The organism is Ralstonia sp. OTU4908 (genome assembly GCF_038440115.1).
GTDB classification, from domain to species: domain Bacteria; phylum Pseudomonadota; class Gammaproteobacteria; order Burkholderiales; family Burkholderiaceae; genus Ralstonia; species Ralstonia pickettii.
Genome location: NZ_JASATD010000027.1, coordinates 1 through 52,166, shown reverse-complemented (window position 1 = coordinate 52,166; position 52,166 = coordinate 1). Strand labels below are relative to the sequence as shown.

Below are 52,166 nucleotides of genomic sequence, written 5' to 3'. Positions count from 1 at the left end.
TGTCGATGCTGGTGTAGTAGTCGTCAGCGCACTTGAAACCGACGTATTTGGCGCTCAAGTCGGCGCCAACTCGGCGTAGAAAGTCACCAAAGCGCACGCCTCCCCACTTACCGATCGCACTCCAGCCCTCCACGCAGATATGGCATGTCACTTGGTCGTACTGTTGCATCGCACGCAGGTCGGCTAGATTCCATTGACGTCGGTCGGAGACAAGACCGGTAACCTCAAGCCGCCATGCCTGCGCATCAACCTGGCGCACCTCATCCTCGCCGTAGTAGGCATTGAACGGAAAGGGGCGCGTGATCATCGAGTCAGGGTACGTGGGGGCCAGTTGGTTCGGGTCAAAGATCAGGCCCTGAACCTTGTCGTTGAAGCGTGAGATACGCGAGAGAGCCGCCTCGACCTGCTCGTTGTCAGAGATGCTGCAGCCGGTCAGCAGCGACAGGCCGCCCAGCGTGAGCGAGCGCTGCAGGAAAGCACGACGCGCGGGCAGGTTGACGTGACGGGCAATCTGCCGGCGTGCCTCGATGAGCACAGCGTCACCATCAATGCCGTCGAATCTGGGAGCTTTGAGTATCTTCATGGGACGAATCAGGCGTCGTGCGACGACCGGTCCTGGATCGGGGAGGGGGTGCCAGCGACGCGGCCGCCTAACATCGTCAGCAGGGTGCGTGGCACCAGAGCTACCATCACAAGGTGCACCACCACGAACGCCACAGCGCCGGCCATCGCGCAGAAGTGGATGCGGCGAGCTACCTCGTAGCCACCAAGTAGCTCTCGCAGGGTCGCGAACTGCACCGACTTCCACAGTACCAAGCCCGAAAGCACCAACAGCACGATGTCCAATATCACCAACAGATAGGCGAGCCGCTGCACGTTGTTGTAGTGGCGCGGGTCGGCATGCGAGAGCCTTCCCTTGAGCGCTGCGACCATGTCACACCGCACACCCGCCGGCGTGACTGGGAAAAACTTGCGGGCCAGTCGGCCGCTGGCGACATTCATGACTAGGTAGACCAAGCCGTTGATCACCAGCAACCACATCGCTGCGAAGTGCCACTGAAGCGCGCCTCCCAGCCATCCGCCCAAAGTAGCGGAGGCTGGGATAGTGAATGGAAAGAACGGTGCAGCGTTGTAGATGCGCCAACCACTCAGCACCAACACCATCACTGCCAAGGCATTGAACCAGTGCGTACAGCGCATCCACAACGGATGCACCGGACTGGCGTCGATGCTGGTGGGCATAGAGAGGTGGGCGTCGCGTTTCATGAAACGTATTCTTGGGCGCTTCCCCTGACCGATTCATCACGCAAAGTTCAATTAATTGTGATAACTGCGCCGGTCAGATCGCGGGACAATCAGTCCTAAAGATCGCTTTAGACATCCCTTTCCCCACGCCCCATGGACTCTGCCAAACGCGTCCTGCTCGTTGAAGATGACGCACACATCGCGGAATTGCTGCGCATGCACCTGCGAGACGAGGGTTATGCGGTGGTGCACGCGGCTGACGGCCATGCGGGCCAGCGGGAAATGGAACGGGGCAACTGGGATGCGCTGGTGCTCGACCTGATGCTGCCTGGCATCGACGGCCTGGAGATTTGCCGCCGCGCGCGGGTCCAGGCCCGCTACACGCCAATCATCATCATCAGTGCCCGGTCGACCGAGGTGCACCGCATCTTGGGGCTGGAGCTCGGCGCAGACGACTACCTTGCCAAGCCCTTCTCGGTGTTGGAGCTGGTGGCGCGCGTGAAGGCACTGATTCGACGTACCGACGCGCTGGCGCGTAACGCGCGCATGGAGTCGGGTAGCCTCACACTAGGCAATCTTGAGATCGAACCACTAGCGCGCGAGGTGCGCGTCGACGGCAAACCGATCGAACTCACGCCGCGCGAGTTCGACCTGCTTCATTTCTTCGCACGTCATCCGGGCAAAGTGTTTTCGAGGCTCGACCTGCTCAATCAAGTCTGGGGCTACCAGCACGACGGCTACGAGCATACGGTTAACACTCACATCAACCGGCTGCGAGCCAAGGTCGAGGTCGACCCGGCGCAGCCGCGGCGCATACTCACCGTCTGGGGGCGCGGCTACAAGCTCTCTATCGGGGCAGACGGCAAGGAGGACGCAGCATGAGTGGACGAGGGGAGGCAGTGCTATCTCGACGGCTCTCGCTGGTATTCGCTGTGCTGTTGCTGGTGTGCTGCGGCACTTCGGCTTGGCTGCAATTGCGCTCGAACGGACGTCACGAGCAGGAGGTGATCCAACGCTTGTCGAGCGGTTTGGCCGCACACATCGCGGAGAATGCCGAACTGATGCGACCGGAAGGACTAAACCCTGTCGCGGTGAAGGATCTGTTCGACAAACTGATGGCGGTGAATCCTAGCGTAGAGGTCTACCTGCTCTCGCCTGACGGCCACATTGCGGCGCAAGCGGCGCCCCCCGGCCACCTCAAGCGCGACCGCGTCGACCTCGCGCCGGTGCGCAGACTGCTCGCTGGTGCGACGATGCCGGTCCTCGGTGACGATCCACGCAACTTGCAAACGCCCAAAGTTTTTAGCGCCGCGCCGATGCGCGTTGATGGCCGAGACGCAGGTTACGTCTACGTGGTGCTGCAGGGCGAGGACCACGACGCCGTTGCCGCGCACGTGGCGGCTGACAACGTTTTGCGGACAACGCTGTGGTCCATGGGGCTGGTGGCTCTTCTCGGGCTTGTAGCGGGCACGATGGCGTTCTGGCTCATCACGCGGCCTCTGCGCGAGCTGACGGCTGTAGTCCGACGCTTCGAATCCGAAGGAATCGGATCGCTCGAAAGCCAAACGGCCACACTCGAGCGCATTGCGCGCGGTGGCGGAGAAATAGCGACACTGAGCCAGGCCTTCGTGCAGATGACGCGGCGCATCGCTGAGCAGTGGCGAGAGCTGACCCTGCAGGACCAGCAGCGCCGCGAACTCGTCGCCAATATCTCGCATGACCTGCGCACGCCCCTGACTTCACTACACGGCTACCTGGAAACGCTCCGACTGAAGGCCGGTATCCTCGACGACGAAGAGCGCCGCCGCTACCTCGACATTGCGCTCGGTCAGAGCCGCAAGGTTGGCCGGCTCGCACAGGAGCTATTTGAGCTAGCGCGGCTTGAGTACGGCGTGGTTAAGCCAGAAAAGGAAAATTTCGCGTTGGCCGACCTGGTACAAGACGTGTTTCAGAAGTTCGAGTTGGCAGCAGGGGCGCGTCAGCAACAACTCAAGCCAGACATTGCGCCCGGTCTACCCATCGTGTCGGCCGACTTGGGCATGATCGAGCGCGTGCTAACAAACCTGCTCGACAACGCCATCCACCATACGCCAGTAGGCGGCGCGATCGAGGTGCAGTTGCGTCCAACGAACACTGGGGTCGCGGTCCAGGTTAGCGACACCGGGCCGGGTATCCCGGGTGAACTTCAGAAGGGACTCTTCGTGCGTCCAGTGTTCATGAGCGGTGCCCGCAGCGATGGCTCACGCAGCGGTGGGCTCGGGCTGATGATCGTGCAGCGAATCCTGCAGCTGCATGGCAGCGAAATCCGGCTGGTGCCGCAGCCCGGAAAGGGTGCGGTGTTTCGCTTCCAGTTGGCGGGTGCCGCGAGTGGGTGATGTTGACCGCTATTGCGTGAGCCTGACCTAGGCTTGCGCGTTGTTCCACATGTCATGCTCGCTATACGCGTATCGGTCGGTTGCTCGCGACTCGTCGGCACTGCTTGCGTGCATCAAAGAGATTGCGGGAACGCGCGTCCATTACGGCTATTGCCTGTACCGGGCCGAAGGCCTGTCGGTGCGGCATAAACGCCCCAAGCGCAACAAGTCAGCTCGGCTAGCTTATCCGGAAGGTGGTGCTGTAGCGCGCGACACGCGTCGGCCAGGGCCACAAGCTCTTCGATAGATAAGAAAGTCTGTGACGCTGTTCGCGCCACAATATCGATCCAGCGGGAAGAAAGAAACTGCAGAGTGAGCCCTAGGGCGTCTAGACGCTTTCTTATGCTGTTTCGCCTACGGCCACTTGTCCGCAAGATTGTGAGCGTGAACTCAACGACCCCCTGCACGGGCAACCCCAGCGGCCCGCCTTCGACGAGAATCGGCAAACGCTCGCCGCTTCCTGGTGAGACCTCGCGAATTGAGAAACTCATTCCTGCACTCTGTCATGCGTTCGAATGCATTCTTTATTGTCCGCGAAGTTCCGGCTAGCGACCGCGCAGAAAAAAAAGAGGGCCCCGTAAATTCCCACCTAACCTATTGATTAGACGGGAATTTCGGGGCCCTACTTTACGTTTCTAGTGAATATTCCGGTTAGAACGGAATATCGTCGTCCATATCCTCAAAACCGTTCGACGGTGCCGCCTGGCGACGCGCGCCACCGCCTTGGCCACCGCCACCTTCGCCGCCGCGCGAGTAACCGCCGCCTTGGCCTTGGCTTTGACCTTGGCTACGGCTACCGCCGTAACCACCGCCGCCGCCTTCACCGCCACGCGAGTAGCCACCACCACCGCCACCGCTGCTGCCGCCGCCCTCACCGCCGCGGCCGCCGAGCATCTGCATCTGGTCTGCGACGATCTCGGTGCTGTATTGCTTCTGGCCGTCCTTTTCCCATTGACGGGTCTTGAGCCGGCCTTCGATGTAGACCGACGAGCCCTTCTTCAGGTATTCGCCCGCAATTTCTGCCAGGCGGCCGAAGAAGGCGATGCGGTGCCACTCGGTGGCTTCCTTCATTTCGCCGCTGGCCTTGTCCTTGTAGCGGTCGGTGGTTGCCACGCGAATGTTGGTGACAGCGTCGCCGCTGGGCATGTAGCGCGTTTCAGGATCGGCGCCGAGATTGCCGACGATGATGACTTTGTTGACGGACGCCATGATGAGTTTCCGAAGGTAATTGAAGTGATGCCGCCGTGTTGCCCGGATTAGTGTCGGCGCAGAGCCGGCATCTGCATGGGGCTCGCAATTATAAGCCAGGCAAAAGCCAGCGCGGCGCAGGTTAGGAATACCGCGTGCTGCCCGGCGTGCAGCAGAATCCAGCCGCCGCCCGCGCCGCCCGCAAACAGACCCAGCGCCTGCGTCGTGTTGTACACGCCCATCGCCGCGCCCTTGCGCACGCCCGGCGCGTACTTCGAGACCAGCGACGGCTGCGACGCCTCCAGAACGTTGAAACCGAGGAAGTAGACCAGTAGCGCAATCGCCAGCGCGGCAAGTGTCGGATTCACTTCGCCCAGCGCCAGTTGCGCCACGATCACCAACGCCACGGCAGACAGCAGCACGGCCTTCATCTTGCCGCGCTTCTCTGCGGCAATGATGGCCGGCACCATCAGCACAAACGACACGCCCATCACCGGCAGGTAGATTTTCCAGTGCGAATCGACGGGCAGGCCGGCGGCTTCCAGCATGTGCGGCAGCACGACGAACAGCGCCGTCTGCGTGGCATGCAAGGCGAACACGCCAAAGTTCAGTCGCAGCAACTCGGGATGGCGCAGAACTTCGCGGAACGGTGCTTTCACATGTTCGGGCGGACGCGGCGGGTTGGGCACGACCCACAGCACCACGCCGATGGCGACGATGGCCAGCACGCCAATCGCCGTGAACATGCCAGGCATGCCGACCCAGCGGAAGATGACCGGCGCACTCACGATGGCCACGGCAAACGACAGGCCGATGCTGCCCCCGATCATGGCCATGGCCTTGGTGCGATGCTCCTCGCGCGTGAGGTCGGCCACGAAGGCGATCACCGCCGACGAGATCGCCCCCGCGCCCTGGATGGCCCGCCCCACGGCGATGCCCGCGACGCTGTGCGAAAACGCCGCCACCAGGCTGCCCACCGCAAAGATGACCAACCCCGTCACGATGACGGGCTTTCGCCCGAAGCGATCCGACAACCAGCCGTACGGGATGTAGAGCACCGCCTGCGTGAGGCCGTACACGCCGATGGCGAAAGCGACGAGCTGGGTGTTGTTGCCGTCGGGCAGCGTTTTCGCGAACACCGCGAAGACCGGCATGATCATGAACAAACCCAACATGCGCAGCGCGAAGATGCCGGCCAGCGAGGCGGCCGCGCGCAGCTCAAGGCCGTTCATGCGGCCGGAAGCGGAAGTCATGGATGCAGAAGCGGAGGACATGGTGCGGAAACCGCCGCAAAACAACCGAGAAAAAGCGGCGACAAAGACACTTGAACGGTTTTACGGATTGCCCCATCTGGCAGCAGATACCGGCAAAACCGAAGTTCGGTATATTAGCAGGCTTACCCTTTTCCACCCTCCCGCCGATTGCCGCAGGCGGTCCGCCCTCCGACGCCGCATTCAGCTGCACTCAGCCGCACATGGACGAAATCAAGATTCGTGGGGCCCGTACCCACAACCTGAAGAACATCAACCTCGATCTGCCGCGCAACCAGCTGATCGTGATTACCGGGCTTTCGGGGTCGGGCAAGTCGTCGCTCGCGTTCGACACGCTGTATGCGGAGGGGCAACGGCGCTACGTGGAATCGCTGTCGGCATATGCCCGGCAATTTCTGCAGTTGATGGAAAAACCCGACGTTGACCTGATCGAAGGTCTGTCGCCGGCCATTTCCATCGAGCAGAAGGCCACCAGCCACAACCCGCGTTCCACGGTCGGCACCGTGACCGAGATCCACGATTACCTGCGTCTGCTGTATGCGCGCGCCGGTACGCCTTACTGCCCCGATCACGGCCAGCCACTGGAAGCGCAAAGCGTGTCGCAGATGGTCGATGCCGTGCTGGCGCTGCCGGCCGATACCAAGCTGATGATCCTGGCACCCGTGGTGGCCAACCGCAAAGGCGAGCACGTCGACCTGTTCGAAGCGATGCAGGCCCAGGGTTTTGTGCGCTTTCGCATCCGCTCGGGCGGCGGCACGGCGCACGAGGCCGAGGCCAAGGTCTACGAAGTCGACAACCTGCCCAAGCTCAAGAAGAACGACAAACATTCGATCGAGGTCGTGGTCGACCGCGTGAAGGTGAACCCGGAACTCAAGCAGCGTCTGGCCGAGTCGTTCGAAACCGCGCTGCGCCTGGCAGACGGCCGCGCGATCGCGCTGGAAATGGACACCGGCAAGGAACACGGCTTCAGCTCCAAGTTCGCCTGTCCGATCTGCTCGTATTCACTGCAGGAGCTGGAGCCGCGGCTGTTCTCGTTCAACAATCCGATGGGCGCCTGCCCGCACTGCGACGGCCTGGGCCAGATCACGTTCTTCGATCCGAAGCGCGTGGTGGCTTTTCCGAATCTGTCGCTGGCGTCTGGCGCGATCAAGGGGTGGGACCGCCGCAACCAGTTCTATTTCCAGATGCTGCAAAGCCTGGCGGCGTTCTACGACGTCGACATCGATGTCGCGTTTGAAGACCTACCGGCCGAAATCCAAGAGATCGTGCTGCACGGCTCGGGCAAGCAGCAGATACCGTTTACGTATATCAACGAGCGCGGCAAGACCACGGTGCGTGAGCACGCGTTCGAAGGGATCATCCCCAACCTGGAGCGGCGCTACAAAGAGACCGACTCCATCGCCGTGCGTGAGGAGCTGGCCAAGTACCAGAACAACCAGCCGTGCCCGGAATGCCACGGCACCCGCCTGCGCCGGGAGGCCCGCTTCGTCAAGATCGGCGAGGCCGACCAGGCACGCGGCATCTACGAGATCAACGGCTGGCCGCTGCGCGATGCGCTCACGTATTTCGTGACGCTCAACATGCACGGCGCCAAGCGCGAGATCGCGGACAAGATCGTCAAGGAGATCACCGCGCGGCTGAACTTCCTGAACAACGTCGGGCTCGATTACCTCTCGCTGGAACGCAGCGCCGATACGCTGTCGGGCGGCGAGGCGCAGCGCATCCGCCTGGCGTCGCAGATCGGCTCGGGGCTGACCGGCGTGATGTATGTGCTGGACGAGCCGTCCATCGGCCTGCACCAGCGCGACAACGATCGGCTGATCGGCACACTCAAGCACCTGCGCGATCTCGGCAACTCCGTGCTGGTGGTGGAGCACGATGAAGACATGATTCGCGCGTCGGACTACGTGGTCGACATCGGCCCCGGTGCCGGCGTGCATGGCGGCCAGATCATCGCCGAGGGCACGCCCCAGCAGGTCGAGCAATCGCCGGCGTCGCTGACGGGCGATTATCTGTCGGGCAAGCGCCGCATCGAAGTGCCCAAGCAGCGCACGGCCCCCGATGAAGAGCGCTGGCTGCGCATCATCAACGCCAGCGGCAACAACCTGAAGAACGTGTCGGCAGATATTCCGATCGGGTTGCTGACGTGCATCACGGGCGTGTCGGGTTCGGGCAAGTCGACGCTGATCAACGACACGCTGTACCACGCGGTGGCGCGCCATCTGTATGGCTCGACGCCGGAGCCCGCAGCGCACGATCGCATCGACGGCCTGGAGCATTTCGACAAGGTCATCAACGTCGACCAGTCGCCGATTGGCCGCACGCCGCGCTCGAACCCGGCCACCTACACGGGCCTGTTCACGCCGATCCGCGAGCTGTTTGCCGGCGTGCCGTCCGCCAAGGAGCGCGGGTACGACCCCGGCCGCTTCTCGTTCAACGTCAAGGGCGGCCGCTGCGAGGCCTGCCAGGGCGACGGTGTGCTGAAGGTCGAGATGCACTTCCTGCCAGACGTGTACGTGCCCTGCGACGTGTGCCACGGTAAGCGCTATAACCGCGAAACGCTCGAAGTGCTCTACAAGGGCAAGAACATCACCGAAGTGCTGGAGATGACGGTGGAGCAGGCGCACGAGTTCTTCGCGCCGGTGCCGGTGGTGCGCCGCAAGCTGCAGACGCTGCTGGATGTGGGCCTGGGCTACATCCGCCTGGGGCAATCGGCGACCACGCTATCCGGTGGCGAAGCGCAGCGCGTGAAGCTGTCGCTCGAGCTATCGAAGCGCGACACGGGCCGGACGCTGTACATCCTGGACGAGCCGACCACCGGCCTGCACTTCCACGATATCGAACTGCTGCTGAAGGTCATCTACAAGCTGCGCGATCACGGCAATACGATCGTGATCATCGAGCACAACCTCGACGTGATCAAAACGGCGGACTGGCTGCTAGATCTGGGCCCGGAGGGCGGTGCGGGCGGTGGGCAGATCATCGCCAAAGGCACGCCCGAGGATGTGGCCAAGAGCAAGGCGAGCTTTACCGGCAAGTACCTGGCGCCGCTGCTCAAGCGCAAATAAGGCGGCACCGGCGCAGCCGCTTGCAATCAAGCCGCTGCGCCCTACGATGAAGAGCGTTCCCATCGTCGCACAGGAGCGTCGCCATGGACCTCACCGTGGTGCCCATCGTCAAGCCGGAGGCGACCAACTTCATCTTCGGCCAGTCGCATTTCATCAAGACCGTGGAAGACCTCCACGAGGCGCTCGTGGGCGCGGTGCCGGGTATCCGTTTCGGCATTGCGTTCTGCGAGGCATCGGGCAAGCGGCTCGTACGCTGGTCAGGCAATGACGAAACCGCTCTTCAGCTCGCGCGTGACAACGCGCTCGCCATTGGCGCGGGCCATACCTTTTTGATCTTCCTGGGTGACGGGTTCTTTCCCGTCAATGTGCTGGCTGCCGTACGCGCGGTACCGGAGGTGTGCCGCATCTACTGCGCCACAGCCAATCCGACGCAGGTGATCGTCGCGCAGACGGAGTTGGGGCGCGGCGTGCTCGGCGTGGTGGACGGCGCCTCGCCGCTGGGTGTCGAAACCGATGCCGACATCGCGTGGCGCAAGGACCTGCTGCGGCAGATCGGCTACAAGCTCTAAGTCAAACGCCCGGGGAATCCGGGCGTTTGCTTATTTGGTCAGGGCCACGCGCAGGCCCAGCACAATGAAAATGCAGCCGCTCACCCGGTCGAGCCACAGCGACGCGCGTGGCGTGCGGCGCATCCAACCGCCCAGCGCAGCCGCGCACCAGCCGTAGAGGCTGAACACGACGATGGTCTGTGCCATGAACACGCCGCCCAGCAGCAACATCTGCAGCGCTGCGTGGCCCGCCTGCGCATCGACGAACTGCGGCAGGAACACCACGAAGAACAGCGTCACCTTCGGGTTGAGCAGATTGGCGAAGACGCTCTGGCGATACACGCGCCAAAGGTCGGGCGCCGCCTGCGGTCCAGCAGGATTCAGGCCGACGCTGCCCTTGCTGCGCAGTGCCTGGATGCCCAGCCAGATCAGGTACGCCGCGCCTAGCCAACGAATCGCCTGGAACGCCACCGGGGACGACTGCAGCACGGCGGCCAGCCCGAGCGCCGCCAGCGTCGTATGAAAGAGGCACCCTGATGCAAACCCCGCCGCGGCAGAGAGCCCCGCCTTGCGGCCTTGGCTGGCACCGCGTGCGATGACCTGAAGGTTGTCCGGCCCCGGCATCACCGTGATCGCAATCGAGGTCAGCAGGAACAGCCATACGTGAGGCATCGACGTCTCCCAGGGTGCCGCGGAAATGGAAAGGGTCATGCTACTGCGCGCAGCAGTCAGCCGTCATATTTTTGTCACATGGGCGTATGGGACCAGCTCATCACGCGAATGCAGCTGGTAGCCACTCAGTGCCCATCGAAGCGGCAGACCGTGAAGAGCGGCAGACCGCCCTCGATCAGCAGTTGCGAGCCGCCCAGTTCAGGCAGGTCGACAATCGCCGCGCCCTCCACCACGGTTGCGCCCAAGCGTTCGAGCAGGCGCTTGCCGGCCAGCATGGTGCCGCCAGTGGCGATCAGGTCGTCGATCAACAGGACGCGGTCGCCGGGCTTGCAGGCATCGGCATGGATTTCCACTGTCGCGCTGCCGTATTCGAGCATGTACTCCTCGGCCACCGTGTTGAACGGCAGCTTGCCTTTCTTGCGGATCGGCACGAAGCCCAGGTTCAACTCATACGCCACGATCGAGCCCAGGATGAATCCGCGCGCGTCGATGCCCGCCACCAGGTTCAGCCCCTGCCCCATGTAGCGATGGACAAACACGTCCACCAGCACGCGCAGGCTCTTCGGGTCCTGCAGCAGCGGCGTGATATCGCGAAACATCACCCCGGCCTGCGGCCAATCCGGCACCGTGCGGATCCGGTCACGCAGGTAGCGCGACACATCGCCCAGTTCGGTGGACGCGGGAACGGACGACGGCGTCAGCAGCGCCGCCTGGTGATGAGGGACTTGGCTCATGGCAAAAACAGGAAAGCAGGAAACGTGGTCTGCGGTAATGGGCTGCCACCCGGGCCGAATGGCGCCGAACCACAATGGGGAAACCGCAACCATACAGGAGACACGGCGATGGCAAAGAAAATTCTGATGCTGGTTGGCGACTACGTAGAGGACTACGAGGTCATGGTTCCCTTCCAGGCGCTGCAGATGGTCGGCCACACGGTGCACGCTGTCTGCCCGGACAAGCGCGCCGGCGATTCCGTGGCGACCGCCGTCCACGATTTCGAAGGTGCACAGACGTATTCCGAAAAACCCGGTCATCGCTTTACCGTCAACGCGACCTTTGCCGATGTTGACCCGGCAGCGTACGACGCGCTGGTCGTGCCCGGCGGCCGGGCGCCCGAATATTTGCGACTGAACGCCCGCGTGCTTGAGGTCGTACGTCACTTCTTCCACGCGGACAAACCCGTCGCAGCGATTTGCCACGGTGCCCAGTTGCTGTCGGCGGCGGGCGTGCTGGAAGGCAAGACGTGTTCCGCCTATCCGGCATGTGGCCCCGAAGTCGCGGCAGCGGGCGGCACTTTCAAGGACATTCCCGTCGACCAGGCGCACACCGATGGCAAGCTCGTCACGGCACCCGCCTGGCCGGCACATCCGGCTTGGTTGGCGCAGTTTCTTGAAGTCCTGGGCACGCGGGTTCTACACTGATCCGGCTGCCCGCACGCCGGGCACTCCAGGAGCCCCGGCCATGTGCGAAATCTTCATCCGCGCCAATCCCCATTCGTACGACAGCCTCGCGCGTTCGCTACGCCTGCATGGCGTGGCGACAAGCGTGCGGCTGGAATGCCTGTTCTGGGAGGTGCTGGAAGAGATCGGCCAGCGCGATGGTCTGACGGTCAACCAGCTCATCAGCAAACTCTATGACGAGCTGTTGGAGCGACGCGGCGAGGTGGCGAATTTCGCGTCGTTCCTGCGCGTCTGCTGCCTGCGGTATCTGAAGCTGCAGCAGGACGGGCGCATTCCGGCCGATACGCGGGTGTCGATCAGTTCGCTCGATGCCGCGACGGTGCTAGATGGCCTGCCGCCCAACATGGCGGATGCGTCGCCGCCGCGCCGCTCGCGCGGGCCTCTGCTGGAAACATTCATCAAGTAAGCGCGGCGGGTGCGCCTCAACGCGGCGATAGCCGCTCCTCTGCCATCTGCAGCCCCTCAGGCGTGCCGCGCAGCACGACGATATCGCCCAGCTCCAGCACGGTGTCCGGATCAGGATCGAGCGCGCGAATGCCCTGGCGCCGGATCGCCGTGACCGAGGTTTTGAACGTCTCCAGCCCCATCGTCCCGAGCTTCCGGCCGATGGCGGGCGACCCCTTCGCCAGCGGCACCGAATGCAGACGCACGGCGTCGCGCTCGAGCATGTCTTCTTCGTCATCCTGACCGTGAAAGTAGCCGCGCAGCAGGCTGTAGCGCGCGTCGCGCATCTGCTGCGCGCGCCGCACCACACGGCGCAGCGGCACGCCCAGCAGCACCAGCGCGTGCGAGGCCAGCATCAGGCTGCCTTCGATGATCTCGGGGACGACCTCGGTGGCGCCGGCCTGCTGCAGGCGGTCAAGGTCCGCATCATCGATCGTGCGCACGATCACGGGGAGGGTCGGCTCCAGCGCCTGCACGTGGTGCAGCACCTTCAATGCAGACGCCGTGTCGGCATACGTTATGGCGACCGCCGCAGCACGGTGGATGCCGGCGGCCACGAGTGACTCGCGCCGCGCCGCATCGCCGTAGACCACATGTTCGCCCGCTGCCGCGGCTTCGCGCACGCGGTCGGGGTCCAGATCGAGCGCGACGTAGCCGATGCCCTCCTGCTCGACCATATGCGCCAAGTTCTGGCCGCTGCGCCCGTAGCCGCAGATGATGACGTGGCGCTCGGTGGCGATGCTCTGTGCGGCAATTTTGGTCATGGCCAGCGATTGCATCAGCCAGTCGGTGCGCGACAGCCGCATGGCGATCACGTCGCTGTACTGGATCAGGAACGGCGCCAGTAGCATCGACAGCAGCATCGCCGCCAGGATCGCCTGGCCGAGCAGCGGGTCGATCAGGTGGAGCCCGTCGATCTGGTTGAGCAGCACGAAGCCGAATTCACCGGCTTGGGCCAGCCCCAGCGCCGTGCGGATTGCCGCGCCGCCGCCCGAGCCGAAGGCGCGCGCCAGCAGCGCGATCAGCACAAACTTGAACAGCACGGGCCCGGCCACCAGTGCCAGCACCAGGGCCCAGTGATCGACCACCACTCGGGGGTCCAGCAGCATGCCCACCGTCACGAAGAAGAGGCCCAGCAGCACGTCGCGGAACGGCTTGATGTCTTCTTCCACCTGCAGCTTGTACGGTGTTTCCGACACCAGCATGCCGGCCAGGAACGCGCCCAGCGCCATCGACAGGCCCAGCCGCTCCGTCAGCGCGGCCATGCCCAGCGTGACCAGCAGCAGGTTCAGCATGAACAGTTCCTGCGAGCGCCGTGCGGCTACCAGATGGAACCAGCGCGACAGCAGCTTCTGCCCGAGGAACAGGATCAGCACCAGCGCCACGGTGATCTTCAAGGCGGCAACGGAGAGCGCCAGCACTAGGTCCGTCGGGTTCTTGCCCAGCGACGGAATCACGATCAGCAGCAGCACCACCGCCAGATCCTGGAACAACAGCACGCTGATGATGTTGCGGCCGTGTTCGGTCTCCAGCTGCAGGCGCTCGGCCAGCATCTTCGAGACAATGGCCGTGGACGACATCGCCAACGCGCCGCCAAGCGCCAGCCCGGCCTGCCACGACAGCGGATACCAGTGCGACAGCAGCATCGACACAGGAATCGTCAGCAGCATGGTCAGCACCACCTGCGACGCCCCGAGCCCCAGCACCAGCCGCCGCATCGAACGCAGCTTGGAGAGGTTGAACTCCAGCCCGATCGAGAACATCAGGAACACCACCCCGAACTCGGCCAGATAGCGCGTCTGGGCAGAATCGGACTCCAGCCCCGTCGCCTTCGGCCCGATCAGCACGCCCACCACGAGGTAGGCCAGCATCGGCGGCAATTGCAGCATGCGGAACAGCACCACGCCGATGACGGCGGCGGCCAACAGCACAAGGGTGAGTTCCAGCGGCGAATGCATGCGACGCGAAAAACCGATCGAAAAGGGGTTGGACAGGAGGCGCAGCACCCGCGCATCAGGACGGTGCGTGCACAAACGAGCACGCAGACGCTGCAAGACCGATGCCAGGGTATAGACGAAGAACGCGATACGCGAGACGCCGGACAGCAAAAATGACGGCGTGGCGACGGGCAGAAAAGTGATTTGAAAGCCGATTGCCGCGGCGCAGCAAAACGGAGCGCCCGCACGCTCCGCCACTCCCCGCAAGCCAAGCCCCGACGCGCCACCCGCGGCCGAGAACAGTGTCAATCGTTGTTATACTTCGCCGCCATGATAGCGAATTTCAATCCGGATCGAGCACTTGCGCTGGCGCAGCAAACCTTCGACATCGAAGCGCAAGCCGTACTCGGCCTCAAAACCCAGGTGTCCGCCGACTTTGCGCGTGCGGTCGAAATGGTGCTCGGCTGCACCGGCCGCGTCGTCGTGTCCGGCATGGGCAAATCGGGCCATGTGGCGCGCAAGATTGCCGCCACGCTGGCCTCGACCGGCACGCCAGCGTTTTTCGTCCACCCCGCCGAAGCCAGCCATGGCGACCTCGGCATGGTCACGCGGGACGACGTTTTCATCGGCTTTTCCAATTCCGGCGAAGTCTCGGAGTTGAATGTCATCCTGCCGCTGGTCAAACGGCTCGGCGCAAAGCTGATCGCCGTGACGGGCAACCCGGAGTCCTCGCTCGGCAAGCATGCCGACGTCGTGCTCAACTCGCACGTCGATGTCGAGGCCTGCCCGCTGAACCTGGCTCCCACCGCCAGCACCACCGCCCAGATCGCGCTGGGCGATGCGCTGGCCGTGGCCGTGCTCGACGCGCGCGGCTTCGGTGCCGAAGATTTCGCCCGCTCGCATCCGGGCGGCTCGCTCGGACGCAAGCTGCTGACGCATGTGCGTGACGTCATGCGCGCTGGTGACGCCATCCCCCGGGTGAACGAGGACACGCCGCTATCGCAGGCGCTGATGGAGATCACCCGCAAGGGCATGGCAATGACCGCCGTGGTCGATGCCGGAGGCCGCGCCGTGGGCGTGTTCACCGACGGCGACTTGCGCCGCCTGCTCGAGACCCCGCGCGATTGGCGCACCGTGCCCATCCACGAGGTCATGCACCACAACCCCCGCTCGGTCGGCCCCGACCAACTCGCCGTGGAAGCCGTCGAAGTCATGGAAACGCACCGCATCAACCAGTTACTGGTGGTCGATGCCGCCGGCCTGCTGGTGGGCGCGCTGCACATCCACGACCTGACCCGGGCCAAGGTCATCTGACCCCCTCGCGCCACTGATGACCACCCCGGCCGATCCTGTCCACAGCAACATCGAAGCACGCTTTCCGCAGGCAATGGAACGCGCCGCGCGCGTGCGCCTGATGGTGTTCGATGTGGACGGCGTATTGACCGACGGACGCTTGCTGGTCGGCCCCGAGGGCGAAATCAGCAAGGCGTTCGACACGCTCGACGGCCACGGCATCAAGCTGCTGGCACAGGCGGGGGTCACGCCAGCCATCATTACCGGACGGCAATCCGAAATCGTGGCCTGGCGCGCCGGGGAACTCGGCATCGAACATCTGTACCAAGGCGTAGCCGACAAGCGTGAGGCATTTGCCCACCTGCTGGCCGCCACGCAACTTCAAGCGGCCGACGCCGGCTACATGGGCGACGACTGGCCCGACCTGCCGGTGATGGCGATGGTGGGCTTTACCGCCTGCCCCGCCCAGGCCCATACCGAACTGCGCAGCCGCGCTCACTATGTCGCGCAAGCCACGGGCGGACGCGGCGCGGTGCGCGAAGTGGCCGACCTGATCCTCAAGGCCCAAGGCGCCTACGACGCCCTGCTCGCACAACTGCTGCGCGCCGCGCAACCTTCCTGACTCCATGGCCAGCGAACGCTCCCAACGCCTCGTCTCCTCCGTGCTGCAGATCATGCTGCGCGGGCTGCCGATCCTGCTGATGGCGATCGTCTGCGGCGTCACGTTCCTGCTTGTGCAGGTCAACACACCGCAAACCGACGAAGCCGCTACGCAGCCCAAGCGCCACATTCCCGACTACACCATGGACGGCATCTCGGCGACCGCGCTGGACGAGATCGGCACGACCAAATATCGGTTTACCGGCGTCCACATGAATCACTATGAGGACGACCTGACCTACGACGTCACGTACCCGGCGCTGTACGTCTATGCGCCCGACCGGCCGCAGGTCACCGCCCGCGCGGATCTCGGCAAAATGAACGGCGACGGCACGATCATCGATCTGTACAACAACGCCAAGGTCATCCGCGCGCAAGGGCCCGACGCCCGCCAGGACCCGCTGATGACGGCGGACTCGACCTACTTCCAGGTGCTGCTCAACGAGGACATCGTGCGCACCGACAAGCCGGTCGAACTGCACCGTGGGCCGTCGATCATGAACGCCAACGGCCTCACCTTCAACAACGTGACGCGCCAAGTACAATTGCTGGGCAATGTGCGCGGCCGAATCGAAGGGCTGGGGGCGCCGAAGCAGTAAACTCTGCCCCCGACACCTGACGACGCCCAACGACCGCGCCCACCCCTCACGTGATTCCCATGACTGATTCCCTCCGTGCCGCCGGCCTCGCCATCGTTGCTGCGCTGCTGCTTCCGGCCCTGCCCGCGCACGCCGAGCGCGCCGATCGCGACAAGCCGCTCGTGCTCGAAGCCGACAACGCCAGCTACGACGATCTGAAGCAGGTCTATCACTTGACCGGCAACGTGGTGCTGACCAAGGGCACCATGGTGCTGCGCTCCGACCAGGCCGATCTGCGGACGGACCCAGAGGGCTACAACTACGCGGTCGCCACGTCCAAGCCCGGGAACCTCGCCTTCATTCGCCAGAAGCGGGACAACGTCGACGAATACATCCAGGGTTGGGGCGAGCGCATCGAATACGACGGCAAGCAAGAGATCTCCAAGCTGATCACGCGCGCGCGCATGGAGCGCCTGCAAGGCGCCACACAGCTCGACGAGATCCGCGGCGCCGTGATTACGTATGACGGCCAGAAGGAGTTTTACACGGCCTCGGGTGGCGGGGAAAATGCGACCGCCGCCAACCCGTCGGGCCGTGTGCGCGCGGTTCTAGCACCGCGCACCAGCACCCCTGCTGCACCGGCATCCAACCCGGCCGCCAAGCCCTGATCTGCACCGCTCGCCATTTCTGCTTCGCCTATGTCCGCCACCACCCTCGCCCCCAAAACTGCAGCGCCGCAGGCCACGACTTCCAGCACGCTGGTCGTCCGCCATCTGAAGAAGCGCTACGGCACGCGCACGGTGGTGAAGGACGTGTCGCTTGACGTGAAGAGCGGTGAAGTGGTCGGTCTGCTGGGCCCCAATGGCGCCGGTAAAACGACCTCGTTCTACATGATCGTCGGCCTGGTGGCGCTGGACGCCGGCGACATCGTGCTCGACGGCGAGCACATCAGCCGCCTGCCGATCCACCAGCGTGCACGCATGGGCCTGTCGTATCTGCCGCAGGAAGCGTCCGTGTTCCGCAAGCTCAACGTGCAGGAAAACATCCGCGCGGTGCTCGAGCTGCAGGAGCAGAACGGCAAGAAGCTTTCGCAAGACGAAGTCAATCGCCGCCTCGACGGCTTGCTCGATGATTTGCAGATCGCTCATCTGCGTGACAACCCTGCGCTGTCGCTCTCGGGGGGCGAACGTCGCCGCGTGGAAATTGCCCGCGCGCTGGCCTCGTCGCCGCGCTTCATCCTGCTCGATGAACCGTTTGCGGGCGTCGACCCGATTGCGGTGGGCGAAATTCAGCGCATCGTCAGCTTCCTGAAAGACCGCAACATCGGGGTGCTGATCACCGATCACAACGTGCGTGAAACGCTGGGCATTTGCGATCACGCCTACATCATCAGTGAGGGCACCGTGCTGGCCGCCGGCATGCCCGAGCAAATCATCGAAAACGAGGATGTACGCAAGGTCTATCTGGGCGATAACTTCCGGATGTAAGCAGCGCTGCACGCTTACGCCTTAAGGACGTGGCAAAGGCGCACCTTAAAGCAAAATCCGTTCCATCGACGAAGTGTTGGGCATAGAATAGCCCGCATGAAACAGTCGCTCCAGCTCCGTCTCTCTCAGCATCTCGCGCTCACGCCGCAGTTGCAGCAATCGATCAGATTGCTGCAGTTGTCGACCATCGAACTGCAGCAGGAAGTTGAACAGGCCCTGACCGAAAACCCGCTGCTGGAGCGGGAAAACGAGTGGCTCGACACCTCCGCCCGCATTGGCGCAGACGGCTCCGTCAACGCGCTGCAAAGCAACAGCGCCACGCCCCTTCCCACTGAATCACCTCCGCCCGCACCCAACGGCGGCGACAGCAGCAACAGCTCGGACAGCAGCTACGAAAACGGCCACGACAACGGTGCCGATTTCGACAGCGATTACGGCTCCGACCGCTCCGACTGGAGCCTTGACGACTTCGCCCGCAAACCGCAATCCGATGAAGACGATCGTGCTCCGCTGCAGTTGCGCGAAGCCGAACAAAGCCTGCGCGAATTCCTCATGGAACAGCTCGCGCCGCTCAAGCTCTCGATGCGCGACAAGGGCCTCGTCATCTTCCTGATCGAGTCGCTCGACGATGAAGGCTATCTGTCGGGCACGCTCGACGAAATCCTCGCAGACCTGCCGACCGAACTCGAAGTCGAACTGGATGAACTGCAAGCCGCGCTGCGCATGCTGCAGAGCTTTGATCCACCGGGCATTGGCGCGCGCTCGGCAGCCGAATGCCTCTCGTTGCAACTGCATCGGCTCGACTCGCCCGCGAAGGCGCTGGCGCTCGTCATCGTCAATCAGCATCTCGAACTGCTGGCCGCGCGCGACTACACGCGCCTGAAGAAGGCCCTGTCCGTCGACGAGCCCGCGTTGAAGGCAGCGCATGAGCTGATTCGCTCACTGACACCATTTCCGGGTCATGCTTTCGGCCGTGCTGAAGCAGATTTCGTGGTGCCCGACGTGATCGTGCGAAAAACGAGCGCAGGCTGGATGGCGCAACTGAACCCCGACGTCATGCCGCGCTTGCGCATCAACGACATGTACGCGCAGATTCTGCGCAGCAGCCGTGGCGAGTCGGGCGCCGCCAATCTGCAGCAGAAGCTGCAGGAAGCACGTTGGCTGATCAAGAACATTCAACAGCGCTTCGATACGATCCTGCGTGTCTCGCAAGCCATTGTCGAGCGTCAAAAGAGCTTCTTCACGCACGGCGAAATCGCCATGCGCCCCTTGGTTTTGCGGGAAATAGCCGATACACTGGGTCTACACGAGTCCACGATCTCCCGTGTGACAACCAACAAATACATGGCGACCCCGATGGGGACGTTCGAGCTGAAGTACTTCTTCGGCAGCCATGTATCGACGGAAACCGGCGGGGCGGCGTCATCCACCGCGATACGCGCGCTCATCAAGCAACTTGTAGGAGCCGAAGACCCGAAGAATCCTCTGTCCGATAGCAGAATTGCCGAACTGTTAGGTGAACAAGGATTCGTGGTGGCCCGTCGGACGGTGGCCAAATACCGCGAAGCCCTCAAGATCCCTGCAGTGAATTTGCGCAAGTCTTTATAGCCGCATCGCGGGCAGTTCCGGTGCGGCTCATCTTGAGAAGGAGAACCGCTATGAACTTCAAACTCAGTGGACACCACCTGGACATCACGCCTGCTTTGCGTGAGTACGTGGAAACGAAACTGGAGCGTGTGATCAGGCACTTCGATCAGGTGATTGGCGTCAGCGTGTTGCTATCGGTCGATAACCACAAGGAGAAGGATCGGCGTCAGTACGCGGAAATCAACCTGCACCTCAAGGGTAAGGATGTCTTCGTCGAATCACACCATGAAGATCTTTATGCGGCCATCGACCTACTCGTCGATAAGCTCGACCGGCAAGTGATCAAATACAAGGACCGCGTGCAAGGGCACGATCGTGACAGCATGAAGCATCAGGCCTTCCAAGCCGTGCAGATGCAGCAATAGCAAGACCGCACCACAGAAACCGCGCCCCGAGGTGGCGCGGTTTTTTTTATGTGGTGGTGCATTCGTGACGAATCCGATTGCAACCGATTTAAGTCGGGCTAAAATCTGACGAAAGTATGAACGCTGGCGTGGCGCGGCTTTTGGCGCGATGCTGGCAAAAACAGGGTCGATGCCAAGAGCACATTGCCGGCACCGGCCGATTGCAGCCCTGGGGGATTCGCTTCTCTGCCCTGCGCGGTGCACCTCTAGTGCGCCGCACAAAGCCGCGCGGCGCGTGGTCTATAATGACCCGATTGTCCGTGCGCCATCTTGGTGCAGAAGGACGCCGCTCATTTCACGCATTGCACATGAATCGCTTGGCCAAACTGCTGCCGCCCGGGAACATTGCCCTCGACGTCAGCGTAACCAGCAAGAAGCGGGTATTTGAACAGGCCGGCCTGCTGTTCGAGAACAACCACGGCGTGACGCGCGCAGTTGTCACCGACAACCTGTTTGCGCGCGAGTCGCTGGGCTCCACGGGCCTGGGCGCCGGCGTGGCGATCCCGCACGGCCGCATCAAAGGGCTCAAACAACCGCTGGCAGCTTTCATGCGCCTGTCCGAACCGGTGCCCTTCGAGTCGCCTGACGGTAAACCTGTCTCACTACTGATTTTCCTGCTGGTGCCGGAACAGGCCACCCAGCAGCATCTGGAAATCCTGTCTGAAATCGCCCAGCTGCTGTCCGACCGCGACATGCGCGAAGGCCTCGCCACCCTGCCGTCGCCCGAGGCGATTCACCAGCTACTGACCGACTGGCGGCCCTGATCGCAACGCAATCGGGGGCAAGCGCAACCGATTGCGAACGCGCCATGCCCCGTCGGCACTACCGTGCCTTGCTATGGAACTGACCGGCGTCATCGCCCAATCGATCTTTGACGACAACGCAGCCGATCTGAAGCTGTCGTGGGTCGCCGGCCTGGAGGGCGCCGACCGCGCGTTCGACGTGGATTTCGCAAAGGAAGCGACCTCTGCTGCCGATCTGGTCGGACACTTGAACCTCATACACCCGAACCGCATTCAGGTGCTCGGCAAACCCGAGATCACCTATTACCAGCGCCTGTCGGAAGAAAACCGCAAGCGACAGATGGGCGAGTTGATCCTGCTGGAGCCGCCCTTCCTGGTGGTGGCCGATGGAGTGGATCCGCCCCCTGACCTGGAGCTGCGCTGCACGCGCTCTTCCACGCCGCTGTTCACGTCGCCGATTTCCTCAGCTGCCGTCATCGATCACCTGCGTCTGTATCTGTCTCGCATCTCGGCACCGCGCGTGACGATGCACGGGGTGTTTCTCGACATCCTGGGCATGGGCGTGCTGATCATGGGCGATTCGGGCCTCGGTAAAAGCGAATTGGGCCTGGAACTGATCTCGCGCGGTCATGGCTTGGTGGCCGACGATGCTGTCGATTTTGTCCGCCTGGGGCCGGACTTCATCGAAGGTCGCTGCCCGCCGCTGCTGCAGAATCTGCTGGAAGTGCGCGGACTGGGGTTGCTCGACATCAAGACGATCTTCGGTGAGACGGCTGTGCGCCGGAAGATGAAGATCAAGCTGATCGTCCAACTCGTGCGCCGCAACGATGGCGAATTCGAGCGCCTGCCGCTCGACTCGCAGTACCTCGACGTACTCGGGTTGCCGATCCACATGGTGAAGATCCAGGTGGCGGCCGGCCGCAACTTGGCCGTGCTGGTCGAAGCCGCCGTGCGCAACACGATCCTGCGCCTGCGCGGCATCGATACGTTGCGCGACTTCATGGACCGCCAACGCGCCGCCATGCAGGCCGAAGCCGCATCCCACTCGCCCCAGGGCCGCCTGCTTTAACAAAGCCGCCACAAAGTTTCGTATTCAGACCGGTTTACCCTAGTTTTCGCCGCGAAACGTCAACCCGACGTGCGGCCTTCCCGTTGTGGGAGGGAATGCGCCGAGCACACGCGGCGGCGTTCATCGCGAGCGCGGCGGCTTTTTCCGCCAGCTCTTCTGACGGTACCAAGGAGAATACGACGATGAAACAACTGATTGCCGCTTGCGCCCTGGCGCTCCCGTTCCTGGCCGGCCAGGCTTTCGCCCAAGGCAGCGCACCCGCAGCCGCGCCGACCGCCCCAGCAGCCAGGAATTCGCAGCAGGACAAGATGAAGCAATGCAACATGGACGCCGCCGGCAAGAAAGGCGACGAGCGTAAGGCTTTCATGAAGGGCTGCCTGTCGGACAAGCCGGCAGCTGCCGCCAAGCCGATGACGCAGCAGGAAAAGATGGCTGCCTGCTCCAAGGCCAACAAGGGCAAGAAGGGCGACGAGTACAAGAACGCCCAGAAAGAGTGCCTCTCGAAAGGCTGAGCGTTCCCTTAGCCTCGCTTAAACAAAGGCGGCCGGATCGGTCGCCTTTTTTGTTGGTCGCTGCTTTGCAATACAGGGATGCTATCCTCGCGGCATGCGGATCATTCTCATCACCGGTATGTCGGGTTCAGGGAAATCGGTCGCCCTGAACGTACTCGAAGACGCAGGTTACTACTGCGTCGACAACCTGCCCGCGCAGTTCATCCCCGAACTGGCGCGCTATCTGGCGGACCAGGGCTATACGCATCTTGGCGTGGCCACTGACATCCGCAGCCGTGAGTCACTGCGCAAGGTGCCCGAGACGGTCACCGTGCTGCGCAAGGAACACGACGTTCGCATGCTGTTTTTGACGGCGAGCACGAACGCGCTGGTGCAGCGCTATTCCGAGACGCGCCGCAGGCATCCGCTGTCGATCCGTAACGGCCGCCCGGATGCCGCCGCCAATGTTCAGGCCGCCGCCAAGGGTCTCGACACCTCGCTGATCGAAGCGATCGAGATGGAGCGCGAGTTGCTCAGCCCGCTCGCCGATCCGGCACATCGCATCGACACCAGCACGCTGCGCACCAACGCCTTGCGCGCGTACATCAAAGAATTCATCAGCGACGAGCCGCACGACATCACGTTAATGTTCGAATCGTTCGGCTTCAAGCATGGCGTGCCGACCGACGCCGATCTCGTCTTCGACGTGCGTTCACTGCCCAACCCGTACTACGACACGCAATTGCGCCCACTCACGGGCCGCGATCAGCCCGTCATCGATTTCCTGCAAAGTCAGCCGATGGTCCTTGCGATGGCAGAAGACATCCGCGCCTACGTGGAAAAGTGGCTGCCGAGTTTCATCGCCGACAACCGCAGCTACCTGACCGTCGCAATCGGCTGCACGGGAGGTCAACATCGCTCGGTGTACATCGCGGAACGGCTTGCCACGTACTTCCGCGCGCATGGTAATGTGTTGGTCCGCCACCGCGAATTGGCCGTAGACGGCTGAGCGCGCCGGAAATCTACCGCGCGAATCCGTCCCGTTTGGATGCGGCTTCTTGCGCGGCGCCACGCGAAGGTCTTGCCGCCGCCTGCTGAAAGCCCGTCCATGCAAGAAGACATCGCTCTCTCTCCGTTCTCGCCGCTGCCGCCACTGCCCACCGAGTTGCCGCTGTTTCCGTTGCACACGGTGCTGTTTCCGGGCGGTCTTCTCCCGCTGCGCATTTTCGAAGCCCGCTACATGGACATGGTGCGCACGTGCCTGCGCGACAAGACGCCGTTCGGCGTCTGCCTGATCGAACGCGGCAACGAGGTCGGCACCACCGACAACCCGACTGTCCCGGTTGACGTGGGCTGCATTGCCCACATCACCGAATGCGATATGGAGCAGCTCGGCCTGCTGATGATCAAGGTGCGTGGCACGCAGCGCTTCAAGGTGCTGTCGTTCGAGACGACGCCAGACGGCCTCATGCGCGGCACGGTTGAGCCGATCGGCGCCGACGTGGAAGACTGCAAAGGCGAACTCTTCGACGATTGCGTGGGCGCCCTGCGCCGCATCATCACGACGCTCGGCTCGCGCGAAGACGGCAACATCCCGATGGTCGAACCCTACGAGTGGAACAGCCCGAGCTGGGTCGCGAATCGGCTATGCGAGCTGCTGCCGGTGCCGCTCAAGGCCAAGCAGAAATTGATGGAGCTGATGGACGCCGGCATGCGCATCGAGATTGTCCATCGCTACATGAAGCAGCATCACATTCTGTGAAGCCAACGCAGCCAAGCCTGCCCGTGTTGCTCAGATCAGGCTTGGCTGTACCAGCGTCTCGAGCGCCAATTTCACCGGCGCAGGCAATCCCACTGAATTGAGTTGTGCAAGCGGTACCCAGCGCCAGTCGTCGTCGAGCGCGGCGGGGGCGGCGATCTTCGCGCGCAGTAAATGCATGTGCAGACGGAAGTGCGTGAAAGTGTGCGTGAGCGCGCCGGCCGCCTCGACGGTCGAGACGTCGCCATAGGCCTGCGCGGCACGACGCACGGTGCCCACATCCAGCGGATGCGCGTCGAGCGCGTCGTCCATCTCGCCCACCAGCGGCAACGACCACAAGCCGCCCCAGATACCGCGTTGCGGGCGACGCTGCAGCAACACCGCGTCGGCGTGCAGCGCGATGACAAGGGTGGCGGCGCGCTCGGGTATCGCCTTGCGCGGGCGCGGCACGGGCAGCTCCATCACGCGACCGGTACTGCGCGCTTCGCATAGCGATTCGAGCGGACAAGGCCGTTCGCCGCTCAGGCATGCGGGCTTGCCGCGCGTGCACACCGTGGCACCGAGATCCATCAAACCCTGCGTGTACGGTTGAATGCCCTCTGCCGGCGGCAGCACGGCTTCGGCGATGCGCCACATGGTGTCTTCGACGCGCTTGTCGCCGGGAAAGCCGTCAATGCCGAACACGCGTGCGAAGACGCGCTTGACGTTGCCATCGAGAATGGCCGCGCGCACGCCATACGAAAACGCTGCGATGGCCGCCGCGGTCGAGCGGCCAATGCCCGGCAGCGTCGCTAGCACGTCGGGATCGCGCGGAAAGATGCCGCCGTGTTCTGCCACCACGATTTGCGCGCAGCGATGCAGGTTGCGTGCGCGCGTGTAGTAGCCGAGGCCGGCCCACGCAGTCATCACGTCGTCTGCCGGCGCAGCGGCCAGCGCCTGCACGGTCGGGAAGCGCTCGATGAAGCGGGCGTAGTAGCCCAGCACCGCGCTCACCTGCGTCTGCTGCAGCATGATCTCTGAAAGCCACGTGCGATAGGCGTCGCCGGTGTTCTGCCACGGCAGATGGTGGCGGCCATGACGCTGCTGCCAGGCGATCACGCGCGTGGCGAAATCGTCAGGAAGCGGCGGCAATACGGGAACGGGCTGAGCAACGCGGCGCGTGCGGCGAGGGCTGGCGGTCATGCGTGTGATGGAAAAGCGGCGGACGGAACGTGCACGCTGGCGGCGATCCTACCAGAACGAAAAAAGCGCCCTCAGGCGCCCTCTCCGTAACGAACGATGCGCGTCAGGCCGCGAACGACTGACGTTCCAGGATGGTCCCGGCCGCGAGAATGCGGTCGGTGTACTGAGCGATCGTCCCGCTGCGCTCATCGAGCGTGTTGAGCAACGCTTCAAGTTCGGTGATGCGCGCTTCGAGCGTATCGGTGGCCTCGTGAATGCGCTCGATCGAATCCACACGCTTGCGCAGTTGCTTCTGGTGATCGCGCACCTGCGCTTCGAGCGGCGTCATGACCGACTTCAGCCAGATCTCGATGTCGCGGTTCATGTCCTGGAAGGTATCCAGCACGCGGCTGGCCACCGTCGAGAATGCACCGTGCACGAGTTGCGGCTTCGGACGCGTCAGGAAGCTGAACGCGCCAAAGTGGTTGTGCGCGAGCATCAGCGTCTCTTTCAGATCGGCGTCGTAGCGCGTGCCCAAAAAGCGCAGCGGCGGCGACAGCGTGAAGCCGTGCTCGGCGTTGAACTTCTTGTACATGCCGTCAACCATCTGGTGCAGTTGGTCGATGCGATTCGCTGCATCGCGCACCAGGCCGGTCAGGTGGCCGAACAGCTTGTCCATGTCGTCGCGCAGGCCGCGCGAGAACACGCGCTCTTTCATCTTCTCGCGCGCCTCGCGCATCGTCGAGCGGATCTGCTTGAGCTGCACGCTCTTGATGATCTCCGCGCTGTGGCGGCCGAACACCGTGCGCAACGCCTGGAACTTGGCGATGCTTTGCTCGAACTCTTCCTTCTCGCCCTGCACGCGCATCAGCATGTGCTTGACCATCGTGTGGTTCTTGCCGCGCAGGCCGCGCAGCTCGAACAACTGCTCGACGATGTCGCGGCGGCGCATTTGCAGCAGTTGCTGCGCACCGGCGGCCATGTCCTTCACCGCCAGCTGGACCTGCTCGGTAACGATCTCGCGACGCTGCGGAATCAGCTGATCCGACAGCACCGACTCCAGCTCCGGCAGCCGGCTCTTGGCGAGCAGTTCGTGATCGTGGCTGACCTTCGCCAGCAAGCCCTTCTGCGCCGACACCGGATACACGCGCTCGACATCGATATCGAGCACCTGCGCCGTCGTCATGATCTGGCGGCTGACTTCGCTCTCGACTTCTTCTTCAGACTTGAGCGGATCCCACAGGCCATCGACCTTGTTGAGTACCGCGATGCAGCCCTTGCGCTGACCACCGCCCACATGCGAGCGCCACAGTTCCAGGTCGCTCTTGGTCACGCCGGCGTCCGCTGCCAGCACGAACACGACGACATGCGCATCCGGAATCAGGCGCAGCGTCAGTTCCGGCTCGGTACCGATGGCGTTCAGGCCCGGCGTATCCAGGATCACCAGCCCCTGCTTGAGCATCGGGTGCGGGAAATTGATGATCGCGTGCCGCCACTTCGACACTTCGACCGTGCCGGCGGCATCCACCGAAAACGCGGCGTCGGGGTCGGCGTCGTTATAGAGGCCCAGCTGCTCGGCTTCTTCCTTGGGCACGCGCACGGTTTCCACCACATGGCGGAACGCTTCGAGCATGCCCTCGGGCGACGACGGATCGAGCGGCACCGACAGCCAATGGCTTTCGGCATCACGAAAGTCGGCGGTCGACGCATCGTGCAGGCGCGTCTCGATCGGCAGCAGACGGATCGACGGCGGATAGCTTTCGTCGTACATCAGCTCGGTCGGACACATCGTGGTCCGGCCCGCCGACGACGGCAGGATGCGGCGGCCAAAGTCCGCAAAGAAGATGGCGTTGATCAGCTCGCTCTTGCCGCGAGAGAACTCGGCAATGAAAGCGACCTTGAGCTTGTCGCTGCGCAGCACGCCCCGGATGCGCTGCGCGCGCATGTCGGCCTGGGCGTCGTACAGCTCCTGCGCTTGCAGCCAGTCCTGGAATTCCCCCACCGACTGCAGTACCGAAGCGCGCCAGGCGCTGTACTGCTCGAACTGTGTGCTCAGTGTGTTGTTCATCGTTCTGTCTTATTTTGTGTGCGCGACCCGACCGCCAAAAAAATGCGCGCGCCCCTCGACATCGCTGTTACCGCCCAATTACGGCACAGAAATGCACAAATTTAGGTGGAACGATACAGCGAACCGCCGGCTTCCGGGCGAACTTTCCGCAAGGTTCTCCAGCCCGGGCAGACAAGTGTTGCGGGATGCCATCGGAGGCCCCGCACCCCACTTCAAAAACCTTGCGAAATGGCGTGTAGATCGCTCCAGCACGGCCTTTTCGAGCGGCTTCGGATGGCATGATGCGGCCGATCAGCGTTGACAGGTCGGACAGTAAAACGTCGAGCGCTGGCCCTGCACGATCTGGCGGATCGGCGTACCGCACACCCGGCAGGGCAAACCGGCCCGGTCGTACACGAAGGCATCGAGCTGGAAGTAGCCGCTTTGTCCGTCCGAGCCGACAAAGTCACGCAGCGTGCTGCCGCCCCGTGCGATGGCATCTGCGAGCGTGGCGCGAATGGCCTCGGCCAGCGCGGCATAGCGAGGCCGGCTGATGCGACCCGCCGCCGTGGTCGGCCGGATGCCGGCGCGAAACAGGCTTTCCGAACAATAGATGTTGCCCACGCCGACCACGATGTCGCCCGCCAGCAGTGCCGACTTGATGGCCACCCGGCGCCCGCGCGTGCGGGCAAACATCCAGTCGCCGTCGAATCGCGCGTCGAAGGGCTCGATGCCGAGATTGCGGAGCAACGGATGTTCGGCCAAGCCGGCTTCGTCGCCCGCATGCCAAAGCACGGCACCAAACCGGCGCGGATCCCGATAGCGCAGTGTGATGGGTACGCCAGTTGCGTCGGCGAGTTCGATATCGACGTGATCGTGCGGGCCGGGCGGCAGCGGCGTTTCCAGCACGCGCAAGGTGCCTGTCATACCAAGATGGATGAGCAACCAGCCGCCTGCGGTTTCGGCGCGGCCGCCGGATTGTTCGACCCCGGGCATGCATTCGATGAGCAGGTATTTGCCCCGGCGCAGCAAGCGCGTGACAGTCAGACCGGCCAGCAACTCCGGCAACGCCGGATCGACGGGCCAGCGCAAGCCGTGATGGCGCACCACGACGCGCACGATACGTCGCTCCGTAATATGCGGTAGCAAACCCAGGCGAGTGACCTCGACCTCCGGCAACTCAGGCATCGAACCTCCATCCCATGTGCTGCTCCAACCTTTTTTACGATGCAGGCGATTGTAGCGGTCAGGCTACAATGCCCCGAACCCCTATCCGGAGCTTCGAGACCATGCCTCACGCCCTCTCCCATTCGCCCGCGACGCAACGCCCGCGGCGATTCCCGCGCAGCAGAACGGCCCTGCTGGCCGCGCTGCTGGCGGGAGGGCTGACGAGCCTGCCGGCATGGTCGTCGCAGTCGACGGCCGTCGCCCCGCTGATCGCCCAAGCTGCAAAGGAAGACGGCGCGGGTGATCGCGCGGCCGTGCAGATTGAACGCTCACGCCCGCGCACCGGCCTACTGAGTTCGGAGCGGACGGATCTGCCGCGTGTCGCGCTCAATGAAGACATCATGTACCGCGTGCTGGCATCGGAAGTGTCGCTGCAGCGGGGGTTGGTCGAACCGGCGTACCGCACCTATCTTGCGCTCGCGCAAGATACGCGCGACCCCCGCTTTGCCCAGCGGGCGACCGAAATCGCGTTTCTGACGCGCTCGCCCGCGCAAGCGATGACCGCGGCGCGCCTGTGGGTGGAACTGTCGCCGACGTCGATGCCGGCTCGCCAGGTACAGCAGCTCTTGCTCGTGGCCACTGGCCAGTGGTCGGAAGTCGAACCGATGCTGCAGGCGCAATTGAACAAGGTCTCGCCGGGCCAGCGTGCCGATGCCTTGCTGCAATTGCAGCAGCAGATGTCCAAGAGCAGCGATCCGGCAGGTGCCGTCGGTGCGCTGCAGCGCATCGCCTCGCATGACATGCAGCGCCCCGAAACGCATCTGGCCTTGGCCCGCGCGAAGGTCGCCGCCAAGGACACCGCCGGCGCACTGACGGAACTGGACACCGCGCTCAAGCTGCGTCCCGGGTATGAAGACGCCGCCATCCTCGCCGCCGAACTGCGTGCCGACAGCGACCCCGATGCCGCCATCACTGGCCTGCGCAGCTTCCTGAAAGCCGCGCCAGCGTCCATCGACGGCCACCTGGCGCTCGCCCGCATGTACCTCGTGCGCAATCAGCAGGACAAGGCCCGCGCTGAATTCGAAACGCTCAAGAAGATCGCGCCCAACGATGCGCGCATCACGCTTGCCCTGGGCCTGCTGAATTTGCAGCAGCGCCAGTACGACGACGCCGAGCGTTACCTGAAGGAATACGTCACGGCCACCGCCAAGTCGCCCACCCTGAGCCCAGAACCCGGCTACCAGGGCCTCGCCCAGTTGGCCGAGGAGAAGCGAGACTACGCCGGCGCGCTCGGCTGGGTCGACAAGATCACCGGTTCCGCCAACGGCGACGCCGACGGCCAGACCGCACTGGCGGCCGGCATCAAGCGCGGCCAGTTGCTCGGCAAGCTGCGCCGTATCGACGAGGCGCAACAGACCTTCGATGAACTCGTCGCTGATTCCGAAGACGTGCCCGATGGCCCGCGCCGCCAGGCCCTGATGGACGGCATCCGCCAGGCCGAAATCGGCATGCTGATGGACGCCAAGGCTTACGGCCGCGCCCGCGCCCGCGTCAATGAGCTGCTCAAAAGCGACCCGGACAACGTCGAATACACGTATCAACTGGCGATGCTCGAAGAGCACGACGGCCACTACGACAACATGGAGACGCTGCTGCGCAAGGTGATCGACCTGCGTCCCGGCCAGGCCATCGGCTACAACGCGCTCGGCTATTCGCTGGCCGATCGCAGCGTGCGCCTGCAGGAGGCGCAGGAGCTGCTGGAAAAAGCCGTGTCGCTGGCGCCGGACGATCCCTACATCGCCGACAGCCTCGGCTGGGTCAAGTACCGTCGCGGCGATCTGCCCGGCGCCACCGACATCCTGCGCAAGGCGTGGGCTGCCGCCCCGCAAGCCGAAATCGGTGCGCACCTGGGCGAAGTGCTGTGGCAATCGGGCAAGCAGGACGACGCACGCCAAGTCTGGACTGAAGCGTCCAAGCTTGACGTGAACGACACCACGCTGCGCGACACGCTGCGCCGCTTCGGCCAGCCGGTACCCAATGTTCCCGTGAGTGCAAATTGATGGCGATGCGGTTCACGCACGCGCTTGGCGCGCTGATGCTCGGCGCTGGCTGCGCGCTGTTCAGCGGCTGCACGAGCTTGCGGCCAGCCAACGATCTCTTCGCTGGTACACAAGACGCCGATACCAACATCACGCGTTATCAAGGTCGCTTCTCGGCCCGTTACACGCAGAACAACGCCGAGCAAAGCGCCGTCGGCAGCTTCCTGTGGCGCGAGCGCGGACCCGACGTGCAGCTTGAGTTGATGTCGCCGCTGGGCCAGACGCTGGCCATCGTCAGCCAAAGCAACCAAGGCGCCACGCTCGAACTGCCGAACCAGCCGCCTCGCCGCGCCCCCGAGGTCGACACGCTGATGCAGGATGCGCTCGGCTTTTCGCTGCCGGTCTCCGGCTTGCGCGACTGGCTGCGCGCCCGCCCCGCGCCCGGCACACCGGCACGCGTGGCACGCGACGCGCAATCGCGCCCCGAAACCATCGAGCAGAACGGCTGGACTGTCCACTACGTCGCCTGGACTGACGACGGCAACACCACCGATGGTGCCAAAGTCAGCATCCGCCGGCTCGATCTTGATCGGCCACAGGGCGCCAATGGTCCGCTATCGGTGCGGCTCGTGCTCGACCAGTAACGCCTCGCTTCGTCATGTCTTCCGCCCCCGTCGAGCTGCGTGATTGCCCCGCGCCCGCCAAGCTCAATCTCTTCCTGCATGTAGTCGGCCGCCGGCCAGATGGCTACCACCTGCTGCAAACCGTCTTCCAGTTGGTCGACTGGAGCGACACGCTGCATTTCGCGCGCCGCCCCGACGGCCGCCTCGTGCGCACCACCGACATCCCCGGCGTGCACGCCGATGACGACCTTGTGATCCGCGCCGCGCGCCTGCTGCAAGCGGAAACCGGCTGCACCTACGGCGTCGACATCGCGATCGAGAAACGCCTGCCGATGGGCGGTGGCCTTGGCGGCGGCTCGTCTGATGCTGCCACCACGCTGCTTGCGCTCAATCGTCTCTGGGGCCTTGATCTGCCACGCACGCAACTGATGGCGATCGGCCTGAAGCTGGGCGCCGACGTGCCCTTCTTCGTGTTCGGCCAGAACGCCTTCGCCGAGGGGATCGGCGAAGAACTCACGCCGGTCACGCTGCCGCCGGCTGCCTTCGTGGTGATTCACCCACGCGTGCATGTGCCGACCCCTGCAATTTTTTCCGATGAAGGGTTGACACGCGATACGCCACTCACCATAATTACGGACTTTCCTGACCAACAAATTGTTTTCGCTTACGGTCGCAACGACCTGCAAGCGGTGGCGGAAAGGAAATACGGCGAAATCGCCCGAGCACTTGTCTGGCTGCGTCAGTTCAGCCCTCTGGCAAGAATGACCGGATCCGGCGCCTGCGTATTTGCTCCGTTCGACAACGTTGAGCAGGCGCAAGCGGTGGCGGATCAGGTGCCTTCCGAATGGGAAGGTCGGTGTGCGGCAGGTCTGTCGCAACACCCGCTCGCAAGATTTGCTGTGTAAGGTTTGCAGTTATTGCTTCTGCAATGGAAGCAGTAACCGATCGGTTGTGTAGGGGCGTCGCCAAGCTGGTTAAGGCACCGGATTTTGATTCCGGCATGCGTAGGTTCGAATCCTTCCGCCCCTGCCATTTTCTTCCTTATGTTCCCAGCAATAGCCCGGTTGGCTTCGACCAGCCGGCGCGTCTGAAGTCAAAACAGGTGCCCCGATGAGCAGCGAAGGCTTGATGGTTTTTACCGGCAATGCCAACCCCAAACTCGCAGAAGCTGTCGTCAAGCACCTGGGCATTCCGCTAGGTAAGGCCCTCGTCGGCCGATTCTCCGATGGTGAAGTCCAGGTCGAGATCCAGGAAAACGTGCGCGGCAAGCACGTGTTCATCCTGCAATCCACCTGCGCCCCCACCAACGACAACCTGATGGAATTGATGGTGATGGTCGATGCGCTCAAGCGTGCGTCTGCCCGCCGCATCACGGCCGCCATCCCCTACTTCGGCTATGCCCGCCAGGACCGTCGTCCGCGCTCGGCGCGCGTGGCGATCACGGCCAAGGTCGTTGCCAACATGCTGGAAGTCGCCGGCGTCGAGCGCGTGCTGACGATGGACCTCCACGCTGACCAGATCCAAGGCTTCTTCGATATTCCGGTCGATAACATCTACGCGTCGCCGATCCTGCTCGAAGACCTGCGCAAGAAGAACTACGAAGACCTGCTGGTGGTATCGCCCGATGTCGGCGGCGTGGTGCGCGCACGTGCGCTCGCCAAGCAGCTCGGCGTGGACTTGGCGATCATCGACAAGCGTCGCCCGAAGGCCAACGTGGCCGAGGTGATGAACATCATCGGTGAAGTCGACGGCCGCAATTGCGTGATCATGGATGACATGATCGACACCGGCGGCACGCTGTGCAAAGCCGCGCAGGTGCTGAAGGAGCGAGGTGCCAAGCAAGTGTTCTCGTATTGCACGCATCCGGTGCTGTCGGGTGGCGCGGCCGCCCGCATTGCAGACTCGGCGCTCGACGAAGTGGTCGTGACCGACACCATCCCGCTGCGCGAAGACGCCATCAAGTGCGGCAAGATCCGTCAGCTCTCGACCGCCCCGCTGCTGGCCGAGACCTTCACGCGCATCGTGCGCGGTGATTCGATCATGTCGCTGTTTGCTGAATAATTCGGCACCCGAGCAGCTTACTGTTATAATTCAAGGCTTTACTGCAGAAAACGTCGGTTAGACGGCACTTCTGCGGTGTCCGCGGGGCGCAATATGGCGCCCCGTTCACCAGACGGCTTGGTCGCGAGTCGTCTTTTTCGTTTGGAGCAATCATGAAAGTTGTCGCTTTCGAGCGTAGCGTTCAGGGCACTGGTGCGAGCCGCCGCCTGCGCAATTCCGGCAAGACCCCGGCGATCATTTACGGCGCTGGCGCCGAGCCGAAGCTGATCGAACTCGATCACAACGCGCTGTACCACGCGCTGAAGAAGGAAGCCTTCCACTCGTCGATCCTCGACATCGAAGTGGCTGGCAAGGTGGAAAAGGCGCTGCTGCGCGACTTCCAACTGCACCCGTTCAAGCAACTGGTTCTGCACGTCGATTTCCAACGTGTATCGGCCAAGGAAAAGATCCACGTCAAGGTGCCGCTGCACTTCCTGAACCAGGAAACCGCACCGGGCGTGAAGCTGGGCCACGGCATCGTGAACCACATCCTGAACGACGTCGAAGTGTCGTGCCTGCCGGCCGACCTGCCGGAGTTCATCGAAGTGGATCTGGGTACGCTGGAAATCGGCCAGACCCTGCACATCGCTGACCTCAAGCTGCCGAAGGGCGTGACCATCCTCACCCACGGTGGCGATGAGAACCCGGCTGTTGCCAACATCAGCGTGCCGGCTGGCGAGAAGTCCGCTGCCGCCGAAGAAGGCGCTGCTGCTGCAGGCGAAGACAAGCCGGCAGCCTAAGTTGCCGCACCTCGCACTTCGGTGCGAGCAAAAAAAGCCCGCCGAGCCAGTCTCGCCGGGCTTTTTTTTCTGCCTGAGCGGGGCGAGCCGCACCGCCTCCAGGCTACGGAAAGCAGCTATGCTTGTACGATCAAGGGGCGCTGCCTGCACCTCAACCTGATACGAATCGCATGATCAAACTCATCGTCGGCCTCGGCAATCCGGGCGCCGAATATGCGGCGACGCGACACAACGCCGGCTTCTGGCTGGTCGACCAACTCGCGCGCATGGGCAACGTGACACTGCGCAACGAGACGCGCTTTCACGGCTATGCCGCGCGCGCTAACCTGTGGGGCAACGAGGTGTGGCTGCTGCAGCCGCAAACCTTCATGAACCGCTCCGGCCTGGCCACCGTGGCACTGGCCCGCTTCTACAAGGTCATGCCCGATGAAATCCTGGTCGTGCACGATGAATTGGATTTGCCGCCCGGCGCTGTCAAACTCAAGCTCGGAGGCGGATCCGGTGGACACAACGGCCTGAAGGACATTGCGGCCCATCTGACCACGCAGCAGTTCTGGCGACTGCGGCTGGGCATCGGCCATCCGCGCAATCTCTTGCCGCCGGGCACGGCAGCATCTGGCCAGCATGACGTCGCCAACTTCGTGCTCAAGGCGCCTCGCAAGGAAGAACAGGACCTTATCGACCGCGCGATCGATCAAAGCCTGGATGCGCTGCCCGAATTGATTGCCGGCGACGCCGAAAAAGCCATGATGCGCCTGCACACGGCACGCTGATCCGCTAACCCAGAGGACACCGCCATGACTCCGTGCGCCACACTCACCTCACGCGCCGCCGTGCTGGCGGGTCTGGCGCTCGGCTTGGCTGCGGCTAGCCTGCCAACGTACGCGCAGGTGTATCGCTGCAACGAGAACGGTCAGACGACCTATTCCGACCACCCCTGCGGCACGCGCGCGAAGCCCGTACCGATGATCGACAACACGCCCACGGCCGCCGACCAGAAGGCTGCCCGCGAACGCGCCACCGCGGAGGCAGCCGAAGTCCAGCAGATGGAAACCGCCCGTCGCAAAGCACAGGCGGCCGAAGACGCTCGCCAAGCCCAGATCGCGGCACAGGCGGCCGAACAGGCGCGCCGCGACCAACGGCAGAAAGTGGTGGTTGCGCAGGAAGGCGTTCGCTACTGCCATCGTGTCTACATTGGGCCACTGCCCTATCCGCAACCTTATCCGACGCCGATGCCGGTGATCCGCCAGCCTCCCGCGCCGGCTGTTGGCGCACTTCGCCAACCCGGCAACGGCCCGAAGCCGTTCGTGCAAGCACCTGTGGCGCCCACACCGATCGTGCCGCGCCCCTCGCATCCGCATTACCCGTACTACCGCATCGTCTGCGAGCCCGGCCATGCCTACGAAGGACCGGAAGATCTGCTGCCGATCCAGTAGGCGCACCGCCAACAAGACGGTAGGCACCAATGAAAAGAGACGGCCAATGCCGTCTCTTTTTTGTGTGCTCACGCCGCGCGTGGTGGTGCTGAGGTGAGCTGGGTGTACTTCTGCATCAACTGCTCGTGCGTTTCCTCATGGGCCGGGTCCTTGGGGATGCAGTCCACCGGACAGACCTGCTGGCACTGAGGCTCGTCGAAGTGGCCGACGCATTCGGTACATTTGCCCGGGTCGATCACGTAGATTTCCGGGCCCATCGAAATCGCGCCGTTGGGGCACTCTGGCTCGCATACGTCGCAATTGATGCACTCATCGGTAATTATGAGCGCCATGATGCCTTCCTTGAAATGACCGGCGAGACAGCGCTCGCCAAAGCGTCATTTTATTCCGATTTGCCCGACCCTTCCGTCTTGCCGGTCTTTTCCTTGAGCCATTTCTCGACCGACGGGAACACGAACTTGCTGACGTCACCGCCGAGCACCGCAATTTCGCGCACGAACGTGCCCGAGATGAACTGGTACTGATCCGACGGCGTGAGGAACATGGTTTCCACATCCGGCAGCAGGTAGCGGTTCATGCCGGCCATCTGGAATTCGTACTCGAAGTCCGATACGGCACGCAGGCCCCGCACGATGACGCGCGCGCCGTTCTTGCGCACGAAATCCTTCAAGAGACCGGAAAACCCCTCGACCCGCACGTTGGGGTAATGGCCGAGCACTTCACGTGCGATCTCGATGCGCTCTTCCAGCGCGAAGAACGGCCGCTTGTTGGGGCTCTGCGCCACCCCGACGATCAGCTCGTCGAAGATGTTGGACGCACGCCGCACGAGGTCTTCGTGGCCGCGCGTGAACGGATCGAAAGTGCCGGGATAAACCGCGATCACCATGGTTCCTCCACCAAGGGGAAAAGAGCATCCGCAAGCGTCGGCGTGGGACATGGCCGCGCCGGTACTGCATTCGGACACCGTTGCGTTATCGAGCGCGGCAGGTCCCGAGCCTGCCGCCTGTGCCGCCGATATCGATCGAGCGCACCCGCATTGCAGGTGCCGCCCGATGCTCATGCATCGGCCGCGAGCGGCGTAGTTTAACCGTTTTTGCGCAGCAGCAAATGTGCGTGCACCGCACCGGCGCGCAGGTGTTTGTGAAGCACCAGATCGGGGGGCACCGCGAGGCCGTCGGCCGGCTCGGCGTCATGTGAATCAGCACTCACATCCACCAGCGGCTGCGCTGCTTCAACGTAGATCACGCCTCCGGGCTTGACCACCCGCGTCGCAGCTTCCAACGCGCGCAGCGTCCAGTCCTGCGCAAACGGCGGATCGATGAACACCGCATCGAGCGCAGCGTCGGGCTGCCGAGCGAGCCAGGCAAAGGCGTCGCCCGATACGATGTCGACCATGCGTGCGCCCAGCTTGTCGCGGATGGCGTGCAACGCGCGCACGGCCGGGGCGTAGTTTTCGATGAGCGTCACGTGGGCGGCGCCGCGCGAAGCGGCCTCAAAGCCGAGCGCGCCGGTGCCGGCAAAGATGTCGGCGCAGCGCCAGCCGGTCAGGTCCTGACCGAGCCAGTTGAAGACCGTTTCGCGGACGCGGTCGCTGGTCGGGCGAAGGCCGTCGGCGTCGACCACCGGGAGCGGCGTGCGCTTGTATTGCCCGCCGATGATGCGCACCTGCTGAGGTGCGCGCGCATGCGACGTGGCGGTCTTGGCCTTGGGGCCTTTGGAGCTGGGGGTACGAGGTGCCATGGGCGCGATTTTAGGGGCTGTTGCCCCATAAAACGAGCGCAAACAAAAACCGGCGGGAAATGCCGCCGGTTTTTCGGATAAAGACCCCGTGCGTCAATTCGCGGCGGCCTTCTCCGGACCGCCCACCACGATCGTCGCCATGGTCTGCGGCTGCAGCGCGCGCTGGAATGCCGTACGCACCTGGTCACGCGTGACAGCCGCGATGCGCTGCGTCCAGGTATCCAGGTAATCGAGCGGCAGGTTGTACCAGCCGATGTTGGCCACGTTGTCCAGCAGCTTGCGGTTGCTGTCCAGGCGCAGCGGGAAGCCGTTGACGAGGTTGTCCTTGGCCGCCTTTAGCTCCACGTCGGTCGGGCCATCGGCGACGAACTTGGCAACGGTGTCACGCACCACGCCCAGCGCCTCCTCGGTCTGGTCCTTGCGCGTCTGCAGTGCCAGTTCGAACGGACCGGGCTGCGCGGCGGGCGCGAAGTAGCTGCCGATGCTGTACGTCAGGCCGCGCTTCTCGCGCACTTCGTTCGTCAGCCGCGCACTGAAACCGCCGCCACCGAGCACGTAGTTGCCGACCAGCAACGGGAAGTAATCCTTGTCGCCGCGCGCGATACCCGGTTGACCGATGATGATGGTCGCCTGCTGCGCCGGGTGCGGAATGCGGATCGTCTCCGCCTTTGCTAGCGGCATCTTCACGTCGGGCAGCCCCGGCGGCGTGGCGCCGTCAGCGGGCAGGCCGCGCGTAATTTGCTCGGCGATGGCCTCGGCTTCCTGGCGGCTGATCGCGCCGATCAGCGTCACCACGGCGCGCTTGGCCGTGTAGTTGGCCTGGTAGTAGCGCACGATGTCGTCGCGCGTGATGCTCTCCACCGTTTCCGGCGAAGCGGTCTGCCCGTACGGATGCGTGCCGTAGATGGCCTTGCCGAACGCGCGCTCGGCCAGCACCGACGGTTTGGTCAGCGATTCGCGGATCGCGGCCACCAGGCGCTGCTTGTCCCGCGCCAGCACCGCGTCGGGGAAGGTCGGCGCCGAGACGATCTGCGTCATCAGCGCGATGGCCGGGCCGCGCTCAACGGGGTCGGACAGCGTGCGCAGACGCAGGCTCGTGCGGTCACCACCGGCGCCGCCGCCAAAGCTCGCGCCCACATCGGCAAAGGCATCGGCAATCGCCGCTTCATCGCGGGCGGGCGCATTGCCCTGCGCGGCAACGCCCTTGTCGAGCATGCCCGCTGTGAGCGAGGCGAGGCCCACCTTGTTGGCGGGCTCATAGCGCGAACCCGCATCCACGTCGAGGTTGATGTCGAGCATCGGAATCGACGGGCTCGGCACGAAAAACACGCGCGCGCCGGTCGGCGCCGTCCAGTGTTCGATGGGCAGCGCGGCCAGGGCACTCTGCGCTGCCGCTGCAACAATGGCGACCAGCGCCGTCTTCAGGGTCAGAGACATGGCGCGCATCAACGCAGCCCTCCTTCATCGCGCATACCTGGAACAGGCTTGCGCGCCGGTTTATTGGGATCGATCGGTTGCGGCAGCAGCGTGGCGACGACGAGGTTGTCTTCGTTGAAATACGTCTGCGCCACGTGCTGGATCTGCGCCGACGTCACGGCCTTGATCTTCTCGAGCTGGCGATCGATGGAACGCCACGACAGGCCGCTCATCTCGTTCATGCCGATCTCCATGCCCTGGCCGAACACCGAGTCGCGCTTGTAGATCTGCGCGGCCACAACCTGCGCCTTCACGCGCTTCAGTTCAGCGTCGGTCACGCCTTCCTTGGCGATGCGTTCGATCTGCGCGCGCAGCGCCTGTTCGATCTCGGCGGTGGTGTGACCGTCGGCGGGCGAGCCGTCCATCAGGAAGATCGACGGGCCGCGGTTCAGGCCGTCGTAGCCAGCGTTGACGTCATCGGCGATCCGATTTTCGCCTTTGACGAGCTGGCTCGACAGGCGCGCGTTGTCATAGCCATCGAGCACGGCCGAGAGGACTTCCAACGCATACGGGTCGACGTCTTTTTCCACATCACTCAGGCGCGGCACCTTGTAGGCCAGCACAACGTACGGATTCTCGGCCGGCGCCTTCACCCAGATGCGCTTCACGCCGATCTGCTTGGGCTCCTCCTGCGCATAGCGGCGCGGCAGTGCATGCGGCTTGAGCTTGCCGTAGGTGCGCTGCGCGAGGCGGAAGACTTCGTCGGGTTTCACATCGCCCGCGACGATCACGGTGACGTTGTTGGGCGTGTACCAGGCGTGGTACCAGTTCTGGGCGTCCTGCACCGTCATCGTGTCGAGGTCTCCCGGCCAGCCGATGGTCGGGTTGCGGTACGGCGCGGCGTTGAACAGCGTGGCGAGCATCTGCTCATACACGGTGGAACGGGCGGAGTCGTCGATGCGCATGCGGCGCTCTTCCTTCACCACGTTCATCTCCGGCTTGAACTCCTTGTCGGTGAGCTGGAGATTGGCCATGCGATCGGCTTCGAGCCCCATCACATCGGCCAGGTGCGATTTCTCGATCTGCTGGAAGTACATCGTGAAGTCACGCGTGGTCATGGCGTTTTCGCGGCCGCCCAGGGCTGCCACGCGGCGGGAAAACTCGCCCGGGCCGACTGTCTTGGTGCCCTTGAACATCATGTGTTCGAGCATATGGGCGACACCGGTGGTGCCGTTGTGCTCGTCGATGCTCCCGGCGTGATACCAGACCATGTGCGCCACGGTAGGGGCGCGGTGGTCTTCCTTCACGATCAACTGCAGCCCATTGGGCAGCTTGTATTCGTGCGTGTCGGACTGGCTGGCGCCCACCTTGCCACCGGTGACGGCGGCGGTCGGATGCCCCGCTGCGGCAGCCAGCTCCTGCGCGCCAACATGGCAGGCCAACAGGCCCGCCGCCAGGGCCGTCGCGGCCAATTGCCAGACTCGCGACCGAGCCCGGTTTGAAACGATTCGCATGGAAGAGCGCATAAGGGCTGTCTGATAAAATTCGACGCTTGATTCTAACGGCGAAATAGACTGCCTTTTACGATGTTTAGTTTCTGGAAGAAGCGCAAGGCAGAGCCCCAACCGGCCGCCGAACCCACGCCCGCAGTGGCGCCCGAAGCCGCGCAGGCGCCTGCCCCGGCTGCCATCCCCGGCCCCGCTCCCGTACCCGCACCAGCCGCAGCACCCCAGCCTGTCGCTGCGCCGGCTCCCGTAGCCGTACCCGTCGCTGCGCCGGCCCACGTTGCCGTGCCTGACGCACCTGCCGAGCAGCCTGCGCTCGACGTGCAAGCCGACGACGTCGAAACCGTGCCCACGCCCGCCGTCATCGAACAGGCCCGCAAGGGCTGGATGTCACGCCTGCGCTCCGGCCTGTCGAAGACGAGCAAGGGCCTGACCACGCTGTTCGTCGGCGTGAAGGTGGACGAAGCGCTGTTCGAAGAGCTGGAGACCGCCCTGCTGATGGCCGATGCCGGTGTCGACGCCACCGAATACCTGCTGGCCGAACTGCGCCGCCGCATCAAGGCCCAGCGCATCGAAACCTCGGAGGGCGTGAAAACTGCCCTGCGCGACCTGCTCGTGGAGCTGCTGCACCCCCTAGAAAAAACCATGGTGCTCGGCCGCGAACAGCCAATGGTGATCATGATCGCGGGCGTCAACGGCGCCGGCAAGACGACCAGCATCGGCAAGCTGTGCAAGCACTTCCAGACCTACGGCCAATCGGTGCTGCTGGCCGCGGGCGACACGTTCCGCGCCGCCGCACGCGAGCAACTCGTGGTCTGGGGACAGCGCAACAACGTCACGGTCGTGGCGCAGGAATCGGGCGACCCGGCCGCCGTGATCTTCGATGCAGTGAACGCCGCACGCGCACGCGGCATCGACATCGTCATGGCCGACACCGCTGGCCGCCTGCCGACACAGTTGCACCTGATGGAAGAGCTGAAGAAGGTGCGCCGCGTGACCGCCAAGGCGATGGCGACGGCGCCGCACGAAACGCTGCTGGTGATCGACGGCAACACGGGGCAGAACGCCCTCGCACAAGTTAAAGCCTTTGATGAAGCGCTTGGCCTCACCGGCCTGATCGTCACCAAGCTGGACGGCACCGCTAAGGGCGGCATCCTGGCCGCGATTGCGCGGCAGCGGCCGGTGCCGGTCTACTTCATCGGCGTGGGCGAGCAGGTGGAGGATCTGCAGCCGTTTTCGGCGCGGGAATTTGCGGATGCGTTGTTGGGATAACGTCCTGCGAAACCTTGTTGCACAGAAACGCCCTGAATTGTTCAGGGCGTTTCCATTTGCGGTCGAACTTATCGGTGCTCAGCATTTACCAGCACATACCAGCACATCGCGTGTGTTAAAGCTCAACTAGTCGCCCTCTGATCAGCATGCCCTCTGCGCTGAGTTCAAACATTCAACGAATTGGAATTGTCTGATTGAGATTCAGCGCATGGCGCCGCTCCAATGGAGCACTTCAGCGAAGTGCTCTCATGTGGAGATGGCAGATGCAAAACACACAATCCGGCAAGGTCTACGTCGCGGCATTCAACGGCGCGAAGACAGCCAACGGCGGCGAGATCATTCAGGGCTCCTGCAGCATCCGAGATAGCGGACCCACGCTCTTGCTTGTAGGCGATGAAGCTGTCTACCCAGACGGCAGCACGGCCGTCATTACTGCGGGTGCAGGCATTGCACTAGTGGGCGATGACCGGCCTGCTGCCATCATTGGCAGCCCACTAAGCAACGGCGACACCATTGTTTCATCGCCAATCACGGCCCTAACTTTCGATGAACCGGCGGACGCGCCCATCATCGGCCTGCTTGACCCGGCATACCGTCCGGAGCCGGCGACCGACAGCGTGATCTGAGGGGGCCGATCATGGAATACATGCGCCCCGGCCTCAGGCATGGTGACTTAACAACGACGGGTGGCGTCATAACTGCCACCGGCAGGATGCGGTTCCACGGCAAAGAGGTGGCTGCGGAAGGGGATCTGGCAACTTGCCCAGCCTGCAAATCCATGGGCTACCTAGTCAATGACGCCTACCCAGCGTTCGGGCTTCCGAGCGGTCGTCAGCTCGCCATTCAAGGTGCGTGGATTTTCTGCAAATGCGCCAATCCCCCTCGCGCCATTGCTTCGACGGACAAGTTTCGGGTTGCGGTGAATCGAGCGGGGAGTATTGCTCAGGGGCATGCCGGAGTGCTGCCGTTGTCATCTGTGCCATCGGGTGCTCCCGACTATGTTCAGCAGCGCGAGTCTGTGCATGACCGTATTCACCCCGACGAGGAAGACATTGTCGAGCAGTACTACGAACTCGTTGATGCAGACACAGGCCAACCCGTGCCAGGTTATCGCTATGACCTGCTAACCAACGGCAAACGTAGTAGCCAGGACGCAGCACTCATTGATGGACGCAGCGTCATCGTGCGTGGCGGACTTTCGATTGGCATTGTCCTGTGGCTCGATAAATCGCGGGAGGCCCAAGCATGAGCCAATCAGCAATATCCAATTTGGCGCCTGAGGAGCGCCTTCTGGCAGCCATCGCGTATGGAGAATCTTCTACACAAAACAAGTACGAAGAGATGGCTGCCCTCGCCAGTGTCATGGTCCGCCAGATGAAGGCTCGCGGCTATCAATCAATCGAAGCTTTCACCTCGAAAGACCCGACGTTTTCGTTTGTACGAACGGACGGAAACAAGCGGTATGCCCTGCTAATGGAGGCCACAGCAGATGAAATTGGGAAGAGCGCACCAATGACCCACGCAGTCAGGGCTGCGAGGAACGCTTTCTCCGGTGGATTTGATTACTCGAATGGCGCCTATTTTTGGGACGGCGCAGATATCAAGTCAAACTATTCGAAGCATTCGAAGGTATGGCATGGCGTGCGCGTCGACCCAGCTCACAACGTGTACGGGATTCCTGATTCAAGGAGAACAAAAATCCTCTACAAGACCGTCAAGAAGAAAGTCAACGGGAAGACGGCCTCAGTGCAAGAAGAGGTAGGTCGATACTCATGGGCCTACGAATCTACGGCGGGCGTTGGCGGCACGATCTTCTGGCGTTACAGCAGAGACTTCGTCAACGTCACTCGCGCAAAGAAGTACAAGTGATTAGATCGATTGCTGCATCGATACTGTGCCTTCTTTCCCTGCAAGCACGCGCTAGCGCTCCATCCGATTCAATCGTGGACAGTTGCCTTCTATTCGACAAGCCGGTCCGCAGCACGATTTCCATCCTTCCGATCGATGGGGCAGAGGTTCTCCAAGATGACTACGAAGTACCCGGTTACACGGTCTTTAGGCCTGGCTTTAAGTCAAACAGTCTCGGCGTTGGCTATGCGACAAGTAAGCACGGCAACGATGATTTCGTGATAGTGGGTCGCCATCGGGGATACATCAGCCGGGCAATCCCACGCGGGCAGTACAAACCTCAACGGATCGAACCGCCTGAACGGGCCCTGTACGCGGTGATTCGCGAGGATGCCCAGCAGTACGTTTGCCTTGTCGAGAGCAACGGCAATGGAAGTGCAGCCTTTGTGCGGTCCGCTTTCGTAGCCCGCATTCCGCCCGACAGAAATGCCGGGCTCACGCTTTATTTCAAGGTGGCGGACATCAAGAAACTCAAGACATTCACTGAGGGCAGTCGCTGATCAACGGATGGGCATTGAAATGCATAGCCTCCTAGGCTACGCGCTGCTACTCCCAGCCACACGGCGTTTATGATGTATCTCACTAAAATAATCGCCCCAATCTTGGTAACCGTATCGGGCTTCGCCTTTTTCTCCTCGAATAACAAATCCGATTGCCTGAAACATCTTGGAGGCGGATATGGGGATGCGCAATGTTACCAAGTATCAAGAATTAATTTTATCAAAGAGAATGAAATAATTTACAAGAGTATTTTGAAATCAATTCCCCATGGAAATTTTCATGCTCGACTACTAGACGAATACATGAATTCGCAATCGCACGCTGAAAAATTTTGCGAGCTGCAACGAGACGCGGGCGCAAAATGGGAAAAGAGTTCCGATGGAACTATGTATCCTGCAGTTTATGAGGGATGCCTCTATGAACTCAGGAAGGCACAAAATTCATTCCTTAAAAATATTCTAGAAATGTCAAAATGGTAAAGAAGAGGCAAAATAGAAACATAGATAAAAGCAAAATACGCTTCTCAGCGGGATTTTTCTTTCTTCTCAATTCGAGACTCAGGAGTTATGGCTTCTCGAGGCGAAAAATCCGGTCAAGCACAGCTATAGCCTCCTTGACAACAGCTGCTCGTCGAATGTGGCTGACGTGCTGAACTTGGTGGGGATCGTTGCCTATGACCCCCGTTGGTCAGCCTTTGGCATGGTGAGCCCCGAAGACATTGCTGTTGGTTTGTCTCGCTCGAAGCGGGTCAAGGAAAAACGGTTTTGCGCCAAGGAGAGTCCATGAGGATTTCTGTCCCAATGCTTCTACTGAATGCCCTGGTAGCCACCGCATGCTCAAGAGAACATGCAGCTGCAGTGTGGACAGCGAAGCAAAGTGCCTCCGCCTATGCTTCAGAAGAGGACACCGAAGACCGGGTCTTGTTCACCTTGGTGCCCGGCGACACATGCACCCCACTGCGCAGCGTGGTCATGAAGGTCTATCTCCACACCGAGATTCAGTGCAAGAATGGGCGTGGCTGGGTCATCGACAGGCAGAATTTTGATATCCAGCCAGCCCGTATCAGATCTGGCGCTGCGCAGCACTCCACGTCGTCGTCACCGGACTGATTGTGAAGTGCGCTCGCTTCTACTTGCCGTGATCATTTTCATGGGCGCATCTTCAGCAGCAGCGCCGACGATTACTCAGCATCTTGGTTCCTTCTCTAACCAGCGCACTGTGGGGAGTACAGACGACCCACATACTGAGGGGTATAGCCTTGATCTTTACCGTGAGGGGAAACGGATCTTCGGAAAGCTGTGCGTGTCGACCGGGATCGAAACGCCGTGCGGCATCATCGATAACGCTCAGATCATCCCTTCGACAAGCGCCATCAGATTTCGGGCAAAGTTGTCGACTGGCACTGAGTTCAGCCGAAGCTCAGGTCCGCAAGGGCGCCCATCACGAGATCTATTCGAGTTTGCCGGCACGATCGGCGCCAGCGCTGTAAAAGGTCGCCTCGTACATCGAAGCGGTTATGACGCGGAGAGCGCCATTCAATCTCAACGCATCGTGCTACGCCGAATCCATACGAGCACGTCGCCGGGCGGGTACGCCGAATGGTCCAAAGACCCCACCAACGTACCCGCTGATTGGTGACTTTCAACTTTTCGACAGACGGGCGGCGCCGCAGAAGGAAACGACGACGCCCCTCCAAACATTGGCTATGGCTCTGCGCCCCCATCCCTTGCTCTATTTGCAAGCAATCACAGCCCTGTCTTTTGCAATGCCGCCCGGCACAACGTACGCAAACTGCCCGCACGTGCTCACCGGCAAGCCGAGCTATCAAGCTGAAACCTCACTCTCTGTTCCATCGCGTTCGGCAGAAAATGTGTTTCGTAGAGCGGTGAATGAACAAGCTGGCTTGGACTTTGACGAGGCAAAACTATTCTTTGACTGCTTGAAGGACGCGACCAAGCGCGATGACAAGACTGCCCTCAGCCGGCTCGTCCAATACCCCTTGCGCATCCATGCTCTAGACCGAGCAAGCACCATCGCGACGCCGGTGGCATTTAGAAAGCAGTACCCGTTGATCTTCAACCAACGCGTGAAGGACGCGATCGAAGCACAACGATTTGAGGATGTGTTCGTGAGCTACCGGGGCATCATGATCGGGAACGGCGAGGTTTGGATCAGCGGCATCACGGAACGAGGCCGAAGTAAGCCGACGATCAAGATCATCTCCATCAACAACTAGCGAACTGACTTTTGTTCCTAGGGTTGGATGTCCGATGGAAAAAAAGGCGCCGCCACCGCGACGCCCCACATCCCAATCACGCCGCATCCGGCTGCACCGCAGGCGCAGCCCTCTGAAACGCCTCCTGCGCCATGCAGTGCTCAAAGATGCGCGCAAGCGTCGGGTAATCCTCCACCGCCACATCAAACCGCTTGCCGTTGAACACCTGCGGCACGAGGCACACGTCGGCCAGCGTCGGCGTGTCGCCAACACAGTAGGCGCCGGTCAGCGGCGACTGTGACAGCCGCGTTTCCAGCGCCGCAAACCCCAGCTTCACCCAGTGGCGATACCACTCGTTGCGCGCTTCTTCTTCCACGTTGAACGTGTGCTTCAGATACTTCAGCACGCGCGGGTTGTTGAGCGGATGGATCTCGCATGCGATCGCCAGCGCAATCGCGCGGATATGCGCGCGATTACTCGCCGAACCCGGCAGCAGCGTGGGCTCGGGATGCGTCTCTTCCAGATACTCGACGATGGCCAAAGACTGGTTCAGCACGTCGTTGCCATCGCACAGCACGGGCACCAGCGCATCGGGGTTCAGCTTGACGAAGTCTGGGGCCAGTTGCTCGCCCTTGAGCAGGTGGACCGGCGCGTAGTCGTACGGCAGGCCCTTGACCTCCAAGGCAATACGCACGCGGAATGACGCCGAACTGCGGAAATAGTTGTACAGCTTGATCGACATGGCTTCTGACTCTTCTAGCGGGTCTATCAAATCACCTTCACGTGCAGCTCTCCCACGCCGTCGATCTTGCCGACCATCAGGTCGCCGACGACGACCGGGCCAACGCCTTCGGGCGTGCCGGTGTAGATCAGATCGCCGGGGCGCAGCTCGAACAGGCGCGACAGATACGCAATGGTTTCCGGCACCGACCAGATCAGGTCGGACAGGTCACCGCGCTGGTGTTCGCGGCCGTTGACCGACAGCGTGATGGCACCCTTGTCCGGACGCGCCACATCCTTGGCCGGCACGATCGGGCCGATGGGGGCGGAGCCGTCGAATGCCTTGCCGGTTTCCCACGGGCGGCCACCCTTCTTGGCGGCGTTCTGCAGGTCGCGGCGCGTCATGTCCAGGCCGATGGCGTAACCGTAGATATGGTTGGCTGCGGTTTCCACGGCGATGTCGCGCCCGCCCGTGCCGATGGCGACCACGAGTTCGATCTCGTAGTGGCAATCGCGGGTTTCAGTCGGGTAAACGAACTGGCCGGTCTCGCCGTCTGCGATGTAGCGCACGGCGTCGGCCGGCTTGCAGAAGAAGAACGGCGGTTCGCGGTCGGGATCGGAACCCATCTCGCGCGCGTGGGCGGCGTAGTTGCGGCCGACGCAGTACACACGGCGCACCGGAAACTGGCCATGCCCGCCACGCACGGGAATGCCATTGACGGCGGGCGGGGTGACGACGAATTCGGTCATGCGGGTCTCCTCGGACTAAGCTGGATTGGAACAGGTGGGAAACTGCGGCCACCGCCCCCGGCGACCGACGAGTTTGCGAGAATACACCCGCACCGCCCCGGCGCGGTTCTTGCATAAGCGACGTGCACCCTGCCCCACTTTGCACCATGCAAGCGAAACCGCCCACCCCATCCGCCCCGCCCGCTGCCAACCTCCCGGCCGCGCCGATGCGCGTGCTGCTGGTGCGCGATCCGCTCGACGCCGAACAGATCAATCTGGAGCTGATCCGCGCCGGGCTGGCCGAGGCCGGCTTCGTGGACGTCGGCTTGGCGGATGCCGACCTGACGCTGCCCGAGCGCATCGCCGAGACCCAGCCCGACATGGTGATCGTCGCCTCCGAATCGGCCGCGCGCGACACCATCGAGCACGTCTGCGTGGCCACGCAGCATGCTCCACGCCCCATCGTGCTGTTCACCGACAACGACGACGCCACGCGCATCAAGACGGCGTTTGCCGCCGGCATCACCGCCTACATCGTCGACGGCATCAAGCCCACGCGTGTGAAGGCCGTGCTGGACGTCGCCTATGCCCGCTTCGAACACGAGCGTGAATTGCGGGCCGAGCTGGACACCGCCAAGACGCAACTCGCCGAGCGCAAGGTGCTCGAGCGCGCCAAGGGCCTGCTGATGAAGCAGATGAACCTGTCGGAAGACGACGCCTTCAAGCGCCTGCGCAAGATGGCGATGGATCGCAACATCAAGCTGGTGGAAGCCGCCCAACGCGTGATCGATGTGATGGCCGGCTGAGCGGTCAGACCACCGCCCAGTTTTGGTGCGTCGCACAACTCCGGCGCTGGAAACGCACCAGTCGCGCGCGGCGTCCCGAACCTCGCACGCCGAGTTCCGAACCCCAACCGCCGAGCTAAAAGCCTCGCGCGCCGAGTTCTGAACCTCAACCGCCGAGCTAAAAGCCTCACGCGCCGAGTTCCGAGCCCCAACCGCCGAGCTAAAAGCCTCACGCGCCGAGTTCCGAGCCTCAACCGCCGAGCTAAAAGCCTCGCGCGCCGAGCTCCGAGCCTCAACCGCCGAGCTAAAAGCGTCGCGCGCCGAGTTCTGAACCTCAACCGCCAAGCTAAAAGCCTCGCACGCCGAGCTCCGAGCTCGGAACGCCGAGAAAAAAGCTCGGCGCGTGGAGATCGGAACGCGGAACGCCAGCATGCATCTCTCAACGTTGGCATACCCCTTGCAAGTGTCGCTGCGAAGCCGGTGCCAACGTGGGTACCGGCACGGGACAACGGCGTCCCGATGCACGGCAGCGCGCCCCTCTTTCGGATGGGTGGCGGTCGCGCGTCGGGACGCTTTTTCTTTGGAGCCATGGATGGCCGCGCCAGACAAGACCGACGCTCTCGTCAACCCGATCAACCCGAAGCGCCGCAGCATCATGAAAGCCGCGGCGACGATTGCAGGAGGCAGTGCCGTGGCATTGATCGATCCGCTGGTGCGTGCCGGTGCCTGGGCCGCCGGTTCCGATGCGCCCGAGAAGACGGAGTTGAAGGTGGGTTTCATCCCGCTCACGGACTGTGCCTCGGTGGTCATGGCGTCCACGCTCGGCATCGACAAGAAGTACGGCATCAAGATCACGCCGTCGAAAGAGGCCTCGTGGGCCGGCGTGCGCGACAAGCTGGTATCGGGCGATCTGGATGCGGCGCACGTGCTCTACGGCCTGATCTACGGCGTGCAGCTCGGCATTGGCGGCCCCAAGAAAGACATGGCCGTGCTGATGACGCTCAACAACAACGGCCAGGCCATCACGCTGTCGTCCAAGCTGAAGGAAGCGGGCGTCAAGGATGGCGCGTCGTTGAAGGCCGTGATGGCAAAAGACAAGCGCGAATATGTGTTCGCGCAGACCTTCCCGACCGGCACGCATGCGATGTGGCTGTATTACTGGCTGGCCGCGCACGGCATCCACCCGCTGCAGGAAGCGAAGGCGATCACCGTGCCGCCGCCGCAGATGGTGGCCAACATGCGCGTGGGCAATATGGACGGCTACTGCGTGGGCGAGCCGTGGGGTGCCCGCGCGATTGCGGACAACATCGGCTTTACCGCCGAGACAACACAGGCCATCTGGAAAGACCACCCCGAGAAGGTGCTCGGCACCACGGCGGAGTTCGTGCAAAAGTATCCGAACACCGCGCGTGCGCTCACGGCCGCGGTGCTGGAGGCAAGCAAGTTCATTGATGCATCCGCATCGAACCGCCGCAAGACGGCCGAGACCATCGCCGCCAAGTCCTACGTCAACACCGACATGGACATCATTCTCGACCGCATGCTCGGCCGCTATACGAATGGCCTGGGCAAGACGTGGGACGACCCGGACCCGATGCGCTTCTATCACGACGGCGCGGTCAACTTCCCGTACCTGTCGGACGGCATGTGGTTCCTCACGCAGCACAAGCGCTGGGGCCTGCTGAAGGCGCATCCGGATTACCTGGCCGTCGCAAAGCAGGTCAACCGCATCGACATCTTCAAGCAGGCGGCAACCGCCACCGGCACGCCGCTGCCCAAGAGCGACATGCGCACGGCCAAGCTGATCGACGGCGTGGTGTGGGATGCGAAGAACCCCGCCGCGTATGCCGACGGCTTCAAGCTGAAAGCCTGACGCCGCCGTCCGTCCGAATTTCCGATTGCGGTACCTCACATCGATGGAGCCCGACATGAACACGCTCGTCAAAACGTTGTCTGGCGTGCAGTCCGACGCCGCCCCTGAGCATCGCCGGTTCGCTGTGCGGGACTGGTTTGTCGCTGCCGTGGTGCGCGGCTTTCCGCCCGTTCTGGGCTTGGTCCTCTTCGTGCTGGCGTGGCAGGGCATTGCCACGGCCATCCCCGCATTGCCGACACCGGCGGTGACGTGGAAAGCAGCGGTCGCCTTGTTTGCCGATCCGTTCTATCGCAATGGCCCCAATGACCAGGGTGTGGGCTGGAACGTGCTGGCCTCGCTGGCGCGCGTGGGTGCGGGCTTCGGCATGGCGGCTGTCATCGGCATTCCGGCGGGCTTCCTGATCGGGCGCTTTGCGTTTCTCAACGCGATGGCCTCGCCCATCATCAGCCTGCTGCGGCCGGTGTCGCCGCTGGCGTGGCTGCCGATCGGGCTGCTGCTGTTCAAATCGGCCAACCCGGCGGCCATCTGGGCGATCTTCATCTGCTCGATCTGGCCGATGGTGATCAACACCGCCGTGGGTGTCACGCGCGTGCCGCAGGACTACCTGAACGTGGCGCGTGTGCTGAACCTGTCTGAGTGGAAGGTGTTCACGCGCGTGCTGTTTCCCGCCGTGCTGCCCTACATGCTGACGGGTGTGCGATTGTCCATCGGCACGGCGTGGCTGGTCATCGTGGCGGCCGAGATGCTCACCGGCGGTGTCGGCATCGGCTTCTGGCTGTGGGACGAGTGGAACAACCTGAAGGTCGAACACATCGTCATCGCGATCTTTGTGATTGGCGTGGTGGGCTTGCTGCTCGAGCACGCGCTGCTGGCGATTGCGCGGCGCTTCTCGTACGACGCGGTTTGAGGAAAAAGGGGGAGCGCCATGACAGACAAATTCCTGCGCATTGAAAACGTCGGGCAGACGTTCAAGACCAAACGCGGTCCGTTCGTCGCCCTGCGCGATATCGACCTGACGGTGGCGCGCGGTGAGTGCATCGCGCTCATCGGGCACTCGGGCTGCGGTAAGTCGACGTTGCTCAATCTCATTGCCGGCCTCACGCGGCCGACAACGGGTGGGTTGATCCTGGCCGAGCGCGAGATTGCCGGGCCGGGGCCGGACCGGGCGGTGGTGTTTCAGAACCATTCGCTGCTGCCGTGGCTCACGTGCTTTGACAACGTCTATCTCGCCGTCGAGCGCGTCTTCGGCACGAGCGAGACCAAAGCGCAGTTGCGTGATCGCACGCATGCGGCGCTGGCACTGGTCGGCTTGTCGCATGCCGAGCAGAAGCATCCGCATGAAATCTCGGGCGGGATGAAGCAGCGTGTCGGGATCGCTCGCGCATTGTCCATGGAGCCGAAGGTGCTGCTGATGGATGAGCCCTTTGGCGCGCTGGATGCACTCACGCGGGCGCATCTGCAGGATGAGCTGCTGAAGATCGTGGCGGCGACCGGCAGCACGGTGGTGATGGTGACCCACGATGTGGATGAAGCGGTGCTGTTGGCGGACCGCATCGTGATGATGACGAATGGGCCGGCTGCGACGATTGGTGAGGTGTTGACGGTGGATTTGCCGCGGCCGCGGGATCGGATGGCGTTGGCGGAGGATCCGACTTATCACGCTTGTCGGACGGCGGTGTTGGATTTTCTTTATCGGAAGCAGAGGCATCCGGTGGCGGAGGCGGCCTGAATTATTGTGTTTTGCTTGTTGGTTTTGAGGTTGGTGGTTGGCCTCTGTTTCGTCCCCTGCCGGGGCCGACTCACTTTCTTTG

The 52,166-nt window shown here is 62.9% G+C and carries 53 protein-coding genes and 1 tRNA gene; 37 read left to right on the top strand and 17 right to left on the bottom strand.

Annotated features, from left to right (window positions below):
- Nucleotides 1–583, bottom strand: a 583-nt coding sequence (locus AAHM38_RS19320) for a molybdopterin-dependent oxidoreductase (RefSeq protein ID WP_342234311.1), incomplete at its 3' end; no start/stop codon positions are given.
- 8 nt (nucleotides 584–591) lie between these two features.
- Nucleotides 592–1,266, bottom strand: a complete 675-nt coding sequence (locus tag AAHM38_RS19315; RefSeq protein ID WP_037027650.1) for a cytochrome b/b6 domain-containing protein — start codon at nucleotides 1,264–1,266, stop codon at nucleotides 592–594.
- A 132-nt stretch (nucleotides 1,267–1,398) separates the two neighbouring features.
- Here AAHM38_RS19315 and AAHM38_RS19310 point away from each other — a divergent pair, with 132 nt between their 5' ends.
- Entirely contained in the window at nucleotides 1,399–2,127 is a 729-nt protein-coding gene (locus tag AAHM38_RS19310) for a response regulator transcription factor (protein ID WP_004633344.1), read from the top strand.
- Nucleotides 2,124–3,620 (top strand): sensor histidine kinase, encoded by a 1,497-nt coding sequence (locus AAHM38_RS19305; protein ID WP_012761112.1) that lies wholly within the window; start codon nucleotides 2,124–2,126, stop codon nucleotides 3,618–3,620. The genes AAHM38_RS19310 and AAHM38_RS19305 overlap by 4 nt, the downstream gene beginning before the upstream one ends.
- A 690-nt stretch (nucleotides 3,621–4,310) precedes the next feature.
- Here the strand turns inward: AAHM38_RS19305 and AAHM38_RS19295 are convergent.
- Nucleotides 4,311–4,868 carry a single-stranded DNA-binding protein gene (locus AAHM38_RS19295; RefSeq protein WP_012761111.1) on the bottom strand — a complete coding sequence of 186 codons (558 nt, stop codon included), beginning with the start codon at nucleotides 4,866–4,868 and terminating at the stop codon, nucleotides 4,311–4,313.
- Between the two features lie 47 nt (nucleotides 4,869–4,915).
- On the bottom strand, nucleotides 4,916–6,079 hold the full coding sequence (locus AAHM38_RS19290; RefSeq protein ID WP_165835802.1) for an MFS transporter: 1,164 nt from the start codon (nucleotides 6,077–6,079) through the stop codon (nucleotides 4,916–4,918).
- 242 nt (nucleotides 6,080–6,321) lie between these two features.
- Here AAHM38_RS19290 and uvrA point away from each other — a divergent pair, with 242 nt between their 5' ends.
- Together uvrA and AAHM38_RS19280 are read left to right on the top strand one after the other, a co-directional pair.
- Entirely contained in the window at nucleotides 6,322–9,186 is a 2,865-nt protein-coding gene (gene uvrA, locus AAHM38_RS19285) for an excinuclease ABC subunit UvrA (protein WP_116576613.1), read from the top strand.
- Between the two features lie 83 nt (nucleotides 9,187–9,269).
- Complete coding sequence (locus AAHM38_RS19280) at nucleotides 9,270–9,755, top strand: adenosine-specific kinase (RefSeq protein ID WP_004633365.1); 486 nt, start codon at nucleotides 9,270–9,272, stop codon at nucleotides 9,753–9,755.
- A 30-nt stretch (nucleotides 9,756–9,785) separates the two neighbouring features.
- On the opposite strand, the gene AAHM38_RS19275 is transcribed toward AAHM38_RS19280, so the two are convergent.
- Nucleotides 9,786–10,406, bottom strand: coding sequence for a LysE family translocator (locus tag AAHM38_RS19275; RefSeq protein WP_116576614.1), 621 nt, complete (start codon nucleotides 10,404–10,406; stop codon nucleotides 9,786–9,788).
- Between the two features lie 125 nt (nucleotides 10,407–10,531).
- Nucleotides 10,532–11,140 (bottom strand): adenine phosphoribosyltransferase, encoded by a 609-nt coding sequence (locus AAHM38_RS19270; protein WP_004633367.1) that lies wholly within the window; start codon nucleotides 11,138–11,140, stop codon nucleotides 10,532–10,534.
- A 108-nt stretch (nucleotides 11,141–11,248) separates the two neighbouring features.
- On the opposite strand from AAHM38_RS19270, the gene AAHM38_RS19265 reads away from it, so the two are divergent.
- Nucleotides 11,249–11,827: a DJ-1/PfpI family protein gene (locus AAHM38_RS19265; RefSeq protein ID WP_116576615.1), complete on the top strand. Its 579-nt coding sequence runs from the start codon at nucleotides 11,249–11,251 to the stop codon at nucleotides 11,825–11,827.
- Nucleotides 11,828–11,867: 40 nt separating this feature from the next.
- Nucleotides 11,868–12,272 carry a ribbon-helix-helix domain-containing protein gene (locus tag AAHM38_RS19260; protein WP_116576616.1) on the top strand — a complete coding sequence of 135 codons (405 nt, stop codon included), beginning with the start codon at nucleotides 11,868–11,870 and terminating at the stop codon, nucleotides 12,270–12,272.
- A gap of 16 nt (nucleotides 12,273–12,288) precedes the next feature.
- Here AAHM38_RS19260 and AAHM38_RS19255 read toward each other — a convergent pair whose 3' ends face one another.
- Nucleotides 12,289–14,268, bottom strand: coding sequence for a monovalent cation:proton antiporter family protein (locus tag AAHM38_RS19255; protein WP_012761103.1), 1,980 nt, complete (start codon nucleotides 14,266–14,268; stop codon nucleotides 12,289–12,291).
- A 309-nt stretch (nucleotides 14,269–14,577) separates the two neighbouring features.
- On the opposite strand from AAHM38_RS19255, the gene AAHM38_RS19250 reads away from it, so the two are divergent.
- The 12 genes from AAHM38_RS19250 (at nucleotide 14,578) to AAHM38_RS19195 (ending at nucleotide 24,381) form a co-directional block, all read left to right on the top strand.
- Nucleotides 14,578–15,561, top strand: coding sequence for a KpsF/GutQ family sugar-phosphate isomerase (locus AAHM38_RS19250; protein WP_116576617.1), 984 nt, complete (start codon nucleotides 14,578–14,580; stop codon nucleotides 15,559–15,561).
- Nucleotides 15,562–15,577: 16 nt separating this feature from the next.
- Nucleotides 15,578–16,162 (top strand): KdsC family phosphatase, encoded by a 585-nt coding sequence (locus AAHM38_RS19245; RefSeq protein ID WP_116576618.1) that lies wholly within the window; start codon nucleotides 15,578–15,580, stop codon nucleotides 16,160–16,162.
- A 4-nt stretch (nucleotides 16,163–16,166) separates the two neighbouring features.
- Nucleotides 16,167–16,799 carry an LPS export ABC transporter periplasmic protein LptC gene (lptC, locus tag AAHM38_RS19240; protein ID WP_116576619.1) on the top strand — a complete coding sequence of 211 codons (633 nt, stop codon included), beginning with the start codon at nucleotides 16,167–16,169 and terminating at the stop codon, nucleotides 16,797–16,799.
- A 59-nt stretch (nucleotides 16,800–16,858) separates the two neighbouring features.
- Nucleotides 16,859–17,446, top strand: a complete 588-nt coding sequence (lptA, locus tag AAHM38_RS19235) for a lipopolysaccharide transport periplasmic protein LptA (protein ID WP_116576620.1) — start codon at nucleotides 16,859–16,861, stop codon at nucleotides 17,444–17,446.
- Between the two features lie 30 nt (nucleotides 17,447–17,476).
- On the top strand, nucleotides 17,477–18,265 hold the full coding sequence (lptB, locus tag AAHM38_RS19230; RefSeq protein ID WP_004633384.1) for an LPS export ABC transporter ATP-binding protein: 789 nt from the start codon (nucleotides 17,477–17,479) through the stop codon (nucleotides 18,263–18,265).
- Between the two features lie 96 nt (nucleotides 18,266–18,361).
- Nucleotides 18,362–19,873 (top strand): RNA polymerase factor sigma-54, encoded by a 1,512-nt coding sequence (locus AAHM38_RS19225; protein ID WP_012761098.1) that lies wholly within the window; start codon nucleotides 18,362–18,364, stop codon nucleotides 19,871–19,873.
- 50 nt (nucleotides 19,874–19,923) lie between these two features.
- The gene (gene hpf / locus AAHM38_RS19220) at nucleotides 19,924–20,277 is read left to right on the top strand and encodes a ribosome hibernation-promoting factor, HPF/YfiA family (RefSeq protein ID WP_004633388.1); all 354 of its coding nucleotides are present in this window, start codon (nucleotides 19,924–19,926) and stop codon (nucleotides 20,275–20,277) included.
- Between the two features lie 347 nt (nucleotides 20,278–20,624).
- Nucleotides 20,625–21,080 carry a PTS IIA-like nitrogen regulatory protein PtsN gene (gene ptsN / locus AAHM38_RS19215; RefSeq protein WP_012761097.1) on the top strand — a complete coding sequence of 152 codons (456 nt, stop codon included), beginning with the start codon at nucleotides 20,625–20,627 and terminating at the stop codon, nucleotides 21,078–21,080.
- 73 nt (nucleotides 21,081–21,153) lie between these two features.
- Nucleotides 21,154–22,128, top strand: a complete 975-nt coding sequence (gene hprK, locus AAHM38_RS19210; protein ID WP_004633393.1) for an HPr(Ser) kinase/phosphatase — start codon at nucleotides 21,154–21,156, stop codon at nucleotides 22,126–22,128.
- 182 nt (nucleotides 22,129–22,310) lie between these two features.
- Nucleotides 22,311–22,640 (top strand): PsiF family protein, encoded by a 330-nt coding sequence (locus tag AAHM38_RS19205; RefSeq protein ID WP_012761096.1) that lies wholly within the window; start codon nucleotides 22,311–22,313, stop codon nucleotides 22,638–22,640.
- Nucleotides 22,641–22,734: 94 nt separating this feature from the next.
- Nucleotides 22,735–23,628 (top strand): RNase adapter RapZ, encoded by an 894-nt coding sequence (rapZ, locus tag AAHM38_RS19200; RefSeq protein ID WP_012761095.1) that lies wholly within the window; start codon nucleotides 22,735–22,737, stop codon nucleotides 23,626–23,628.
- A gap of 99 nt (nucleotides 23,629–23,727) precedes the next feature.
- Nucleotides 23,728–24,381: an LON peptidase substrate-binding domain-containing protein gene (locus AAHM38_RS19195; RefSeq protein ID WP_116576653.1), complete on the top strand. Its 654-nt coding sequence runs from the start codon at nucleotides 23,728–23,730 to the stop codon at nucleotides 24,379–24,381.
- Nucleotides 24,382–24,411: 30 nt separating this feature from the next.
- On the opposite strand, the gene mutY is transcribed toward AAHM38_RS19195, so the two are convergent.
- The 3 genes from mutY to mutM form a co-directional block, all read right to left on the bottom strand.
- Nucleotides 24,412–25,560, bottom strand: a complete 1,149-nt coding sequence (gene mutY, locus AAHM38_RS19190) for an A/G-specific adenine glycosylase (RefSeq protein ID WP_116576621.1) — start codon at nucleotides 25,558–25,560, stop codon at nucleotides 24,412–24,414.
- A 103-nt stretch (nucleotides 25,561–25,663) separates the two neighbouring features.
- The gene (locus AAHM38_RS19185) at nucleotides 25,664–27,607 is read right to left on the bottom strand and encodes a dynamin-like GTPase family protein (RefSeq protein ID WP_027678307.1); all 1,944 of its coding nucleotides are present in this window, start codon (nucleotides 27,605–27,607) and stop codon (nucleotides 25,664–25,666) included.
- Between the two features lie 291 nt (nucleotides 27,608–27,898).
- Complete coding sequence (gene mutM, locus AAHM38_RS19180) at nucleotides 27,899–28,774, bottom strand: bifunctional DNA-formamidopyrimidine glycosylase/DNA-(apurinic or apyrimidinic site) lyase (protein ID WP_116576622.1); 876 nt, start codon at nucleotides 28,772–28,774, stop codon at nucleotides 27,899–27,901.
- A 101-nt stretch (nucleotides 28,775–28,875) separates the two neighbouring features.
- Here mutM and AAHM38_RS19175 point away from each other — a divergent pair, with 101 nt between their 5' ends.
- The 8 genes from AAHM38_RS19175 to AAHM38_RS19140 all read left to right on the top strand — a co-directional run bounded on the left by AAHM38_RS19175 (nucleotide 28,876) and on the right by AAHM38_RS19140 (nucleotide 35,691).
- A complete protein-coding gene (locus AAHM38_RS19175) occupies nucleotides 28,876–30,813 on the top strand; it encodes a tetratricopeptide repeat protein (RefSeq protein WP_116576623.1) in 1,938 nt (645 codons plus the stop codon).
- A complete protein-coding gene (gene lolB / locus AAHM38_RS19170) occupies nucleotides 30,813–31,436 on the top strand; it encodes a lipoprotein insertase outer membrane protein LolB (RefSeq protein ID WP_012761089.1) in 624 nt (207 codons plus the stop codon). Before AAHM38_RS19175 ends, lolB begins: the two co-directional genes overlap by 1 nt.
- 14 nt (nucleotides 31,437–31,450) lie before the next feature.
- The gene (gene ispE / locus AAHM38_RS19165) at nucleotides 31,451–32,320 is read left to right on the top strand and encodes a 4-(cytidine 5'-diphospho)-2-C-methyl-D-erythritol kinase (RefSeq protein ID WP_116576624.1); all 870 of its coding nucleotides are present in this window, start codon (nucleotides 31,451–31,453) and stop codon (nucleotides 32,318–32,320) included.
- Between the two features lie 50 nt (nucleotides 32,321–32,370).
- A tRNA-Gln gene (locus AAHM38_RS19160) sits at nucleotides 32,371–32,447 on the top strand.
- Between the two features lie 78 nt (nucleotides 32,448–32,525).
- Nucleotides 32,526–33,476, top strand: a complete 951-nt coding sequence (locus AAHM38_RS19155) for a ribose-phosphate pyrophosphokinase (RefSeq protein ID WP_004633415.1) — start codon at nucleotides 32,526–32,528, stop codon at nucleotides 33,474–33,476.
- A gap of 152 nt (nucleotides 33,477–33,628) precedes the next feature.
- Nucleotides 33,629–34,255, top strand: a complete 627-nt coding sequence (locus AAHM38_RS19150) for a 50S ribosomal protein L25/general stress protein Ctc (protein WP_004633417.1) — start codon at nucleotides 33,629–33,631, stop codon at nucleotides 34,253–34,255.
- A gap of 170 nt (nucleotides 34,256–34,425) precedes the next feature.
- Nucleotides 34,426–35,028, top strand: coding sequence for an aminoacyl-tRNA hydrolase (pth, locus tag AAHM38_RS19145; protein WP_116576625.1), 603 nt, complete (start codon nucleotides 34,426–34,428; stop codon nucleotides 35,026–35,028).
- Between the two features lie 24 nt (nucleotides 35,029–35,052).
- Nucleotides 35,053–35,691: a DUF4124 domain-containing protein gene (locus AAHM38_RS19140; protein WP_116576626.1), complete on the top strand. Its 639-nt coding sequence runs from the start codon at nucleotides 35,053–35,055 to the stop codon at nucleotides 35,689–35,691.
- Nucleotides 35,692–35,759: 68 nt separating this feature from the next.
- Here the strand turns inward: AAHM38_RS19140 and AAHM38_RS19135 are convergent, their stop codons facing one another.
- The 5 genes from AAHM38_RS19135 to AAHM38_RS19115 form a co-directional block, all read right to left on the bottom strand.
- Nucleotides 35,760–36,023 carry a YfhL family 4Fe-4S dicluster ferredoxin gene (locus AAHM38_RS19135; protein ID WP_004633424.1) on the bottom strand — a complete coding sequence of 88 codons (264 nt, stop codon included), beginning with the start codon at nucleotides 36,021–36,023 and terminating at the stop codon, nucleotides 35,760–35,762.
- Between the two features lie 50 nt (nucleotides 36,024–36,073).
- Nucleotides 36,074–36,577, bottom strand: a complete 504-nt coding sequence (gene coaD, locus AAHM38_RS19130; RefSeq protein ID WP_004633426.1) for a pantetheine-phosphate adenylyltransferase — start codon at nucleotides 36,575–36,577, stop codon at nucleotides 36,074–36,076.
- A gap of 197 nt (nucleotides 36,578–36,774) precedes the next feature.
- The gene (rsmD, locus tag AAHM38_RS19125) at nucleotides 36,775–37,431 is read right to left on the bottom strand and encodes a 16S rRNA (guanine(966)-N(2))-methyltransferase RsmD (protein WP_116576627.1); all 657 of its coding nucleotides are present in this window, start codon (nucleotides 37,429–37,431) and stop codon (nucleotides 36,775–36,777) included.
- Nucleotides 37,432–37,524: 93 nt separating this feature from the next.
- Nucleotides 37,525–38,877 carry a M16 family metallopeptidase gene (locus tag AAHM38_RS19120; protein ID WP_116576628.1) on the bottom strand — a complete coding sequence of 451 codons (1,353 nt, stop codon included), beginning with the start codon at nucleotides 38,875–38,877 and terminating at the stop codon, nucleotides 37,525–37,527.
- Nucleotides 38,877–40,373: a M16 family metallopeptidase gene (locus tag AAHM38_RS19115; RefSeq protein WP_165835801.1), complete on the bottom strand. Its 1,497-nt coding sequence runs from the start codon at nucleotides 40,371–40,373 to the stop codon at nucleotides 38,877–38,879. The genes AAHM38_RS19120 and AAHM38_RS19115 overlap by 1 nt, the downstream gene beginning before the upstream one ends.
- 60 nt (nucleotides 40,374–40,433) lie before the next feature.
- Between AAHM38_RS19115 and ftsY the strand changes: the two genes are divergently transcribed.
- The 7 genes from ftsY (at nucleotide 40,434) to AAHM38_RS19080 (ending at nucleotide 46,269) form a co-directional block, all read left to right on the top strand.
- Complete coding sequence (ftsY, locus tag AAHM38_RS19110; protein ID WP_116576630.1) at nucleotides 40,434–41,624, top strand: signal recognition particle-docking protein FtsY; 1,191 nt, start codon at nucleotides 40,434–40,436, stop codon at nucleotides 41,622–41,624.
- 263 nt (nucleotides 41,625–41,887) lie between these two features.
- Entirely contained in the window at nucleotides 41,888–42,250 is a 363-nt protein-coding gene (locus AAHM38_RS19105; protein WP_012761081.1) for a PAAR domain-containing protein, read from the top strand.
- A gap of 11 nt (nucleotides 42,251–42,261) precedes the next feature.
- Nucleotides 42,262–42,873 (top strand): PAAR domain-containing protein, encoded by a 612-nt coding sequence (locus tag AAHM38_RS19100; RefSeq protein ID WP_012761080.1) that lies wholly within the window; start codon nucleotides 42,262–42,264, stop codon nucleotides 42,871–42,873.
- Nucleotides 42,870–43,493, top strand: a complete 624-nt coding sequence (locus AAHM38_RS19095; protein WP_116576631.1) for a hypothetical protein — start codon at nucleotides 42,870–42,872, stop codon at nucleotides 43,491–43,493. The genes AAHM38_RS19100 and AAHM38_RS19095 overlap by 4 nt, the downstream gene beginning before the upstream one ends.
- A gap of 74 nt (nucleotides 43,494–43,567) precedes the next feature.
- Complete coding sequence (locus AAHM38_RS19090; RefSeq protein ID WP_258035441.1) at nucleotides 43,568–44,032, top strand: hypothetical protein; 465 nt, start codon at nucleotides 43,568–43,570, stop codon at nucleotides 44,030–44,032.
- A gap of 783 nt (nucleotides 44,033–44,815) precedes the next feature.
- Nucleotides 44,816–45,142 carry a hypothetical protein gene (locus tag AAHM38_RS19085; protein WP_012761077.1) on the top strand — a complete coding sequence of 109 codons (327 nt, stop codon included), beginning with the start codon at nucleotides 44,816–44,818 and terminating at the stop codon, nucleotides 45,140–45,142.
- 596 nt (nucleotides 45,143–45,738) lie between these two features.
- Nucleotides 45,739–46,269 (top strand): hypothetical protein, encoded by a 531-nt coding sequence (locus AAHM38_RS19080; RefSeq protein WP_125472868.1) that lies wholly within the window; start codon nucleotides 45,739–45,741, stop codon nucleotides 46,267–46,269.
- A gap of 76 nt (nucleotides 46,270–46,345) precedes the next feature.
- Here AAHM38_RS19080 and maiA read toward each other — a convergent pair whose 3' ends face one another.
- Entirely contained in the window at nucleotides 46,346–46,990 is a 645-nt protein-coding gene (gene maiA, locus AAHM38_RS19075; protein ID WP_012761075.1) for a maleylacetoacetate isomerase, read from the bottom strand.
- A gap of 26 nt (nucleotides 46,991–47,016) precedes the next feature.
- Nucleotides 47,017–47,718, bottom strand: a complete 702-nt coding sequence (locus AAHM38_RS19070) for a fumarylacetoacetate hydrolase family protein (protein ID WP_116576634.1) — start codon at nucleotides 47,716–47,718, stop codon at nucleotides 47,017–47,019.
- Nucleotides 47,719–47,864: 146 nt separating this feature from the next.
- Between AAHM38_RS19070 and AAHM38_RS19065 the strand changes: the two genes are divergently transcribed.
- From AAHM38_RS19065 to AAHM38_RS19050, 4 genes are all read left to right on the top strand, one after another.
- Entirely contained in the window at nucleotides 47,865–48,503 is a 639-nt protein-coding gene (locus AAHM38_RS19065; protein WP_116576635.1) for an ANTAR domain-containing response regulator, read from the top strand.
- A 571-nt stretch (nucleotides 48,504–49,074) separates the two neighbouring features.
- Nucleotides 49,075–50,355 (top strand): CmpA/NrtA family ABC transporter substrate-binding protein, encoded by a 1,281-nt coding sequence (locus tag AAHM38_RS19060; RefSeq protein ID WP_102064438.1) that lies wholly within the window; start codon nucleotides 49,075–49,077, stop codon nucleotides 50,353–50,355.
- Nucleotides 50,356–50,410: 55 nt separating this feature from the next.
- On the top strand, nucleotides 50,411–51,262 hold the full coding sequence (gene ntrB / locus AAHM38_RS19055; RefSeq protein WP_116576636.1) for a nitrate ABC transporter permease: 852 nt from the start codon (nucleotides 50,411–50,413) through the stop codon (nucleotides 51,260–51,262).
- An 18-nt stretch (nucleotides 51,263–51,280) separates the two neighbouring features.
- On the top strand, nucleotides 51,281–52,084 hold the full coding sequence (locus tag AAHM38_RS19050) for an ABC transporter ATP-binding protein (RefSeq protein ID WP_116576637.1): 804 nt from the start codon (nucleotides 51,281–51,283) through the stop codon (nucleotides 52,082–52,084).
- Nucleotides 52,085–52,166 lie beyond the last annotated feature (82 nt).

Bases quoted from the DNA above. Each gene is read 5' to 3' on its own strand.
- ftsY (WP_116576630.1), top strand. From the start codon at position 40,434: ATGTTTAGTTTCTGGAAGAAGCGCAAGGCAGAGCCCCAACCGGCCGCC.
- AAHM38_RS19310 (WP_004633344.1), top strand. From the start codon at position 1,399: ATGGACTCTGCCAAACGCGTCCTGCTCGTTGAAGATGACGCACACATC.
- AAHM38_RS19085 (WP_012761077.1), top strand. From the start codon at position 44,816: ATGAGGATTTCTGTCCCAATGCTTCTACTGAATGCCCTGGTAGCCACC.
- ispE (WP_116576624.1), top strand. From the start codon at position 31,451: ATGTCTTCCGCCCCCGTCGAGCTGCGTGATTGCCCCGCGCCCGCCAAG.
- AAHM38_RS19270 (WP_004633367.1), bottom strand. From the start codon at position 11,140: ATGAGCCAAGTCCCTCATCACCAGGCGGCGCTGCTGACGCCGTCGTCC.
- lolB (WP_012761089.1), top strand. From the start codon at position 30,813: ATGGCGATGCGGTTCACGCACGCGCTTGGCGCGCTGATGCTCGGCGCT.
- AAHM38_RS19095 (WP_116576631.1), top strand. From the start codon at position 42,870: ATGAGCCAATCAGCAATATCCAATTTGGCGCCTGAGGAGCGCCTTCTG.
- AAHM38_RS19265 (WP_116576615.1), top strand. From the start codon at position 11,249: ATGGCAAAGAAAATTCTGATGCTGGTTGGCGACTACGTAGAGGACTAC.
- AAHM38_RS19175 (WP_116576623.1), top strand. From the start codon at position 28,876: ATGCCTCACGCCCTCTCCCATTCGCCCGCGACGCAACGCCCGCGGCGA.
- hprK (WP_004633393.1), top strand. From the start codon at position 21,154: ATGGAACTGACCGGCGTCATCGCCCAATCGATCTTTGACGACAACGCA.
- ntrB (WP_116576636.1), top strand. From the start codon at position 50,411: ATGAACACGCTCGTCAAAACGTTGTCTGGCGTGCAGTCCGACGCCGCC.
- AAHM38_RS19070 (WP_116576634.1), bottom strand. From the start codon at position 47,718: ATGACCGAATTCGTCGTCACCCCGCCCGCCGTCAATGGCATTCCCGTG.
- maiA (WP_012761075.1), bottom strand. From the start codon at position 46,990: ATGTCGATCAAGCTGTACAACTATTTCCGCAGTTCGGCGTCATTCCGC.
- AAHM38_RS19140 (WP_116576626.1), top strand. From the start codon at position 35,053: ATGACTCCGTGCGCCACACTCACCTCACGCGCCGCCGTGCTGGCGGGT.
- lptA (WP_116576620.1), top strand. From the start codon at position 16,859: ATGACTGATTCCCTCCGTGCCGCCGGCCTCGCCATCGTTGCTGCGCTG.
- lptB (WP_004633384.1), top strand. From the start codon at position 17,477: ATGTCCGCCACCACCCTCGCCCCCAAAACTGCAGCGCCGCAGGCCACG.
- AAHM38_RS19100 (WP_012761080.1), top strand. From the start codon at position 42,262: ATGGAATACATGCGCCCCGGCCTCAGGCATGGTGACTTAACAACGACG.
- AAHM38_RS19185 (WP_027678307.1), bottom strand. From the start codon at position 27,607: ATGAACAACACACTGAGCACACAGTTCGAGCAGTACAGCGCCTGGCGC.
- AAHM38_RS19315 (WP_037027650.1), bottom strand. From the start codon at position 1,266: ATGAAACGCGACGCCCACCTCTCTATGCCCACCAGCATCGACGCCAGT.
- AAHM38_RS19245 (WP_116576618.1), top strand. From the start codon at position 15,578: ATGACCACCCCGGCCGATCCTGTCCACAGCAACATCGAAGCACGCTTT.
- AAHM38_RS19195 (WP_116576653.1), top strand. From the start codon at position 23,728: ATGCAAGAAGACATCGCTCTCTCTCCGTTCTCGCCGCTGCCGCCACTG.
- mutY (WP_116576621.1), bottom strand. From the start codon at position 25,560: ATGACCGCCAGCCCTCGCCGCACGCGCCGCGTTGCTCAGCCCGTTCCC.
- mutM (WP_116576622.1), bottom strand. From the start codon at position 28,774: ATGCCTGAGTTGCCGGAGGTCGAGGTCACTCGCCTGGGTTTGCTACCG.
- AAHM38_RS19305 (WP_012761112.1), top strand. From the start codon at position 2,124: ATGAGTGGACGAGGGGAGGCAGTGCTATCTCGACGGCTCTCGCTGGTA.
- AAHM38_RS19280 (WP_004633365.1), top strand. From the start codon at position 9,270: ATGGACCTCACCGTGGTGCCCATCGTCAAGCCGGAGGCGACCAACTTC.
- AAHM38_RS19250 (WP_116576617.1), top strand. From the start codon at position 14,578: ATGATAGCGAATTTCAATCCGGATCGAGCACTTGCGCTGGCGCAGCAA.
- AAHM38_RS19260 (WP_116576616.1), top strand. From the start codon at position 11,868: ATGTGCGAAATCTTCATCCGCGCCAATCCCCATTCGTACGACAGCCTC.
- AAHM38_RS19120 (WP_116576628.1), bottom strand. From the start codon at position 38,877: ATGCGCGCCATGTCTCTGACCCTGAAGACGGCGCTGGTCGCCATTGTT.
- AAHM38_RS19050 (WP_116576637.1), top strand. From the start codon at position 51,281: ATGACAGACAAATTCCTGCGCATTGAAAACGTCGGGCAGACGTTCAAG.
- AAHM38_RS19115 (WP_165835801.1), bottom strand. From the start codon at position 40,373: ATGCGCTCTTCCATGCGAATCGTTTCAAACCGGGCTCGGTCGCGAGTC.
- AAHM38_RS19275 (WP_116576614.1), bottom strand. From the start codon at position 10,406: ATGCCTCACGTATGGCTGTTCCTGCTGACCTCGATTGCGATCACGGTG.
- AAHM38_RS19135 (WP_004633424.1), bottom strand. From the start codon at position 36,023: ATGGCGCTCATAATTACCGATGAGTGCATCAATTGCGACGTATGCGAG.
- AAHM38_RS19060 (WP_102064438.1), top strand. From the start codon at position 49,075: ATGGCCGCGCCAGACAAGACCGACGCTCTCGTCAACCCGATCAACCCG.
- AAHM38_RS19290 (WP_165835802.1), bottom strand. From the start codon at position 6,079: ATGAACGGCCTTGAGCTGCGCGCGGCCGCCTCGCTGGCCGGCATCTTC.
- ptsN (WP_012761097.1), top strand. From the start codon at position 20,625: ATGAATCGCTTGGCCAAACTGCTGCCGCCCGGGAACATTGCCCTCGAC.
- AAHM38_RS19295 (WP_012761111.1), bottom strand. From the start codon at position 4,868: ATGGCGTCCGTCAACAAAGTCATCATCGTCGGCAATCTCGGCGCCGAT.
- AAHM38_RS19105 (WP_012761081.1), top strand. From the start codon at position 41,888: ATGCAAAACACACAATCCGGCAAGGTCTACGTCGCGGCATTCAACGGC.
- lptC (WP_116576619.1), top strand. From the start codon at position 16,167: ATGGCCAGCGAACGCTCCCAACGCCTCGTCTCCTCCGTGCTGCAGATC.
- hpf (WP_004633388.1), top strand. From the start codon at position 19,924: ATGAACTTCAAACTCAGTGGACACCACCTGGACATCACGCCTGCTTTG.
- pth (WP_116576625.1), top strand. From the start codon at position 34,426: ATGATCAAACTCATCGTCGGCCTCGGCAATCCGGGCGCCGAATATGCG.
- rsmD (WP_116576627.1), bottom strand. From the start codon at position 37,431: ATGGCACCTCGTACCCCCAGCTCCAAAGGCCCCAAGGCCAAGACCGCC.
- AAHM38_RS19225 (WP_012761098.1), top strand. From the start codon at position 18,362: ATGAAACAGTCGCTCCAGCTCCGTCTCTCTCAGCATCTCGCGCTCACG.
- uvrA (WP_116576613.1), top strand. From the start codon at position 6,322: ATGGACGAAATCAAGATTCGTGGGGCCCGTACCCACAACCTGAAGAAC.
- AAHM38_RS19080 (WP_125472868.1), top strand. From the start codon at position 45,739: ATGGCTCTGCGCCCCCATCCCTTGCTCTATTTGCAAGCAATCACAGCC.
- AAHM38_RS19065 (WP_116576635.1), top strand. From the start codon at position 47,865: ATGCAAGCGAAACCGCCCACCCCATCCGCCCCGCCCGCTGCCAACCTC.
- AAHM38_RS19255 (WP_012761103.1), bottom strand. From the start codon at position 14,268: ATGCATTCGCCGCTGGAACTCACCCTTGTGCTGTTGGCCGCCGCCGTC.
- AAHM38_RS19155 (WP_004633415.1), top strand. From the start codon at position 32,526: ATGAGCAGCGAAGGCTTGATGGTTTTTACCGGCAATGCCAACCCCAAA.
- AAHM38_RS19150 (WP_004633417.1), top strand. From the start codon at position 33,629: ATGAAAGTTGTCGCTTTCGAGCGTAGCGTTCAGGGCACTGGTGCGAGC.
- rapZ (WP_012761095.1), top strand. From the start codon at position 22,735: ATGCGGATCATTCTCATCACCGGTATGTCGGGTTCAGGGAAATCGGTC.
- AAHM38_RS19205 (WP_012761096.1), top strand. From the start codon at position 22,311: ATGAAACAACTGATTGCCGCTTGCGCCCTGGCGCTCCCGTTCCTGGCC.
- coaD (WP_004633426.1), bottom strand. From the start codon at position 36,577: ATGGTGATCGCGGTTTATCCCGGCACTTTCGATCCGTTCACGCGCGGC.